General features: G+C 52.1%; 41 protein-coding genes and 4 pseudogenes. 32 read left to right on the top strand and 13 right to left on the bottom strand.

Going from position 1 to position 47644, the window contains the following annotated elements:
* Positions 1-72: 72 nt before the first annotated feature.
* The 16 genes from rpsF (at position 73) to rlmH (ending at position 15424) form a co-directional block, all read left to right on the top strand.
* The gene (rpsF, locus tag I656_RS11715) at positions 73-360 is read left to right on the top strand and encodes a 30S ribosomal protein S6 (protein WP_011232945.1); all 288 of its coding nucleotides are present in this window, start codon (positions 73-75) and stop codon (positions 358-360) included.
* Between the two features lie 30 nt (positions 361-390).
* Positions 391-885, top strand: coding sequence for a single-stranded DNA-binding protein (gene ssb / locus I656_RS11720; protein WP_015376126.1), 495 nt, complete (start codon positions 391-393; stop codon positions 883-885).
* A gap of 97 nt (positions 886-982) precedes the next feature.
* Complete coding sequence (rpsR, locus tag I656_RS11725) at positions 983-1219, top strand: 30S ribosomal protein S18 (RefSeq protein WP_008880812.1); 237 nt, start codon at positions 983-985, stop codon at positions 1217-1219.
* Positions 1220-1355: 136 nt separating this feature from the next.
* Positions 1356-2282: a YybS family protein gene (locus I656_RS11730; protein WP_011232943.1), complete on the top strand. Its 927-nt coding sequence runs from the start codon at positions 1356-1358 to the stop codon at positions 2280-2282.
* 46 nt (positions 2283-2328) lie between these two features.
* Complete coding sequence (locus I656_RS11735; protein WP_020754218.1) at positions 2329-4305, top strand: DHH family phosphoesterase; 1977 nt, start codon at positions 2329-2331, stop codon at positions 4303-4305.
* Positions 4302-4751 carry a 50S ribosomal protein L9 gene (rplI, locus tag I656_RS11740; protein WP_020754217.1) on the top strand — a complete coding sequence of 150 codons (450 nt, stop codon included), beginning with the start codon at positions 4302-4304 and terminating at the stop codon, positions 4749-4751. Before I656_RS11735 ends, rplI begins: the two co-directional genes overlap by 4 nt.
* Positions 4752-4829: 78 nt before the next feature.
* Positions 4830-6194: a replicative DNA helicase gene (dnaB, locus tag I656_RS11745; protein WP_011232940.1), complete on the top strand. Its 1365-nt coding sequence runs from the start codon at positions 4830-4832 to the stop codon at positions 6192-6194.
* A gap of 217 nt (positions 6195-6411) precedes the next feature.
* Positions 6412-7698, top strand: coding sequence for an adenylosuccinate synthase (locus tag I656_RS11750; protein WP_033004964.1), 1287 nt, complete (start codon positions 6412-6414; stop codon positions 7696-7698).
* A gap of 188 nt (positions 7699-7886) precedes the next feature.
* Positions 7887-8600 carry a response regulator YycF gene (gene yycF, locus I656_RS11755; protein ID WP_011232938.1) on the top strand — a complete coding sequence of 238 codons (714 nt, stop codon included), beginning with the start codon at positions 7887-7889 and terminating at the stop codon, positions 8598-8600.
* Positions 8601-8606: 6 nt separating this feature from the next.
* Positions 8607-10436: a cell wall metabolism sensor histidine kinase WalK gene (gene walK / locus I656_RS11760; protein WP_020754214.1), complete on the top strand. Its 1830-nt coding sequence runs from the start codon at positions 8607-8609 to the stop codon at positions 10434-10436.
* Positions 10429-11757, top strand: coding sequence for a YycH family regulatory protein (locus I656_RS11765; protein ID WP_015376121.1), 1329 nt, complete (start codon positions 10429-10431; stop codon positions 11755-11757). The genes walK and I656_RS11765 overlap by 8 nt, the downstream gene beginning before the upstream one ends.
* Positions 11744-12526, top strand: coding sequence for a two-component system regulatory protein YycI (locus I656_RS11770; protein WP_013146696.1), 783 nt, complete (start codon positions 11744-11746; stop codon positions 12524-12526). The genes I656_RS11765 and I656_RS11770 overlap by 14 nt, the downstream gene beginning before the upstream one ends.
* A gap of 6 nt (positions 12527-12532) precedes the next feature.
* On the top strand, positions 12533-13327 hold the full coding sequence (locus I656_RS11775) for an MBL fold metallo-hydrolase (protein WP_013146695.1): 795 nt from the start codon (positions 12533-12535) through the stop codon (positions 13325-13327).
* Positions 13328-13428: 101 nt separating this feature from the next.
* Positions 13429-14649 (top strand): S1C family serine protease, encoded by a 1221-nt coding sequence (locus I656_RS11780; RefSeq protein ID WP_033004958.1) that lies wholly within the window; start codon positions 13429-13431, stop codon positions 14647-14649.
* Positions 14650-14708: 59 nt separating this feature from the next.
* Positions 14709-14861, top strand: coding sequence for a CxxH/CxxC protein (locus I656_RS17690; protein WP_020754210.1), 153 nt, complete (start codon positions 14709-14711; stop codon positions 14859-14861).
* A gap of 83 nt (positions 14862-14944) precedes the next feature.
* Positions 14945-15424 (top strand): 23S rRNA (pseudouridine(1915)-N(3))-methyltransferase RlmH, encoded by a 480-nt coding sequence (gene rlmH, locus I656_RS11785; protein WP_020754209.1) that lies wholly within the window; start codon positions 14945-14947, stop codon positions 15422-15424.
* A gap of 80 nt (positions 15425-15504) precedes the next feature.
* Here the strand turns inward: rlmH and I656_RS11790 are convergent, their stop codons facing one another.
* Positions 15505-16743: a GGDEF domain-containing protein gene (locus I656_RS11790; RefSeq protein WP_013146692.1), complete on the bottom strand. Its 1239-nt coding sequence runs from the start codon at positions 16741-16743 to the stop codon at positions 15505-15507.
* A 301-nt stretch (positions 16744-17044) separates the two neighbouring features.
* On the opposite strand from I656_RS11790, the gene I656_RS11795 reads away from it, so the two are divergent.
* A complete protein-coding gene (locus I656_RS11795) occupies positions 17045-18199 on the top strand; it encodes a glycerate kinase (protein ID WP_033004956.1) in 1155 nt (384 codons plus the stop codon).
* A gap of 123 nt (positions 18200-18322) precedes the next feature.
* Here the strand turns inward: I656_RS11795 and manA are convergent, their stop codons facing one another.
* Positions 18323-19285 carry a mannose-6-phosphate isomerase, class I gene (gene manA, locus I656_RS11800; RefSeq protein ID WP_020754206.1) on the bottom strand — a complete coding sequence of 321 codons (963 nt, stop codon included), beginning with the start codon at positions 19283-19285 and terminating at the stop codon, positions 18323-18325.
* A 191-nt stretch (positions 19286-19476) separates the two neighbouring features.
* The gene (locus tag I656_RS11805) at positions 19477-21003 is read right to left on the bottom strand and encodes an FAD-dependent oxidoreductase (protein WP_033004954.1); all 1527 of its coding nucleotides are present in this window, start codon (positions 21001-21003) and stop codon (positions 19477-19479) included.
* A 183-nt stretch (positions 21004-21186) separates the two neighbouring features.
* Between I656_RS11805 and I656_RS11810 the strand changes: the two are divergent.
* A pseudogene (locus I656_RS11810) lies at positions 21187-22567 on the top strand (ATP-binding protein).
* Positions 22568-22707: 140 nt separating this feature from the next.
* Here the strand turns inward: I656_RS11810 and I656_RS11815 are convergent.
* Positions 22708-23169, bottom strand: a pseudogene (locus I656_RS11815) (amino acid permease); the annotation flags it as partial.
* Between the two features lie 218 nt (positions 23170-23387).
* Between I656_RS11815 and I656_RS11820 the strand changes: the two are divergent.
* The 5 genes from I656_RS11820 to qoxD all read left to right on the top strand — a co-directional run bounded on the left by I656_RS11820 (position 23388) and on the right by qoxD (position 28172).
* Positions 23388-24131: an RNA methyltransferase gene (locus I656_RS11820; RefSeq protein ID WP_013524869.1), complete on the top strand. Its 744-nt coding sequence runs from the start codon at positions 23388-23390 to the stop codon at positions 24129-24131.
* 251 nt (positions 24132-24382) lie between these two features.
* Positions 24383-25288, top strand: a complete 906-nt coding sequence (gene qoxA / locus I656_RS11825) for a cytochrome aa3 quinol oxidase subunit II (RefSeq protein WP_033004951.1) — start codon at positions 24383-24385, stop codon at positions 25286-25288.
* 17 nt (positions 25289-25305) lie between these two features.
* Entirely contained in the window at positions 25306-27252 is a 1947-nt protein-coding gene (gene qoxB / locus I656_RS11830) for a cytochrome aa3 quinol oxidase subunit I (protein ID WP_020754200.1), read from the top strand.
* Between the two features lie 3 nt (positions 27253-27255).
* Positions 27256-27870 carry a cytochrome aa3 quinol oxidase subunit III gene (gene qoxC, locus I656_RS11835; protein WP_020754199.1) on the top strand — a complete coding sequence of 205 codons (615 nt, stop codon included), beginning with the start codon at positions 27256-27258 and terminating at the stop codon, positions 27868-27870.
* Positions 27871-27872: 2 nt separating this feature from the next.
* On the top strand, positions 27873-28172 hold the full coding sequence (qoxD, locus tag I656_RS11840) for a cytochrome aa3 quinol oxidase subunit IV (protein ID WP_013146682.1): 300 nt from the start codon (positions 27873-27875) through the stop codon (positions 28170-28172).
* 189 nt (positions 28173-28361) lie between these two features.
* Here qoxD and I656_RS11845 read toward each other — a convergent pair whose 3' ends face one another.
* From I656_RS11845 to I656_RS11855, 3 genes are all read right to left on the bottom strand, one after another.
* Complete coding sequence (locus I656_RS11845; protein ID WP_015376110.1) at positions 28362-29084, bottom strand: amino acid ABC transporter ATP-binding protein; 723 nt, start codon at positions 29082-29084, stop codon at positions 28362-28364.
* The gene (locus I656_RS11850; RefSeq protein ID WP_011232918.1) at positions 29081-29737 is read right to left on the bottom strand and encodes an amino acid ABC transporter permease; all 657 of its coding nucleotides are present in this window, start codon (positions 29735-29737) and stop codon (positions 29081-29083) included. Before I656_RS11850 ends, I656_RS11845 begins: the two co-directional genes overlap by 4 nt.
* 68 nt (positions 29738-29805) lie before the next feature.
* Positions 29806-30624, bottom strand: coding sequence for a basic amino acid ABC transporter substrate-binding protein (locus I656_RS11855; RefSeq protein ID WP_015376109.1), 819 nt, complete (start codon positions 30622-30624; stop codon positions 29806-29808).
* 407 nt (positions 30625-31031) lie between these two features.
* On the opposite strand from I656_RS11855, the gene putP reads away from it, so the two are divergent.
* Complete coding sequence (gene putP, locus I656_RS11860; protein WP_015376108.1) at positions 31032-32489, top strand: sodium/proline symporter PutP; 1458 nt, start codon at positions 31032-31034, stop codon at positions 32487-32489.
* Positions 32490-32543: 54 nt separating this feature from the next.
* On the opposite strand, the gene I656_RS11865 is transcribed toward putP, so the two are convergent.
* From I656_RS11865 to I656_RS11885, 5 genes are all read right to left on the bottom strand, one after another.
* Positions 32544-33404: a carbon-nitrogen hydrolase family protein gene (locus tag I656_RS11865; RefSeq protein WP_033004950.1), complete on the bottom strand. Its 861-nt coding sequence runs from the start codon at positions 33402-33404 to the stop codon at positions 32544-32546.
* 152 nt (positions 33405-33556) lie between these two features.
* Positions 33557-34372, bottom strand: coding sequence for a pyridoxine/pyridoxal/pyridoxamine kinase (pdxK, locus tag I656_RS11870; RefSeq protein ID WP_033004948.1), 816 nt, complete (start codon positions 34370-34372; stop codon positions 33557-33559).
* A 45-nt stretch (positions 34373-34417) separates the two neighbouring features.
* Positions 34418-35017, bottom strand: coding sequence for a Uma2 family endonuclease (locus I656_RS11875; protein ID WP_050572293.1), 600 nt, complete (start codon positions 35015-35017; stop codon positions 34418-34420).
* Between the two features lie 207 nt (positions 35018-35224).
* Positions 35225-36358, bottom strand: a complete 1134-nt coding sequence (gene ald / locus I656_RS11880) for an alanine dehydrogenase (RefSeq protein ID WP_015376104.1) — start codon at positions 36356-36358, stop codon at positions 35225-35227.
* A 117-nt stretch (positions 36359-36475) separates the two neighbouring features.
* Positions 36476-37711: a CdaR family transcriptional regulator gene (locus I656_RS11885; protein WP_033004946.1), complete on the bottom strand. Its 1236-nt coding sequence runs from the start codon at positions 37709-37711 to the stop codon at positions 36476-36478.
* 146 nt (positions 37712-37857) lie between these two features.
* Here I656_RS11885 and I656_RS11890 point away from each other — a divergent pair, with 146 nt between their 5' ends.
* The 8 genes and pseudogenes from I656_RS11890 (at position 37858) to I656_RS11915 (ending at position 47477) form a co-directional block, all read left to right on the top strand.
* Positions 37858-38919, top strand: coding sequence for a tartrate dehydrogenase (locus tag I656_RS11890; RefSeq protein WP_015376102.1), 1062 nt, complete (start codon positions 37858-37860; stop codon positions 38917-38919).
* Between the two features lie 90 nt (positions 38920-39009).
* Complete coding sequence (locus tag I656_RS11895; RefSeq protein ID WP_015376101.1) at positions 39010-39504, top strand: PTS glucose transporter subunit IIA; 495 nt, start codon at positions 39010-39012, stop codon at positions 39502-39504.
* 18 nt (positions 39505-39522) lie between these two features.
* Entirely contained in the window at positions 39523-40353 is an 831-nt protein-coding gene (locus I656_RS11900) for a PRD domain-containing protein (RefSeq protein ID WP_015376100.1), read from the top strand.
* Positions 40354-40546: 193 nt separating this feature from the next.
* Entirely contained in the window at positions 40547-41923 is a 1377-nt protein-coding gene (locus tag I656_RS11905; RefSeq protein WP_020754192.1) for a sucrose-specific PTS transporter subunit IIBC, read from the top strand.
* 12 nt (positions 41924-41935) lie between these two features.
* Positions 41936-43380: pseudogene (locus I656_RS0114910) on the top strand (glycoside hydrolase family 32 protein).
* Positions 43381-43554: 174 nt separating this feature from the next.
* Positions 43555-44750, top strand: a pseudogene (locus I656_RS0114905) (MFS transporter).
* 223 nt (positions 44751-44973) lie between these two features.
* Positions 44974-45831, top strand: coding sequence for a glycosyltransferase family 2 protein (locus tag I656_RS11910; RefSeq protein ID WP_033004943.1), 858 nt, complete (start codon positions 44974-44976; stop codon positions 45829-45831).
* A gap of 263 nt (positions 45832-46094) precedes the next feature.
* A complete protein-coding gene (locus I656_RS11915; protein ID WP_033004942.1) occupies positions 46095-47477 on the top strand; it encodes a glycine--tRNA ligase in 1383 nt (460 codons plus the stop codon).
* Here I656_RS11915 and I656_RS18965 read toward each other — a convergent pair.
* Positions 47454-47644 (bottom strand): hypothetical protein (locus I656_RS18965; protein ID WP_033004941.1); only part of this gene is annotated, 191 nt, incomplete at its 5' end. The two genes, I656_RS11915 and I656_RS18965, sit on opposite strands and share 24 nt — an antisense overlap.

Here is a 47644-nt window from a genome sequence, read left to right as displayed (position 1 = left end):
AATGTGAGTAATGGTGATTGCTCCTTGCTCTTCGAATGGAAGGGCCGCTTAGACCAAAAGGAGGTGACGAGCGTGAGAAAGTACGAAATCATGTACATCATCCGCCCGAACATGGACGATGAAGCGAGACAAGCTCTCGTGGAACGGTTCAACAACGTGTTGAAAGAAAACGGCGCGGAGATTACGAACGTGACGGATTGGGGCAAGCGCCGCTTAGCCTATGAAATTCAAAAATACCGCGACGGCTATTACATGATCGTCAATGTCGTATCGGAGCCGAAAGCGGTGCAAGAATTCGACCGCTTAGCGCGCATCAGCGAAGACATCATCCGTCATATCGTCGTCAAAGAAGAAGAATAATCTTTTCGACATGATGAAGAGGTGGTTCTGATGATTAACCGCGTCATTTTGGTCGGCAGGTTAACGAGAGATCCGGAGTTGCGTTACACTCCAAGCGGAGTGGCTGTTGCCACGTTTACGCTCGCGGTCAACCGTCCGTTTACAAATCAGCAGGGCGAGCGGGAAACGGATTTTATTCAGTGTGTCGTTTGGCGCCGCCAGGCGGAAAACGTCGCCAACTTTTTGAAAAAGGGGAGCTTGGCTGGTGTCGATGGCCGACTGCAAACCCGCAGCTATGAAAATCAAGAAGGTCGGCGCGTGTACGTGACGGAAGTGGTGGCTGATAGCGTCCAATTTCTTGAGCCGAAAGGAACGAGCGAGCAGCGAGGGGCAACAGCAGGCGGCTACTACGGGGATCCATTCCCATTCGGACAAGATCAGAACCACCGACATCCCGATGAAAAAGGGTTTGGCCGCATCGATGACGATCCTTTCGCCAATGACGGCCAGCCGATCGATATTTCTGATGATGATTTGCCGTTTTAATAAACAAGTCGCTTGAAGCCCCTGTCTTGAAGCAAAGCGCAGGCAGCGGGCCATTCCACCGATGAGGAAACGATGGCAACGGAAAGGAGGAAACAGCATGGCAGGACGGAAAGGCGGCCGCGGCAAACGCCGCAAAGTATGTTACTTCACGGCGAACAACATTACGCATATCGACTACAAAGATGTCGATTTGCTGAAAAAGTTCATTTCTGAACGCGGCAAAATTTTGCCGCGCCGTGTAACGGGAACGAGCGCGAAATATCAGCGCAAATTGACGGTCGCGATCAAACGCGCGCGCCAAATGGCGCTTCTGCCGTACGTTGCGGATGAGTGAGCCGAAAGCAAGCAGTAAGGGGGGATCCTTACTGCTTTTTTTATCTCCTCTGACTGAGCGGACTCCCACTCCCAAGCAGAGTGAAAGTGGGGAAGGAGGTCAAATCACTAAAAAAACAAAGAAAGGGGAACGTCCATTGCGAAAAACGCACGCCCTCACCGAAGCGGCGATTGAGCTCGCGCTGTTTGCTGTTTTGTTTTTGCTTGCGCTGTACGCGCCGGTCATTGGGATTGTCGCCGCTTTGTTTTTAGCGCTTCCGTTTATGGTGTTTACGATGCGCCATGGGTGGATTCCAGCTATGTTGCTGCTGGCGGCGGCCCTTGTCATCTCCGGTTTGATCGGCTCGCTTTTGTCGCTGCCGATGGCGCTTATGTTTGGCACCGTCGGCATGGCCGTCGGCGCGATGCTTTCGAAACAGAAAAACCGTTATCTTGTTCTTCTTGTCGGCGCGCTTGTATTTTTGGCGAATATCGTGCTTGATTACATCATCTCGATTCAATTTTTGCACGTCGATATGATCCAAGATACGCTTGCGCTCGTGCGAGAATCGTTTGACACGGCAATGAATCTAATGAAGGGAATGGGACAAGCGCCGCCTTTGGAGATGCAAAGGCAGTTCGAACAAGGGCTGAAGCTGATCGGCTATATGGTTCCGACGCTGTTTGTCATCGCTTCGTTTGCGCTGGCGTACGCGACGATCATCGTCTCGCTGCCGGTGATGAAGAGGCTGAAGCTGCCGGTCGGTTCATGGCCGCCGTTTCGCGAGCTTATGTGGCCGAAAACTGTATTGTGGTTGTATGTCTTCGTGCTCCTTCTCTCCTTGTTCCCGTTCAAAGAAGGATCGTTTGCCTATATCGCCGTGTTGAACTTATCGTATGTGTTGCAGCTGGCGATGATCGTGCAAGGATTTTCGTTTCTTTACTACGCCGCTTACAAAAAAGGGGTTGGCAAAGGTGTGGTGGCGGCAGGGACGGTTGTTTGCTTATTCCTGCCTTTTCTACTTTATCTTGTGGCGATATTCGGTATAATTGATTTAGGATTTGATTTGCGCCGCCGCATATGATAATTGGATCAGGCGAGTCATTTCTTCAGTGTAGGAGCTGACTTGAATGTCCCATTTTTATGAAAGGAAAGCGTATCGCTATCCGTTATATGCGTTAGCCGCCTTGGCGGTGCTTATGGCGATCGGCTTGTTTTACTTCCAATGGCTGCTTGGCCTCGTCGCCCTTCTTGGCGTCGGGTTTGTGCTTTATTATGTCATTGGGGCGCAACGCTCCTTGCATAAAGAGTTGGAGCACTATATTTCCAATTTGTCGCACCGGGTGAAAAAAGTAGGCGAGGAAGCGTTGATGCAAATGCCGATCGGCATTATGCTCATCGATGAAGGGGGAGAAATCGAGTGGTCGAACCGTTTTTTGGCCGCCTGCTTTAAGGAACAGACGCTTGTCGGCCGCTCTCTCGCCGAGCTTTCCGAATCGTTGGCCGCTTTTGTGAAAAGGGGAAAAACGGACGAAGAGATCGTCGAATTGAACGGAAAGCAACTGAAAGTGGTCATTCGCCGCTCGGAACGGCTTCTTTACTTTTTTGATGTTACTGAGCATTTGGAATTGAAGCGGCAGTATGAAGCGGAACGGCTGGTGCTCGCCATTATTTTTCTTGACAATTATGATGAAATTACGCAAGGGATGGACGATCAGGCAAAAAGCCAACTAAACAGCCTCGTCACGTCCGTGTTGAACCGGTGGGCGAACGACTATGGCATTTTTTTAAAGCGGACGTCATCCGACCGATTTATTGCCGTATTGAACGAACATATTCTTGGGCGGCTCGAGAAAAGCAAATTTTCCATTCTCGACGAAGTGCGAGAGCAGACGGCAAAACATCATGCCCAGCTGACGCTGAGCATCGGCATCGGCGCCGGCGTGTCCCAGCTCCCGGAGCTCGGGGCGCTCGCCCAATCAAGCTTGGACTTAGCGTTGGGGCGCGGGGGCGATCAAGTCGCGATTAAGCAAGGAAATGGAAAAGTGAAGTTTTACGGCGGCAAAACGAACCCGATGGAAAAGCGGACGCGCGTCCGCGCCCGCGTTATTTCCCATGCGCTTCGCGAACTGATTGCAGGAAGCGACAAAGTGCTCATCATGGGCCATAAATATCCCGATATGGACGCCATGGGAGCGGCGATCGGCGTTTTAAAAGTCGTCCAATCGAACCAAAAGGAAGGGTTTATCGTCGTCGATCCGGCCAAAACGGATGCCGGGGCGCAACGGTTGCTTGAGGAAATGAAAAAACATGCTGAATTATGGTCAAGATGCCTAAAACCGGAGCAGGCGCTTGAGCTCGTCACCGAGGATACGCTTTTGATCGTCGTCGATACGCATCGTCCGTCGCTCGTCATTGAAGAGCGGCTATTGTATCGCACCGACCATATCGTCGTCATTGATCACCATCGCCGCGGCGAAGAGTTCATTGAGGCGCCGATTCTCGTCTATATGGAGCCTTATGCTTCTTCGACATCGGAACTCGTCACCGAGCTGTTAGAGTACCAACCGAAACGGATGAAGCTGACGATGCTCGAAGCGACCGCCCTGCTTGCCGGCATCGTCGTCGACACGAAAAGCTTTACGCTCCGCACCGGCTCGCGGACGTTCGACGCCGCGTCATACTTGCGCGCCCAAGGAGCGGATACGGTGCTTGTGCAAAAATTGCTGCGGGAAAGCATCGCCAACTACGTCAAACGGGCGAAATTGATCGAACGGGCGGTGATCGATGAGCATGGCATCGCCATCGCCAAAGGCGGCGAAAACGAGGTGCACGACCAAGTGTTGATTGCGCAAACGGCCGATACGCTTCTCACTTTAAGCGGCGTCGTTGCCTCGTTCGTCATTTCCAAGCGGTCCGACGGGACGGTCGGCATCAGCGCCCGCTCGCTCGGCGATGTCAACGTGCAAGTCATTATGGAACGGCTTGGTGGAGGCGGACATTTGACAAACGCCGCCGCCCAATTGTCCGAAGTGACGGTGGAAGAGGCGGAGCGGCAGCTGCGTGAAGCCATTCATGACTATTTCGAGGGGGGGAAGCCATCATGAAAGTCATTTTTTTAAAAGATGTGAAAGGAAAAGGGAAAAAAGGGGAAATCAAAGACGTCGCCGACGGTTACGCAAACAACTTTTTGTTCAAACAAGGGCTCGCCATTGAAGCGACGCCGGCGAACATCAAAGCGCTCGAGGCGCAAAAACAAAAAGAGCAGCGCCAAGCGGCGGAAGAATTGGCCAATGCGAGAAAACTGAAAGAAGAGCTCGAGAAGCTGACGGTGGAAATCCCGGCGAAAGCGGGCGAGGGAGGCCGTTTGTTTGGCTCGATCACGAGCAAGCAAATCGCTGAGGCGCTTCAGACCCAGCATGGCTTAAAGCTTGACAAACGGAAAATCGAGCTTGCTGATGCCATTCGCTCCCTCGGATATACGAATGTGCCGGTGAAGCTCCATCCGGAAGTGACAGCGACCTTAAAAGTGCACGTCAAGGAACAAAAATAACGGTAGCGACGATGCCCCCGCCCGCTATGGCGGGGGCATTATCGACGGAAATGAAACGGGGGAAAAGGCGGTGAGACGATGAGCGAACTTTTTTCAGAACGAATTCCTCCGCAAAGCATTGAAGCCGAGCAGGCCGTGCTTGGCGCTGTGTTTTTGGATCCCACTGCGCTGACGCTCGCCTCGGAACGATTAATTCCCGAAGACTTCTACCGCGCGGCCCATCAAAAAATTTTCCACGCCATGCTTCGCGTCGCTGATAAAGGCGAGCCGGTCGATTTAGTGACGGTGACGGCGGAACTGGCCGCTTTGGAGCAGCTGGAGGAAGTGGGCGGTGTCTCCTACTTAAGCGAGCTTGCTGATTCTGTGCCGACAGCGGCCAACGTCGAATACTACGCCCGCATTGTTGAAGAAAAATCATTGCTTCGCCGCCTCATTCGCACGGCGACATCGATTGCCCAAGATGGCTATACAAGGGAAGATGAAATTGACGTTTTGCTCGATGAAGCGGAACGGAAAATTATGGAGGTTTCCCAACGGAAACATTCAGGCGCCTTTAAAAATATTAAAGATGTTCTCGTACAGACGTATGACAACATTGAAATGCTCCATAACCGGAACGGGGACATCACCGGCATCCCGACCGGATTCACGGAACTCGACCGGATGACGTCCGGATTTCAGCGCAGCGACTTGATTATCGTCGCCGCCCGGCCATCGGTCGGGAAGACGGCATTCGCATTAAACATCGCCCAAAATGTGGCGACGAAGACGAACGAAAATGTCGCGATTTTCAGCTTGGAAATGAGCGCCCAGCAGCTTGTGATGCGGATGCTTTGCGCCGAAGGCAACATCAACGCCCAAAACTTGCGCACTGGCAAGCTGACGCCGGAAGATTGGGGCAAGCTGACGATGGCGATGGGCAGTTTGTCAAACGCCGGCATTTATATTGACGATACGCCGAGCATCCGCGTCAGCGACATTCGCGCCAAATGCCGCCGCTTGAAACAGGAAAGCGGCCTCGGCATGGTGGTGATCGATTATTTGCAGCTCATTCAAGGAAGTGGGCGCAACCGGGAAAACCGCCAGCAGGAAGTGTCGGAAATCTCCCGTTCGTTAAAGGCGCTCGCCCGCGAGCTCGAAGTGCCGGTCATTGCTTTGTCACAGCTGTCGCGCAGCGTTGAGCAGCGCCAGGACAAGCGGCCGATGATGTCCGATCTTCGCGAATCGGGGAGCATTGAGCAAGACGCTGATATCGTCGCCTTTTTGTATCGCGACGACTACTACAACAAAGATTCCGAGAACAAAAACATCATCGAAATCATTATCGCCAAACAGCGGAACGGCCCGGTCGGGACGGTGCAGCTCGCCTTTATTAAAGAGTACAATAAATTCGTCAACTTAGAGCGCCGTTTCGATGAGGCGCAAATTCCACCGGGGGCGTAAGACGGACCGCGCTGCCGGCGTCGAGCGCCTTTTTGTTCTTTTGGTCTTTGACTATTTCCCCGTTTACACCCGCGGCGTTGAAGAGGGAGCCTTCCTGATCATTAATAAACGAATAAAAAAGACGATATTTTCTTTTAATGTTCGTGTTTCATTGACTTTATGGCTGAAAACTGGTACACTGACAATGTTTAGACCGAGGAAACTGGAGGTGCTCGCCATGTCGTCAGTCGTTGTTGTCGGCACGCAATGGGGCGATGAAGGGAAAGGGAAAATTACGGACTTTTTATCGGAAAATGCGGAAGTGATTGCCCGGTATCAAGGGGGAAACAACGCCGGACACACGATCGTGTTCAACGGGGAAAAGTATAAGCTGCACTTGATCCCGTCGGGCATTTTTTATAAAGATAAAATTTGCGTCATCGGCAACGGCATGGTCATTGATCCGAAAGCGCTTGTCGCCGAGCTTTCCTATTTGCATGAGCGCGGCGTTTCGACCGATAATTTGCGCATCAGCAACCGCGCCCATGTCATTTTGCCGTATCATTTGAAATTGGACGGACTCGAGGAAGAGCGGAAAGGCGCCAATAAAATCGGCACGACGAAAAAAGGAATCGGGCCGGCGTACATGGACAAGGCGGCGCGCATCGGCATCCGCATTGTTGATTTGCTTGACCGCGATGTGTTCGCGGAAAAGCTGGCCCGCAACTTGGAAGAGAAAAACATGTTGTTCGAAAAAGTGTACGGTACCGAAGGGTTCCGCTTCGAGGACATTTTTGAGGAGTATTACGAGTACGGCCAGCAAATCGCCCAATACGTCTGCGACACATCGGTCGTATTGAACAATGCGCTCGATGAAGGGCGCCGCGTCTTGTTCGAAGGAGCGCAAGGCGTCATGCTTGACATTGACCAAGGAACGTATCCGTTTGTCACGTCGTCGAATCCAGTCGCTGGCGGGGTCACGATCGGCGCCGGTGTCGGGCCGACGAAAATCAAGCATGTCGTCGGGGTGGCGAAAGCCTATACGACGCGCGTCGGCGACGGGCCGTTCCCGACAGAGCTGCACGATGAAATCGGCGACCGCATTCGCGAAGTCGGCCGCGAGTATGGGACGACGACCGGCCGTCCGCGCCGCGTCGGTTGGTTTGACAGTGTTGTTGTCCGTCATGCCCGCCGGGTGAGCGGCATTACGGACTTGTCGCTTAACTCGATCGACGTGTTGACCGGCATTGAAACGTTGAAAATTTGCGTCGCCTATCGCTACCGCGGCCAAGTGCTCGAAGAATTTCCAGCCAGCTTAAAAGTGTTGGCCGAATGCGAGCCGATCTATGAAGAACTTCCTGGCTGGACGGAAGATATCACCGGGGTGAAAAGTCTAGACGAGCTACCGGCGAACGCCCGCCATTACGTCGAGCGCATTTCCCAGCTCACCGGCATCCCTCTTTCGATTTTCTCCGTCGGACCGGACCGTTCGCAAACGAACGTCGTCCGCAGCGTCTACGCGTAAGCGGCAACAGTGGACGGTGGCAGGCAGCGTATAAACAATGCAAACGACAGGCATAGATGCGCGCGCGTCTATGCTTTTTTCTTTGATCGGCTCCTCAAAATGGCAATCGGCAAAGGATGATTTCATGTTCATAACATGGTAAATTAGTAATGATAGGATTCCATCGCAAAAGGAAGGATGTGAGCGAGATGGAAAAACGCATTTTAGTCGTTGATGATGAAAAACCGATTGCCGATATTTTGCAATTTAATTTGCAAAAAGAAGGATATGAAGTCATTTGCGCCTACGACGGCGAAGAAGCGCTGCAAAAAGTTGAAGAAACGATGCCGGACTTGATTTTATTGGATATTATGTTGCCGTTAAAAGATGGCATGGAAGTATGCCGTGAAGTGCGGAAAAAGTATGATATGCCGATCATTATGCTGACAGCGAAAGATTCCGAGATTGATAAAGTGCTTGGGTTGGAGCTTGGTGCGGACGATTATGTGACAAAGCCGTTCAGCACGCGCGAGCTCCTGGCGCGGGTGAAGGCAAACTTGCGCCGCCATGCGCAAACGGCCAACCAAGAAGAAGGAGAAAACGAAACAAATGAAATCGTCATTGGCCCGCTCGTCATCCGTCCGGACGCGTATGTCGTGCAAAAGCGGGGGGAAACCATTGAACTGACCCACCGCGAATTTGAACTGCTTCATTACTTAGCGAAACATATCGGCCAAGTGATGACGCGCGAGCATTTGCTGCAAACCGTCTGGGGCTACGATTACTATGGCGATGTGCGCACCGTGGACGTGACGGTAAGACGTCTGCGTGAAAAAATTGAGGACAACCCTTCCCACCCGAATTGGATCGTCACAAGACGGGGAGTCGGCTATTACTTGCGCAATCCGGAACAGGAGTCATGAGCCAGCATGAAAAAAGTAGGTCCATTCCGTTCGATTCATTTTAAGTTTGTCATCATTTATGTATTACTGATTCTCGTTGCCATGCAAATCATCGGCGTGTACTTCGTTCGCAAGCTGGAAACGGAGCTTGTGCAGAACTTTAAAAACTCATTAAACGAACGGGTGACCTTGCTCGCCTATAACGTCGAGCAGGCGATGAATCGGGAGCGCGATGAAAAAAGCCCGACATTGGAAGAAGACATCCGTTCGCTTCTTCATGATTTCGTTTCCCAAGACATTTCCGAAGTGCGCGTCATCGATGAGAAAGGGAAAGTGCTTGCGACATCCAATCCGTATATGCAAAACATCGTCGGAAAGCGGACGACCGAGATTTATGTAAAACGTTCCCTCGTCACCGGCGAAATCGTCGACCGGATGCTGCTCGATTCGAAAACAGGTCATCGCATGTACATTTCGTCGACTCCGATCAAAACGAGCGGCGAAATCAAAGGTGTCATTTACGTCATCGCCTCGATGGAAAACGTCTTTTCGCAAATGCGGCAAATCAATATGATTTTGGCGACCGGGACGGGGATCGCTCTCGCCATTACCGCCGTGCTCGGCATTTTTTTGTCGCGCACGATCACCCGGCCGATTTCCGATATGCGCCGGCAAGCGCTGGCGATGACGAGGGGAGATTTCTCACGCAAGGTCAAAGTGTACGGCTATGATGAAATCGGCCAATTGGCGATGACGTTCAATAACCTGACCAAAAAACTGCAGGAAGCGCAGGCGACGACGGAAGGGGAACGGCGCAAGCTCGAGTCCGTCTTGACGCATATGACGGATGGCGTCATTGCGACCGACCGTCGCGGGCGCGTCATTCTCATTAACGATGCAGCGTTAAACATTTTGAATGTTTCACGTGAAACAGTGCTGTCGAGTTCGATCGTCGACGTGCTTGGCATTGCCGACCAGTATACGTTTGAAACGCTGCTTGAGGAGCGCGATTCGCTCATTTTAGATTTCAGCACGGATGAGGAACTATATATTTTGCGCGCGTCGTTGTCGGTGATTCAAAAAGAGGGCGGATTTGTCAACGGGTTGATCGTCGTTTTGCACGACATTACCGAACAGGAAAAAATCGACCGCGAGCGGCGGCAGTTTGTCGCCAATGTGTCGCATGAATTGCGCACGCCGCTCACCACGATGAAAAGCTACCTAGAAGCGCTCGCTGACGGCGCTTGGCAAGATAAAGACATCGCGCCGAGGTTCATTCAAGTCGTGCAAAATGAAACGGAACGGATGATTCGGCTCGTCAACGACTTGCTCCATCTGTCCAAGCTCGACAGCAAAGACTACAAGCTGAAGAAAACGTGGATCAATTTTTCAGCCTATTTCCATAAAGTCATTGACCGATTTGAGTTGACGAAAAGCGACAACATCCGGTTCGTTCGCAAAATTCCGCGCGAGGCGATTTTTATTGAAGTTGATGAAGATAAAATTACGCAAGTGTTAGATAACATTATTTCGAACGCTTTGAAATACTCTCCGCAAGGCGGGACGATTACATTTCGCGTCCGCAAACTTTCTGATGAAATGATTGTCAGCGTCAGCGACGAAGGGGTCGGCATCCCGAAGGCCGATTTGGCGAAAATTTTTGAGCGGTTTTACCGGGTCGACAAGGCCAGGTCGCGCAAATTGGGCGGTACGGGGCTTGGGCTGGCCATTGCCAAAGAAGTCGTGCTCGCCCATGGCGGAACGATTTGGGCGGAAAGCAAAGAACATAAAGGGACGACGATTTATTTTACGCTGCCGCTAGAACGCGAGCAAAAGGATGACTGGTGCGATGTATGAAACGATCAAAACCATCGTGTTGACGTTGCTTGTGCTCATCAGCATTACCTTAACGTTTGCCTTATGGACATATCATCCGAAATACGACGTGTTGCAAAACGACGAATACATTCAACACGTCTCCGTGAGCAATACGCAAGTGGATACAGCGATGGTCGTGCAGCCAAAGCAGATTCTCATTCATAAAAACGGCGTCCCCTATGCTGTGACGAAAGACGAAGAGAAAAATGAAGTGCTGAAAGAAATGAGAAGATGGACGCTTGACGATTTCGAAGATGTTTCGTCTTCTGTTCCGCAAGGGAAGTTTTTATCGTTTTTAAATGGCAAAGAGCGGCTTGAGATCATTTACCCCGATGAGGTGCCGATCGACATATACCGATTGATTTTCACGATCGATGACAGGGGGCTCGACGGCTTGGCGTTTGACCGCCTGCTCGTCCCGCTCGGCGGGAAGGACGAGTTCCCCATCTACTTCATCGCGACCGACAAGCGCAAAATTTACAAAGCGATTGCCAGCGATGCCTCCTTATCGGCGATCGGCCGGCTGGCGAAAGAAACGAGCCATTTTCCGCGTTATTTCGCTTATCCGGTCAGCGAAACGAAGCAGTTGTATTTGCCGGAAAAAGAAGTGGTGCTCAGCAGTCTGCAATATTATACCGACGAGCTGGACGCAGACAAGTTTAAAGAAGCGCTCTTTAGCGATCCAAGCTTTGTCAAAAAAGATTTGATTCCGTTTGGCGAAGAATATACAGACGGTTCGCGGCTGATGGACGTCGATTTTCTTCAACGGATGCTGCTGTATGTGAATCCAGCGGCGCGCGTCTCGAATATGGGACAAACAGAGCAAGAAACCCATATCATCCAAAAAAGCATTGATTTCGTCAATGAGCATGGCGGTTGGACGGATCTGTATCATTTCGCCCGCTGGAGCGAGGAGGATCGAAAAGTCACGTTCCGGCTTGTCGTCAACGGCTATCCAGTCTTTAATGAATACGGCATGTCAGAAATCGTGGAGACGTGGGGAGCGTCCGATTTGATGAAATACCAACGTCCGCTCTTCCGCCTTGAAATCGCGGATCGCAACCGCACACCAAAAACGCTGCCGTCCGGCCATGAGGTCGTCAACTGGTTCGAACAGACGAAAGGCGTTCGCAAATCGCTCATCAAAGATATCGCCATCGGCTATGAGCTCATCAAAGATCCCGAGCGGGAAAAAGTCATCCGCCTTGAACCGGCATGGTTCTACTTGTACGGACAAACGTGGAAAAAGGTGGACACGAGCGATGAGGCGGGAGGAGGGGGAACAAATGGACTGGAGTAAAACGAAGACGATTTTTATTATCGTGTTCCTCATCCTCGACTGCTTTTTAGGCTATCAGTTTATGGAAAAACGAAACAGCAGCCAGCTCGATGTCATTTTGGAAACGACGATTGAAGAGCAGCTTGAGGCGAACGGCATTACGTATGTGGATCTGCCGAAAGAAGTGACGAAAGCGGCGTATGTCAGCGGCAAAAGCCGCTCATTCACCATGGCGGATGTAAAAAAGCTGCCCGGGCAAAAAGTGAAAATCGAAGGAGAAACGAAAGTCAAAGGGACGTTCATCGATCCGGTTGCGCTGCCGATTGACGATCCATACCAGCTGCGTGAGTTTTTGCAGCGCTACATCATCGGCGGCGGGCAATATGCCTTTTGGTCGTTTGATGAAAAACAAGGAATCTTGACCTGCTACCAAGTGTATGACGGTAAGATGATTTACGGCAATGAAAACAGCAAGCTCGTCATCCATGTCAACGGGAGACGGGAAGCGCTGTCGTATGAACAGACGATGCTCAGCGACTTGGAAAAGTACGAGCGAAAGCAAGATATCGTCCCGGCGATTAAAGCCATTGAGACGTTGTACCGAAAAGGGCATTTGCAGCCGGGCGACCGCGTCACGAAAGTGGAGCTTGGCTATTACGGGCTTGTTCAATTTACTGCATCCCAAGTGTTGACTCCAACTTGGCATATTGTTGTCAATCGGAAGGAAGACTATTTCGTCAATGCGTTTGAAGGGCAAGTGATCAATGATCAAGGAAATGTGCTGGAGTGAAAGAACATGACGATGCGATTTAGTGTGCTGGCCAGCGGCAGCACCGGCAACGCCTTTTACATTGAGACAGACCGCCAGCGCCTGCTTGTTGACGCCGGTTTGAGCGGCAAGCAGCTTGAGGAGTTGTTTGCTGAGATCGGCCGCCATCCAAAGCAGCTTGATGCGCTGCTTGTCACCCATGAACATAGCGACCATATTAAAGGGCTCGGGGTGCTTGCCCGCAAGTATCGGCTGCCGGTGTATGCCAATGAAAAAACGTGGCGGGCGATGGAACAAGCGGTCGGCGACATTCCGCCCGAGCAAAAATTTGTCTTTCCGCTCGGCGCGGTAAGGACGTTCGGCGATGTTGACGTCGAATCGTTCGGCGTCTCTCACGACGCCGCCGAGCCGATGTTTTACGTTTTCCACTATGAAGGGAAAAAGCTTGCGTTGCTCACCGATACCGGCTATGTGAGCGAGCGGATCAAAAAGACGATTGAAAACGCGGATGTGTTCGTGTTTGAAAGCAATCATGACGTCGGCATGCTGCGGATGGGGAGATATCCATGGAGCGTCAAGCGCCGCATTTTAAGCGATGTCGGCCATATTTCGAATGAGGAAGCGGGTTTGGCGCTTGCTGACGTGATCGGCGACCGGACAAAGCAAATTTATTTGGCCCATTTGAGCCAAGATAACAATATGAAAGAGCTGGCGCGCATGACCGTGACGCAAGTGTTGGAACAGAAAGGCTTAGCGGTCGGCGCCCGCTTTCGTTTGTATGATACCGATCCGCGTCGGGCGACGGCACTAGCGTATGTATAAAGCCCGTTTTGCCGAAACTGAGGGAGACACATTTGTTGGATTTTTTCTCCTGTTCATGATTATAATGAGGGATGGAGACGAATGTGGAAAGGAGGGTGAGCATGGGATACTACGACGACCATTATGAGCCGTACGAACAAACGAGGAGGAAGCGGCGCAGCGGATCGTTTGTTTCCGCGCTTGTCGGCGCCGTGTTAGGAGGGCTGCTCGTCCTCATGTCCATTCCGGCGCTTTCCCGTTGGGATATCCTCCCGTATGATGTTGTGCCGAATCAAAGAGCAGAGGAAGAGCCAAAAACAGAGGAAAATGGAACTCCACCGATTCGGCAGAGTGTTTCCGTAGATGTGACGACGGCGGTGACAAAGGCGATCGACCAAGTGTCGGATGCGGTTGTCGGCGTTGTCAACATTCAAGAAGCCAGCTTCTGGTCGCAAGGAGGCGAGGCTGGCGTCGGATCGGGCGTCATTTACAAGAAAGCGGGAGGCCGGGCGTTTATCGTCACGAACCATCATGTTGTTGAAAACGCCAGTCAGCTCGAAGTGAGCCTCAAAGATGGGACGAGAGTGCCGGCGAAGTTGCTGGGCAGCGATGTGCTTATGGATTTAGCCGTCTTGGAAATTGACGCGAAGCATGTGAAAAAAGTCGCCCAGTTCGGCAACTCCGATACAGTGAAGCCAGGCGAGCCGGTCATTGCCATCGGCAACCCGCTCGGCTTGCAGTTTGCCGGCTCGGTGACACAAGGCATTATTTCCGGAACGAACCGGACGGTTGAAGTCGATTTGGACCAAGACGGCGCTCCAGACTGGAATGCAGAAGTATTGCAGACAGATGCGGCGATCAACCCGGGCAACAGCGGCGGCGCTCTCGTCAATATCAAAGGGCAAGTCATCGGCATCAACTCGATGAAAATCGCCCAAGAGGCGGTTGAAGGCATCGGGTTCGCGATCCCGATCAACACGGCCATTCCGATCATTTCGGACTTGGAAAAATACGGACAAGTGCGCCGTCCGTATATGGGCGTTGAACTTCGCTCGCTGAGCGACATCCCATCGTACCATTTGCAGGCGACGCTCCATTTGCCGCCGAACGTAACGGAAGGAGCGGCGGTCATTCAAGTCGTGCCGATGTCGCCAGCCGCCCAGGCAGGCTTAAAACAGTTTGATGTCATCGTGGCGCTTGATGGCGAAAAAATCCGCAATGTGCTCGACTTGCGCAAATATTTGTATACGAAAAAATCGATCGGCGACCGGATGGAAGTCACGTTTTATCGTGATGGGGAAAAACGCACGGTCACGATGAAGTTGGCGCGTGAGTCGTATTAAACGAAAACGATGGAGGAGCGGAAACGCTCCTTCTTTTTTCCACAAGGAAAGGAGCGAGAATGATGATATTCACATGTGAGGAGCACATCGATATGGCCATTGACGAATATGTGGATGAGACGGAGCAGGCCCCTGATGTCATGTTTGTGGATAACAGCGAAAAACTGTGCCGTTTTTGCGAGAAAAAGGCTGTCTATGCCGTAGGATGCTGATGTTTTTGCACAATATGTGGATATGTGTTGTGTATATGTGGATAAATATTGTTGATAAGTTGTTTGTAAGGTGGGGATGATGTGTGCATATTTCCATTGCCGCTGTGGGCAAATTGAAGGAAAAATATTTAATTCAAGGGATCAATGAGTACACAAAGCGTCTGTCCGCATATGCAAAAATTGAGATAATTGAGGTCGCCGATGAAAAAACCTCCGAACGGGCAAGCGAACTTGAGGAAGAGCAAATCAGACAGCGGGAAGGCGAGCGGCTGTTGGCGAAAATTCCGCATGACGCCCACGTCATCGCGCTTGCGATTGAAGGAAAGATGAAATCGTCCGAGCAATTTGCCGCCCGTCTCGATGAGCTCGCCACCTATGGCAAAAGCAAGGTAGTGTTCGTCATCGGCGGCTCGCTTGGCTTAAGCAAACAAGTGATGGCGCGCGCTGACGAGGCGTTGTCGTTTTCGAAAATGACGTTTCCTCACCAGCTCATGCGTCTCATTTTGCTCGAGCAGATTTATCGTGCGTTTCGCATTAACCGCGGGGAACCGTATCATAAGTAAGGGAAATTTCCGTTTATTTACTAATTGAACTGCTTCACCTTAGGTTGCGCTAAGGAAAAGTCAAGGGAGAGCCGCCTAATTTATGCAACTCCCCCGCATTGGGCTGATACTTTATTTTTGCCGCTTTCTTTCGAACGGAGCAATAAATGGTCGGCATAAATGTACGCTTTTTCAATTGACATCGTTCCTTCTGCTTGACAAAAGTAAAGACCGAACGACGACGTATAGGCAATGGGACGTTTCGCCGCCATATAATCGACCAACACGGTGCTGCGGCGCACTGCTTCTCGAATCTCCTCGACAAGCCGGACGCTCTCTTCAAATGTGCGATTACGCAAAAACATCGTAAATTCTTCACCGCCGCTGCGGAACAAAAAATCGCCCTCTTTGAGAAACTGTTTCAAGGTTGAGGCGAAATGGCGGATCACCTCGTCGCCGACGGCATGGTTATACGTGTCGTTGATCGTTTTAAAATTGTCGATATCGGCGACGACGACGCCAATCCATTCACCGGATCCGTTTAGCTTGGCGATCGTTTGATCCATGTAGGCGCGGTTATGGATGCCGGTCAAAAAGTCGGTGTAGGCCATTTTTTCGAAGTGGTCGCGTTCTAGTTTATGCTGGATGCTTTGCGATTTGGAAAAAAACGAGCGGCTGACGAAGTAATTCAGCAAAAATAAGCTCAAAAGCATATCCCACCGCTGTTCTTGCAAAAAGAGAAATAACAGACCGTTTGTCAGCGCCGTTTTTCCCATGTCCATCCAGCTTCTCGTCTTAATAAAATCCAACGCCTCGCGCTGTGTCTGAATGTCGCCGGTTATATAAAAAATGATGATCAGGCAACAGTCAGTCAAAAAGGAAACGACGATGACGAGCAGGAATAAAAGCAGCCAGAAGCCAATGAACGGAATAGACTGAAACAGCGGACCAAGGAGATCGTATAAGGCAAACGCGAGCGAATTGAACGTCACAAACGAACCAATGTTGTACAATGTGTGCAGCCATTCATCGGGTTCCGCTGTTTTCAAATATTTTTTGGCTATATGTTCAGTCAAGCGAAACAACGCTTCAAAGATAAACAGCCCGAACGGGCCGGCAAATAAGCAGAAGGATAAACTGTAGTTAATGCCGTAATCAACGGGAATATTGTTTTTCGTTTTGTCTATGACGCGCAAGTGTGAATACAAGCTGGAAAACAGCCAATAAAACAGCAAAGCGATGACATAGGTGCGATCGAAGAAAGGCGGCTTTGACACAAACACAACAGCAATGGACGCGGAAAAAACAGCAAAAATAATCGGTCGTGCTCGGAGTAACATCTCGGCTCTCTCTCCTATAAATCTGACCTCTGACAACTTCGTCGTTGATGAAGTGATTCCAAAAAGAGGAAGACCGCTCACATGCCAGTGGCTTTCAGCAAAAATACGGATTATAGCAGACGATGGCGAACGGTGAATTTGGAAACCGTCTTTTTTATAGAATCAACATGTTCCCAATTGGAACAAACGAACATATGGTTATATCTATTATAGTACTATATACATAATTGTGAAAATAGACAAAATGGCATTGTTTTTCGCTTTTTTTCCACAAAATTTGACACATGAGGAGGGAAAAAGAATGAAAATCGTTATTGCTCCTGATTCATTTAAAGAAAGCCTTTCTGCGCTCGAAGTCGCCGAGGCGGTCGAGCGTGGGTTTCGCACGGTGTTTCCGGAGGCGGAATACGTTAAGGTGCCGATGGCCGATGGCGGGGAAGGGACGGTGCGGTCGCTCGTTGATGCGACCGGCGGCCGCATCGTGGAAGTGAACGTGACCGGGCCGCTCGGCGAGCCGGTGCGGGCGTTTTTTGGTTTGCTTGGCGATGGGAAGACGGCGGTGATTGAGATGGCCGCCGCCTCAGGGCTGCACCTTGTCCCGCGCGACCGGCGCAATCCATTGGTGACGACGACGCGAGGGACAGGGGAGTTGATCCTTGCAGCGCTGGATGCCGGTGCCACCCACCTCATCATCGGCATTGGCGGCAGCGCGACGAACGACGGTGGGGCCGGCATGGTGCAGGCGCTCGGGGGAAGGCTTTTGGACGAAGACGGCTGCGACATCGGTCCGGGCGGCGGCGCGCTGGCCGATTTGCATGCGATTGACCTTTCCGGTCTCGACCCGCGTCTTGGGGGAGTCCGCATTGACGTGGCGTGCGACGTCGACAACCCGCTTACCGGTCCGAACGGAGCGTCGGCCATTTTCGGTCCGCAAAAGGGGGCGACACCGGACATGGTCGCGGTTCTTGACCGGAACTTGGCGCACTATGCCGACGTCATCCGACGTGATCTCGGCAAACAAGTCGGCGACATCCCGGGAGCGGGTGCGGCCGGCGGGTTGGGGGCGGGACTGCTCGCGTTTCTCCCGGCCGAGCTAAAGCGCGGCGTGGAGATTGTGATCGAGACGGTTCAGCTCGCAGAGCGCGTCAAAGACGCTGACTTGGTCATCACCGGCGAAGGGCGGATTGACGGACAGACGGTGTTCGGCAAAACGCCGATCGGCGTTGCCAAGACAGCGAAACAGTTCGGCGTCCCCGTCATCGGCATCGCCGGGTCGTTGGGCGACGACAGCGCGGTCGTCTTAGACCATGGCATTGACGCCCTCTTTACAATTGTTCCCGGCGTCATTCCGCTCGAGAAAGCGTTGGAGCAGGCGGAACAGTATGTGACGCAAACGGCGCGGCATATTGCGTACGTATACCGTCTTGGCCAACTAGGAAAACAATCCCCCCGTTAATATTTTCGACAAAAAGAAGGGGCTGACCCAAAAAGGCGACGCCCCTTAAATCGAACACAATTTGGTCATTTTGCTGCTTATGGCAATGAGAACGAGTGTCCCGAACCTTTGGGACACCCGCGTTTATTTGCCTTTCCGTGGCCACGACGCGATCGCCTGGAGGGAGCCGCGAATGGTGAAACGGCCGAATTGATGCGGCAAAATGAAATGGTCGCCCCGGCGAAGCAAGTATGTCTGTCCTTTGCGGACAAGCTCGCCTTCGCCTTCGAGGATGCTGACGATGAGAAACGGTTTTGCCTGCTCTGATTCGAACGCGCCGCGGACGTCCCATTTTTGGACGCCGAAGTAGTCGCCTTCCACGAATGTCGTCACAGTCGCGCCCGGGAATTCGGCGACATGGGGGCGGATGTCGATGTCGCGGTGCGGGACAGTCGTGACATCTATTGCTTTGTCAAGATGAAGCTCCCGCCTGCGCCCTTGGCTGTCGACACGGTCGTAGTCGTAGACGCGGTAGGTTGTATCTGAGCTTTGCTGCGTCTCAAGGACGAGCGTCCCTTCGCAAAGGGCGTGGATCGTGCCGCTCGGGACATAGAAGAAGTCGCCGGGGCGGATCGGCACTTTCCGAAGTAAACGATCCCATTCCCCCGCTTCCATCATCGCGCGCAGCTCTCCTTTCGTTTCTGCATAATGGCCGTAAATGAGCTTAGCGCCCGGCTTGCAGTCGATGATGTACCAACACTCCGTTTTGCCGAGTTCTCCGCCTTCATGCGTTTTGGCGTATTCATCGTCCGGGTGGACTTGGACTGACAAGTCGGCATTGGCGTCTAAAATTTTGGTCAACAGCGGGAAGCGGTCAGACGGGAAGTGGCCGAACAAATCGCGGCGTTCCTCCCATAATTGTCCGAGCGTCATCCCGGCAAACGGTCCGCGGGCGACGACCGTCTGCCCGTGCGGATGGGCGGACACCGCCCAGCATTCCCCGGTTTGCGAAGACGGAATGTCGTAGCCGAATCGTTCGGCGAGCTTCGTGCCGCCCCAAATCCGTTCTTGGAAGACAGGGGTGAGAAAAATCGGTTCAAGGTCCATGCGTCATCCCTCCCGAAAACATCATACAACATGCAGTCCACTCTAATTTTCATCTTATCACGAAATGCGCCATCGGCAAATGAAAACGATAAGGGGGTTAGGAACATACGCTCCCAACCCCCATTGGAACTCAAGGTCGACATGCCGATTGCGACGATGTTCTGCACGCGCCGCCGTCCTGCGTCAGCGCCTCACTTCGCGTCATCAAGTTCAATGCGCGCGAGCGGCTGTTTCGCCGGTCCTTCGATCACATCGCCATCGATCGAGAAGCGCGAGCCATGACATGGGCAGTCCCATGTCCGGTCGCCGCTGTTCCACTCCAGCTCGCAACCCATATGAGTGCACGTCGTGTCAACGACATGGAGTCCCCCGGCTTCGTCCTTATAGGCGCCAGCCCGCTTTCCGTTGACCGAGACAACCGCCCCTTCGCCATGCGCCAAATCTTGCGGCCGGCGGACAACCGGTTCGATCTTTCCCACCAGCAAATGTTTGGCGACGTCAAGGTTTGTCGTGAAAAACTGCTTCATGCTTGGATCAGCGTAAAAGCGCGACGGGGAGTACAAGTCGCGGTATCGGTTGTCGCGGTCGAGGATGAGGTCAGACAAAAGCATCCCGGCGACCGTCCCGTTCGTCATCCCCCACTTCCGGTACCCTGTCGCGACATAAATGTTTGGCGTCCCTGCCGTCATCGGGCCGATGTACGGCACGTTGTCCAGCGTCGTCAAATCTTGGGCGGACCAACGGTAACGGATGTCGTTCACCGTAAACAGCTGCGAAGCGAACGAGGACAGCGCCTCGTAATGACGCATCGTCGGCACGCCTTGGCCGGTTTTATGGTTTTCGCCGCCAATCAGGATAAGCGTCTCGCTGCCTGCCGTTGCGGAGCGGATCGAGCGTTTCGGTTCATCGGCGCTTAAATACATGCCGCCCGGGTACGGTTCCGTGATCGTCACTCCCAATACGTACGACCGTTCAGCGTACATGCGCGAAAAGTAAAACCCGCCGTCGTAAAACGGAAAGTGAGAACAGACGGCGACATGGTCGCACTCAACCCGTTTTTTGTCTCGCGTAATGACTGTCATCCTTTTTCCTTGTTCAATATCCGCCGCTGGTGTGTGTTCGTAAATGGCGCTACCAGCCTGTGTGATCGAATCGACGAGCTTGGCCAAATATTTGAGCGGATGAAATTGCGCCTGCCTCTTCATCACGACCGCTGCCGCCACCGGCAGCGGGAGCGGGATCGACTCAACGAAGGCGCCGTCAATGCCGAGCCGTTCGTACGCTTCCCATTCTTTCACTAGTTTTTGGAAAGAAGAGGAAGACGTCGTATAAATATAGGCATCTTGCTCGCAAAAGTCGCAGTCTATTTGTTGTTCTTCGATCGTGCGGCGGATAAACTGGAGTGCGTCCATGCAGGCGTCATAATAGAGCCGCGCCTTTTCTGCACCGAAATGGTTAAGAAATTCATCATAGACGAGATCGTGCTGGGCGGTGATTTTCGCTGTCGTATGGCCGGTCGTGCCGTTCAGGAGCCGGTCGGCTTCCAGAAGGGCGACGCGCGCCCCTTGCGCCGACAGCAAATACGCTGTTGTAATCCCGGAAATGCCGCCGCCGATGACTGCGACGTCGACGGAAATGTCCGCATCGAGTTTCGGAAACGACGGAAGCGAAACGGAGTCGCGCCAGTAAGGCTCTACGGTGGAAGGAAGGGACGACATGATGACCTCCTCCTTGCATGTCAATGTTGTCTTCTGTAGTTTTCCTTTTATCGGGCGAACTATTCCACATATCCACAACCGTTTTCTTTTTTTGGCAACTATCCGCAAGGAGAAGGAAAGATGGTACAATAGAAAAAGGGAATCAAACTGTTTTGCAAAAATAACGTCAAAGGAAGATCGGGAGTGAATAAATATACAAATTCGTTTCATGAACGCCCCCATGCGCTGGCAGACAGCCTGATTTTAGAGCATTACAGCTTAAGTGAGCTCAATTTCGAGACCGTCAGCCATTACCGCGAGAGGTTTGCTCGGGTGAAACCGGGCCATCCATGGAACGGGCTCGAGACAAAAGAATTTTTATACAAAATCGGCGCGTGGGGCAAGCTGCGCGACAGCAGCAAAGAAGGGCTGACGCTCGCGGGATTGTTGATGTTCAGTGAGGAGCGGATCATCACCGAGGTGCTGCCGCAATACTTTTTGGAATATCGAGAGCACGCTGACGGTGAAGCGGCAGGATGGACGAAGCGGTTCACATCACAAGACGGCACATGGTCGGGCAACATTTACGATTTTTATTTTCGCGTGTTGACTGAGCTGGAGCGTCACGTTTGGGCGGATGAAGGGCGCGCTCTGCTTGGCGAGGCGCTTGCGAATGCCATCGTTCATGCCGATTATGGGGAGGAAGGCGGCATCACCGTCGAAAAAGAGGATCGTTCATTTCGCTTTGCCAACCCGGGACGGTTTCGCATCCCGATTGAAGCGGCAATGGCGGGGCATACAAGCAATTTGCGCAACCCGAATATTTTTAAAATGTTTTTGCTGATCGACGTATGCAAACGCGCGGGATCGGGCCTTAAGCGAATGTGTGATATGCAGGAACAGGCGCTTGTCTGTCCGGTCGATATCTCGCAGCAAACGAATCCAGACCGTACAATCGTTGTGTTGTGTCCGCTGCAATTTCCAGCTGAAATTAGCGCAACAATGGAAACAGAACCGGCTGGACAGCTGGAACAGCCGGAACCCGAATGGCTGGATCCGGACAGCGGACAGGAAACCGAGAGCTTCATAACTAACGAACTAAGTTTAGTAAGTATAGACACCAACTCCGTTAACAACGAAGAAAACTCCGTAAATATAAACAAAAACTCCGTAAACAGCAGGTCGAACTCCATAAAAAACGAGCCTGACTCCGTAAATAGAACGTTGAACTCTATAAATAATGGGCTGGAGTTCGTAAATAGCTTGCTTAGCTCCGTAAACAACGACATCAGTATGCATGACAGCAACGAAAAAGGGGAAACGATCGACGAACGGCTATGGAAGATGGCAGAATTGGCACGGCGAAAAAAAACGGTTGGCTCCAGCGGTCATGGAACAATTGATCATTCGGTTATGCCGCGAGCGGCCGCTACGCCTGAAAGAGCTGGCTGAGCTGCTCGAACGAACGCCGGATGGATTGCGCAACAATTATTTAGGAAAGCTGCTGGAGGAAGGGAAAATCCGCTTAAAATACCCGGATCAGCCCAATCATCCGCGCCAAGCCTACATAGCGGTTGATGAATGAAAGGATGAAAGCGAGTCATGATCCAAACGGAAATACACCGATCGGAAGGATGGCGTCTGCGATTGCACATTTCCTGCTTTTTGTTTTATAAAGAGGGTGTCCCGCAAGGATGGGGACACCCTCTCTTTTGATCGGACTTGTCATCCAGCTTGCTTTTCTTCGGCTTGGCCATGCTGGCGACGATGCATTCCTTTGGCGAAGTATACGGCTGTCAAAAGCAGCAGCCAGGCTGGGCCGATGATCAAAGCGATGCGCGTATCCGGGAAATACGCCATTAGGGCGGCAACGCCGATCAAAAAGGCAAGCGACACGTATGAGCTGTACGGATAAAGCGGAAGTTTGAACGTGAGACGTTGTGCTTGTTCCGCGCTCAACTGTTTGCGGAATTTCAGCTGGGACAGCAAAATGACCGCCCACGTCCAAATGGCGCCGAATGTGGCGATGCTTGTCACCCATTGGAACACTTTTTCCGATACGTAGTTCAAATATACGCCGACAAGCATGACAAGCGCAGTGGCGATCAAGGCCGCGCCCGGAATGCCGCGCTTTGTCAGCCGGCCGAATGCGCTCGGCGCTTCTTGCTGTTCGGCGAGGTTAAACAGCTTGATAATAAATAATATTTTTTGAAAAAGTATTTTTGAAGCGCTTACATTATAATACTAACCGATAGATAAAGAGGTTGTAAATGAGCAATGTTTTCAAGTTATTATATATTTAATAATCTGAATAGTATTTAAAAATACATGAATTGCCTTGGCATCCTGTCATTTTGTACAATGGGAAACACAGAATACGCTAGGCTTGGAAAGGGGGATGCGTTGTGGAAGAACGGGAAGCGACATCATTTTTGGAACAGCTGCGGCAAGAAGGGCTGATCACCGAATCGACGCGTCCGGTTTGGGAAATGATTTTGCCAAGGCGGCTTCGGCGGATGTATGAGGTTTTGAATGAGCGCACCCGCTATATTACCGTCTTGATCGAAGCGGTCGATGACCCGCATAACCAAGCGGCGGTGCTGCGGACGGCGGAAGCGTTTGGCGTTCAAGACGTTCATATCGTGACGGGAAAGGCGCCGTTTTCGCCGAACCGGCTTGTGACGCGCTATGCCGATCAGTGGCTGACGCTCCACCATAAGCCAGATATCAAAACGGCCATTGCCGATTTGAAAAGTCAAGGGTATCAAGTGTATGCAAGCTATCTTGGTGAGGGGACGATTCCGGTTTCCGACATCGATCTGTCCCAACCGACAGCGCTGTTGTTTGGCAACGAGCATAGCGGCGTGTCGGAAGAGGCGCTCCGCTTGGCGGACGGAACGTTTGTCATTCCGATGTACGGCTTTGTGCAAAGCTTTAACATTTCCGTCGCCGCTGCGTTAGCGCTCTATGATGTCACCGAGCGGGCGCGCCGCCAGGCCGGCCGACACTACTATTTATTGCCTGGAGAGAAAAAGGCGTTGTATGAACAATGGATGTGGCAAACGTTAAACCCACGCATTCGTAAACAGTTGCAGCAACAAGGATATGCCATTCAAACGAACGAAGGACAGCTGGGTTCTTTTTCATAAAGAATTCAGCTGTCTTGTTTTATGGCGGGCTTTTCCGCAACTCTCCTTTCTCATCAATATTTCCCTGAACGAGGAAAACAATTGGCGATTTCTTGAACAATGATTGAACAGTTTGTGACAAATGTTTTGCTGATTTATGAACTTTTTCGCTCATTCGTTTCAAACATTTTCAATTTTGATATGGTAGAGACAAAAGAAAATGCATGGAAGGCCCCGAAATGGTTGGGGCGGAAGAGGGAGGACCGATAGCGATGAAATGGGCGAGATGGCGCGCGGTGCTGGTTTTGCCGTTTTTGTTTTTGCTTGGGGGCTGCGTGGAGCGCACGGCCGTGCTCAATCCGCAAGGGCCGGTGGCGCGCATGCAGTATGATTTGATCATGTGGTCTGTCGGCTTTATGTTGTTCATTATTGTTGTTGTATTTACGTTATTTGCCGTTTTTCTCATTCGTTATCGCGAGAAGCCGGAAAATGCCGGCTATGAGCCGCCGGATGAGGAAGGGAACACGTTGCTTGAAGTCGTCTGGACGGCCATTCCGATTTTGATTGTTGCTGCGCTCGCTGTTCCAACAGTGAAGGCGACGTTTGCGTTGGAAAAGCCGCCGACCGAGAAAGTGAAACCGATCACGATTCATGTGACGGCGGCGAACTGGAAATGGATTTTCAGCTATCCGGAAGAAAACATTGAAACGGTCAACTACGTCCATATTCCGGCCGGTGTGCCGGTCAAGTTTAAGCTGACTTCGGTCGGACCGATGAACTCGTTTTGGGTGCCGGAATTAGGTGGGCAAAAATATGCGATGGACGGCATGGAGACAGAGCTGATCTTGCAAGCCGATAAGCCCGGTTCCTACATGGGGCGGAGCGCCAACTTTTCCGGGGAAAAGTTCGCCCATATGGAGTTTGAGGTCGTCGCACAAACGGGAACGGACTTCCGCAAATGGGTAAATGAAGTGAAACAAACCGCCCCGAAGCTCGATGAGAAAAAATATACACAAATTTTAAAACCGGGGCTTGTTGGGCGAATGACGTTTTCGAACACCCACTTACAATGGATTGACCATGCGAAACAAAACAGCCATCATGCAGATGGAAAGCCAATGAAAAACGACGATCAAAGCGATGAAGCGATGACAAACAGTCATCATCATGGGGAGTAGGAAAGGAGGAGCGAAAGATGAAATGGAGCGAGTTTTTTGTCACGGGTGAGCCGCTCATTTATGCCGCCGATGTCGCCATCGTCTTGACGATGGTCGGCATTGTGTTTGTGTTGACCTATTTTAAAAAATGGAAATGGCTGTGGAACGAATGGCTCACGACGGTGGATCATAAAAAGATTGGCGTCATGTACATTATTTGCGCAGTTTTGATGCTCTTCCGCGGCGGCGTCGATGCGCTTTTGATGCGGGCGCAGCTGACCGCGCCGAACATGAAGTTTCTTGACGCGCAGCATTACAATGAAATATTTACGACGCACGGGACGATTATGATCTTGTTTATGGCGATGCCGTTCATCATCGGTTTGATGAACATTGTCGTTCCGCTGCAAATCGGGGCGCGCGACGTCGCGTTTCCATATTTGAATGCGTTAAGCTTTTGGCTCTTTTTCTTCGGTGCGTTGCTGTTTAACATTTCATTCGTCATCGGCGGATCGCCGGATGCCGGTTGGACGGCGTACTTCCCGCTTGCCGGCAACGAATTCAGCCATGGCGTCGGCAACAACTATTACGCTGTCGCTTTACAAATTTCCGGGATCGGAACATTGATGACCGGGATCAACTTCCTTGTCACGATTTTAAAAATGCGCGCGCCGGGCATGACATTGATGCGCATGCCGATGTTTACGTGGACGATTCTCATTACGTGCGTGCTTATTATTTTCGCCTTCCCGGTATTGACCGTCGCCTTGGCATTAATGACGTTCGACCGCGTATTTGGCACGCAATTTTTCACGATGGCCAATGGCGGCATGTCAATGCTCTGGGCGAACTTGTTCTGGATTTGGGGTCACCCGGAAGTGTATATCGTCATTTTGCCTTCGTTCGGCATTTTCTCGGAGGTCGTCAGCACGTTTGCCCAAAAACGCTTGTTTGGTTATAAGGCCATGGTCGGTTCGATCGTCGGCATTGCGTTCCTGAGCTTTATCGTTTGGGTGCACCACTTCTTTACGATGGGCGCAGGGCCGGCAGTGAACTCTGCCTTCTCGATCACGACGATGGCGATCGCGATCCCGACCGGGGTGAAAATTTTCAACTGGCTGTTTACGATCCGAAAAGGGAAAATTCGTTTTACAACGGCGATGCTTTGGTCGCTGGCGTTCATTCCGAACTTTGTCATCGGCGGCGTGACGGGGGTTATGTTGGCGATGGCGGCGGCCGATTATCAATACCATAACAGCTATTTTCTGATTGCCCATTTCCATTACGTGTTGATCGCGGGTACGGTGTTCGCCTGCTTTGCCGGTTTGCATTATTGGTATCCGAAAATGTTCGGCCATATCTTGAATGAACGGCTTGGCAAGTGGACGTTTTGGCTGTTTATGATCGGCTTTAACATCTGCTTCTTCCCGATGTATTTCCTCGGATTGATGGGGATGACGCGCCGCATGTACACGTACTCGGCTGGTCTCGGCTGGACGCCGCTCAACGTCGTCGCGACGGTCGGGGCGGTGTTGATGGGCATCGGGTTTATCGTGCTTTGTTACAACATTTATTACAGCGCCCGCTACGGCGAGCGCGACATGACCGGCGACCCGTGGAACGGGCGGACGCTCGAGTGGGCGACCGCGTCGCCGCCGGTGCATTACAATTTCCCGGTGACGCCGGTTGTCGAAGATGTGGATGCCTATTGGGTGATGAAGAAAAAATATGGCGGCTTCCACGTGAAAGAAGAAGACTTGAAGCCGATCCATATGCCAAGCAACTCAGGACGCCCGTTTTGGATGTCGGTGGCGTTTTTCGTCGCCGGGTTCGGCCTTGTGTTCAAGTGGTTTGCGTTGGCTATCGTTGGTGCGTTGTTCATTGTGCTTGGATTGATTCTCCGCTCATTTGAAGACGATGATGGCTACCATATTCCGGTTGACGAAATCAAACGGATGGAACGAGCGGCGCGGAAGGGGGCGTAACGAATGGGAGAAGCTGCACATCGCTATGATGAAACGCTGCCGTTGGAGTATCGGACGCAAGAGAGTCGGTTGAACATATTGGGCTTTTGGATTTTCCTCGGGGCGGAAGTCGCGTTGTTTGCGACGCTGTTTGCGACGTATCTCGTCTTGTTCCAACGGACCGGCTCGGGGCCGACGGCAGGGGAGCTGTTTGAGGTACAAGACGTTCTGATTGAAACGCTGTTGCTTTTAACGAGCAGTTTTACGTGCGGGTTGGCCATTTTTGAAATGCGCCGCGGCCGCATAAGCGGGCTCATCGCTTGGCTGCTGGTGACGCTTTTGCTCGGCGCCGGGTTTATTACGTTTGAAATTCGCGAGTTCATCCATTACGTCCATGAAGGAGCGACGATGCAGACGAGCGCATTTTTATCAAGCTTTTTCGTGCTCGTCGGCACGCACGGCGCCCACGTCAGTTTAGGAATTGGCTGGATGATTTTGATCATCATCCAGCTCCTCCAGCGCGGCTTTACGCCGAAAACAGCGCGGAAAGTGTTTATTGTCAGCTTGTACTGGCACTTTTTGGACGTCGTTTGGATTTTCATCTTCACGCTCGTCTATTTGTTAGGGATGGTGATCTAACCATGGGCACGAACGGCCATCACGAATCATTTCCGTGGAAACATATCATTGGGTTTTTGTTGTCGCTCGTCTTGACGTTTGCCGCTCTTTGGGTGGCGCTCTCATCCGGACTGCCGCTCAAAGCGGTCATTGTCATCATTGTTGTGTTTGCGGTGATTCAAGCAAGCTTGCAGCTGTTTATGTTCATGCATGTCAACGAAAGCGACAGCGGCCGCATTCAAACATTCAACATGGCGTACAGCTTCTTTATCGCCATTGTCGTTGTCGCCGGTTCGATTTGGGTGATGCAGTTTGTGTTGTAAAGCGAGGCTGGCCGGGGATTCGGCCGGCTTTTTATGTTCAGAAGGACTTTTGTGGTTGTCATAGATGCCTGAAATGGGGGAGCCGTTGACGGAACATTGAAGAGATGGGGAGGCAACATGGTTGCATTATAGGGGGCATGATATGTGCCTAAAAAAAGTCGTCTTGCCTCGAACAGGCAAGACGACTTTTTACAGCACTTTTGATAAAAACGCTTTCGTCCGCTCATGCTGCGGGTGGTCGAACAAGTCTTCCGGCTTCCCTTCCTCGACAATGTAGCCGCCGTCCATAAACAGGACGCGGTCGCCGACTTCACGGGCAAAGCCCATCTCGTGGGTGACGACGACCATCGTCATCCCTTCATTGGCCAGCTGCTTCATGACCGAGAGCACTTCCCCGACCATTTCCGGGTCGAGCGCTGATGTCGGCTCGTCAAACAGCATGATTTTCGGTTCCATGGCGAGCGCCCGGGCGATGGCGACGCGCTGCGCCTGCCCACCGGAGAGGGAGTCCGGGTAGACATGCGCTTTGTCTTGCAGCCCGACTTTGGCGAGCAGCTCCATCGCCTTCGCTTCCGCTTTTTCACGCGGCCATTTCCGCACTTTCATCAGTGCCAGCGTGATATTGTTCAGCACCGTCATATGCGGAAACAAGTTAAAGCGCTGGAACACCATTCCGACTTCTTCCCGCACTTTATTTAAGTTCGTGTCTTTCGCCTTTAAATTAATGCCGTCAATAATAATTTCACCTTCATCGAAATCCTCAAGCAAGTTTAAACAGCGTAAAAACGTCGATTTTCCCGACCCCGATGGGCCGATGACGACCACGACTTCTCCTTCGCGAATATGGACATCGATTCCTTTTAAAACTTGGAGCGAACCGAACGATTTTTTCAGCTGGCGTACGTCAATCATTGGGTCGAATACTTCCTTTCAAGATAGTGTGACAGTTTGCTTAACGAAAGCGTTAAGAGCAAATAGATGAACGCCACTGTTAAATACGGCTCCCAAACGCGGTAATACTCACCCGCGGCCGCTTTCCCCCAATACATGATTTCCGGGGCGGCGATGACCATCCCAAGCGACGAATCTTTAATTAAGACGATAAACTCGTTCGCAAACGGCGGAATCATTCGCTTTAACGCCTGCGGCAAAATAATGTAGCGCATCGCCTGCGCATGCGTCATCCCAAGCGAGCGGGCCGCTTCCATTTGCCCTTTGTCGATCGACTGGATGCCGGCGCGGAAAATCTCGGCCACATACGCGGCCGAGTTGAGCGACAGCGAGACGGCCAGGGAAGCGACGGCATTTGGCTGGGCGAAAAAGAGCGGCATGGCGCCGAAATGGACGAGCAAAATTTGCACGACAAGCGGCGTACCGCGGAAAAAGTTAATGTACCACGAAAACGGCAAACGAATAATCGGGTTGGACGACATTTTGCCAAGGCCGATGAACAGGCCGAGAATGAGGCCGAACACGATGCCGGCTAATGATACGCCGATCGTTACGAGCAGCCCTTGCCAAAAGTAAGGGGCGTATTCAACAATAATATCAAAACGAAAATCCATCGCTCTCACCTTTCTCTACGAAAAATGCGTAACTTGCGGGTAGTTACGCATTTTCTTTGTTCGCACGCTTATTGTTGTTTTAATCGATCAAGCTTCGGTTCTTTTCCAAACCATTTTTTATAGATTTCAGTGTATTTGCCGCTGTTGATGACGTTTTTTAATGCTTCGTCCACTTTTGCTTTCAATTCGCTGTTTTTTGGGAAGATCATACCATAATATTCTGAAGCGAAGTTTTTTGGATCCTCAATGACTTGCAGTTTTTTATTGGGATTGTTTTTCACGTATTCGTTCGCCACTGCATTGTCCGTGATAACAGCATCAACGCCGCCGTTTAGAAGCTCCATAATGGCAACGACTGTTGTTTCGAATTTTTTAATATGAGGGCCTTTCCCAAAAAGCTTTTCTGCTGCTTCTTGACCAGTTGTCGCGTTTTGAACGCCGATCGTTTTCCCTTTTAAGTCAAGGGCGTTTTTCACCGGGCTGCCTTGTTTGACTAAGATGACTTGTGTTGCTTCAAAGTACGGAGCTGAGAAATCATAAGATTGTTTCCGCTCGTCCGTAATCGTAATGCCGGAAATGCCCATGTCGATTTCTTTGCTTTGCAGCGAAGCGAACAGCGGATCCCAGCCGATGTTTTTTAATTCATAATCCAAGCCGGCTTCTTTCATCACCGCATCCAAAAGGTCGGCGTCAAACCCAACAATTTTTCCTTTTTGCATATATTCAAATGGCGCAAACGCCGCGTCCGTCCCGACGGTGATTTTTTGCTTCCCTTCTTTTTCAGCGCCTGACGGAGAGCTTGTTTCTGTCGACTTGCCACAAGCGGCGAGCGCCATAAACAACGCAGCAACGACCGCTACGATCAAACCTTTCTTCATTTTTAACATCCTATAAAATCCCCCTTTGGAATCATTGTCGATGAACGATTATCATACTATCAATATTTTTGTTATTATGCAATAGGTTTTATAAAAATAATTGTTTGAACATTTTGGTACTGCCGTATAAATGGGGAAAAGGCGCATTTTTCAATGTTTTTCGCCACATTAACTGAAGGGCATATGGCTAATATCATTTCGTGTGCATTTTTATAAAATAATTTTTTATGTATAAAAAGACATAAACGATTGATTTTTAATTTACAGAATATTATACCAGAAAGAGGGTAGAGTTGGCAAAGGTTTTGTCAATTTGTTTATTATAGCGGTATGGAAAAATAAATACTATTGTGTAAATACTATCAATTTCGTTATGATGAAAGTGGTGACAAGACAGTAGAGGAAGGAGAGTCCATATGGTTTTATTTTCCGTCATTGTGTATTTAGTCGGCATGCTTTGGATTGGCTATTGGGCGTATAAACGGACGTCGAATTTGTCCGATTATATGCTTGGCGGCCGGACGCTCGGGCCGGCGGTGACGGCGCTCAGCGCCGGGGCTTCCGACATGAGCGGCTGGCTGCTCATGGGGCTGCCGGGGGCGATGTATGTCGATGGGGTGAGCGCCGCCTGGATCGTCATCGGCTTGACGCTTGGCGCTTATGCAAACTGGTTGTTTGTCGCGCCGCGCTTGCGCGTCTATACGGAAGTAGCGAACGACTCGATTACGATTCCGGAGTTTTTGGAAAACCGTTTCGGCGATGCGTCGAAATTGTTGCGGATGGCATCTGGGATTGTCATTATGGTCTTTTTTACGTTTTATGTCTCGTCCGGCCTCGTTTCGGGGGGCGTTCTGTTTGAAAACTCGTTTGGTGTCAGCTACCATACGGGCTTGTGGATCGTCGGCGGCGTTGTCGTCGCTTACACGCTGTTTGGCGGCTTTTTGGCCGTCAGCTGGACGGACTTTGTCCAAGGGACGATTATGTTCATCGCGTTGATTTTAGTGCCGGTCGTGACGCTGTTCCATACAGGCGGGCCGGTGGATACGATGGAGACGATTCGCGACATCGATCCCAACTTGTTGAATATATGGAAAGGAACAAGTTTTCTTGGCATCATTTCATTATTCGCCTGGGGGCTTGGGTATTTCGGCCAGCCGCACATTATCGTCCGCTTTATGGCCATTAAGTCGGTGAAAGAAATGAAAAGCGCCCGCCGCATCGGCATGGGTTGGATGATTTTCTCGGTTGTCGGAGCGATGTTGACCGGTCTTTTTGGAATCGCTTACTTTTCGCAGCGCGGCATGAAACTTGATGATCCGGAAACGGTGTTTATTCAACTCGGACACATTTTGTTCCATCCGATTATTACTGGGTTTTTGCTGGCGGCGATTTTAGCCGCGATTATGAGCACCATTTCATCCCAGCTGCTCGTCACCTCGAGCTCGCTGACCGAAGACTTGTATAAAGTCGTGTTCCGCCGCGCGGCTTCGGATAAGGAGCTTGTCTTCGTCGGGCGTTTGTCGGTGCTCCTTGTCGCCATTGTCGCAACGGCGCTGGCGTACACGAAAAACGACACGATTTTAAACTTGGTCGGCTATGCGTGGGCTGGATTTGGCGCATCGTTTGGCCCCGTCATTTTGCTTAGCTTATGCTGGCGGCGGATGACGAAATGGGGGGCGCTCGCCGGCATGGTCGCTGGGGCATTGACGGTCATTCTTTGGACGCAATCCGCCTACTTAAAAGGGCTGTTGTATGAAATGATCCCCGGTTTTGCCGCCAGCTTGGCAGCGATTGTGATCGTCAGCTTGCTGACGAAGGAGCCAGAAGGGAAAGTAGCTGAACAATTTGATCGATTCAAGCAGTTGCTGTCCTAAAAATAGGCAAAAGGGTGTCCCCTTGCGCAGGGGCACCCTTTTTGTCGTTTAGGACTATTTCACTTGATTCCAATCCGGGTACAAGTCGATGCGCCGGTCGCGCCATGTCGCGACCGATCCTTTTTCCCGCACTTTGCGAAGGAGCGACAAGTCAAGGTCAGCGGTAATGACCATGTCGCTGTTGATCTCGCCCGCCGCAAGCACGCCGCCTTGCGGGAACGGGATGTCGTTTGGCGTGATGACGGCCGCTTGGCCGAAATTGGCGCGCATAAAGTCGACCGTCGGAAGCGACCCGACCGTGCCGGTCGTGACGACATACACTTCGTTTTCGACCGCCCGCGCGTGGCAACAATACCGTACGCGGTAAAACCCGTGCCGGTCATCGGTGCACGACGGACAGAAGATGACATCTGCCCCTTTGGCGCGCGCCATGCGAACGATTTCCGGAAACTCGATGTCATAGCACGTCAAAATGGCGATCGTCGCTTTGTCCGTTTCAAACACATGCACGCCGTCGCCTGGAGCGATATTCCACTCGTTGACCTCAGTCGGGGTGATATGCAGCTTCGCTTGGCGATGGACCGTCCCGTCCGGCGCAAACAAATGGGCGACATTGTACAGCTTGCCGTTTTCGCGGATGACATGCGTGCCGCCGATCAAATACATGCCGGTGTCTTTAGCGAGCGACACAAACAGCTCGGTGTATTTTTCGGTATAATTCGGCAAGTCATCAATCGTCGCTTGCCGTCCGTCGTCAAGCGGAATCGAGAGCAGCTGGGTGGTGAAAAATTCCGGGAACAACACAAACTCAGCGTCAAACTCTTGCGCTGTTTTGACGTAATGCGTCACTTGCGCGGCAAATTCATCAAACGAACGGATGGTATGAAGATGATATTGGACAGCCGAGACGCGCAATGGCGGCACCTTCCTTTCTATTTCTATATGGCATCTATTTTAGCGCCATGCAAATCGTTTGGAGGCATTTGCTTTTTCGGTATGCGCAGGCCTCGCTCCCTTCCTAATTCCAAGGAGGGGAGTTGCGGAAAAAGACAAGGACGAGGCCTTGTCTATTGTTCGCCGTAGCGGCGGTACGCGCCGTGATGCGTCGGCCCGACGTATTCGTTTAACGGGAACGAGTGGCGGATGGCGGCGGTGATGAACGCTTTGGCCGTCGCAATGGCGTCTTTCACCGGCCGGCCTTTCGCCAGTTCGGCGGCAATGGCGGCCGAGAACGTGCAGCCGGCGCCGTGCGTATACGTCGTGTCGATCCGTTCCGATTCAAGCAGTTCGAACGTTTGGCCGTCATAAAGGACGTCAACCGCATAGTCGTGCGGAATTTTCCGTCCGCCTTTGACGATCACATATTGAGCTCCGAGCTCATGAATGCGTCCAGCCGCCTCTTTCATGTCTTCAACCGTTTCAATGCGCGGCAGGCCGGCTAGCTGCGCCGCCTCAAACAAGTTCGGCGTCACGACCGTTGCTTTTGGCACGAGCGTTTCCCGGTAGCACACCGTATTTTCCGGGTGGAGCGGCTCATCCGCCCCTTTGCACACCATAACCGGGTCGATGACGGCGTTTTTCAAGCCATGTTTTTCAATGGCGCGCGCTGCCAATTCAATGATATCCGTCGTCGGCAGCATCCCCGTTTTGAAGGCGTCGACGCCAACGCCGACGATGATCGTCTCAAGCTGAGCTTCGATCGTCGCCAAGTCCACCGGAAACACTTGATGCGCCCAACGGTTGTGCGGATCCATGGCGACGATCGTCGTGATCGCCGTCATTCCGTATACGCCAAGCTCTTGGAACGTTTTCAAGTCCGCCTGCAGCCCGGCGCCGCCGCTGCTGTCTGACCCGGCGATCGTTAACGCTTTTGGCATCGTCATCGTCATCACTCCTTTGTTCTACAAGATTATATCATGAAGCCGCCCTCAAGGACGAAATAGTTGTTCTACATCAACAGAAAAACCGTCAAGCGCGCGCGAATAGGCCATGCCGGTTTCTTTCCAGACGCCGGCTTGTTCATATTGTCCGTCGTCATTGAGCGAGTAGATTTGCACAACAGAGTGCATAGGGTTCACGATCCAATATTCACCGACTCCGTATTGCATATACAAGTTCAATTTGAACACGAGATCATACGCCTGGTTGGAAGGACTTAAAATTTCAATGATCAACGTTGGGACGCCGACAAATTTGCTGTCCGTTAATCCGCTTCGATCGCAGATCACGGTTAAATCAGGGACGACAATTTTCTTGCCTTCGATTCGTTCGTTCTTTAGTTCGATATCAAAAGGGGCATGAAACACTTCACACGGCTTTCCTTCTAAAAAATGGAACAGTTGGACGTACAGCCGTCCCGATAGGCGTTGGTGCTGGGTCGAAGGGGAGGGAGACATCAACACAGCGCCATCAATATATTCTAAAATACGATCGGTTGTTTCCCGCATGCGATAAAATTCTTCAAGCGATACCGCCTGTTTTCCCGGAACGTTCACGAAATCACCTTCTTTCCAGCTTTCTATTTTCATTATACACGGCCTGCTTTGCTGAACGAAAATGATTTGGCATAACGCAACAGGGGGCATACTCCCACCGCCTGCGCTCACTTGCCGAAATGGCGGCCTTGTCGGGTTAGGACGATAAAAAAAGCCGCCCGCTATGAGTGGGCGGTCATGGGAATGGACAATGATGAACAGGCGGCCGGCAGCGCGCGTTGTCGGCCGCGTCCATCACGGTTAGTTGGCGGCCAACGTTTTCCCGAGCGCTTCGCGGGCCGGGACGTAGCGATAGCCGAGGTCGCGGGCGACGGCTTCGTACGTGATTTCGCCGTTGGCGACGTTGACGCCAAGCTCGAGCGCCGGGTTGTCCGTAATGGCTTGGATGACGCCTTTGTTGGCGATTTGCAAGGCGTATGGCATCGTGACGTTCGTCAAGGCGATCGTCGAGGTGCGCGGAACGGCTCCAGGCATGTTGGCGACCGCATAATGGACGACGCCGTGTTTGACGTACGTCGGGTCGTCATGTGTCGTGACGTGGTCGCTCGTCTCGACGATGCCCCCTTGGTCGATGGCGACATCGACGATGACCGAACCCGGTTTCATCGCTTTCACCATGTCCTCGGTGACGAGCTTCGGCGCCCGCGCTCCCGGGATGAGGACGGCGCCGATGACAAGGTCGGCCTCTGCGACCGCTTCGGCGATGTTCATCGGGTTGGACATGAGCGTCGTAATTTGGTTGCCGAAAATGTCGTCAAGCTCGCGCAGGCGATCCGCGTTCAAGTCGATGATCGTGACATCTGCCCCGAGGCCGACCGCGACTTTCGCTGCGTTCGTGCCGACGACCCCACCGCCGATGATGACTACTTTGCCGCGGGCGACGCCTGGGACGCCGCCAAGCAAGATGCCTTTGCCGCCGTACGGTTTTTCTAAAAATTGCGCCCCGATTTGCGCCGCCATCCGCCCGGCGACTTCGCTCATCGGCGTCAACAGCGGCAGCGTGCGGCCGACTTGCACCGTCTCATAGGCAATGGCGATGACGCCGCTTTCTTTTAAGGCGCGCGTCAACTCCGGGTCGGCGGCCAAATGCAAATAGGTGAACAAAATGAGACCTGGGCGGAAATAGCCGTATTCGCTTGGCAGCGGCTCTTTCACTTTCATCACCATATCGGCTTGCGCCCACACATCTTCCGCTCGCTCGATGATTTGTGCTCCGGCACGGGCGTAATCGCTGTCGCTGAAACCGCTTCCAACCCCTGCCTCTTTCTCAATCAGAACCGTATGTCCAGCCTGAACGAATGACAAAACGCCAGCCGGCGTAATGGCGACACGGTTTTCGTTATTTTTGATTTCCTTTGGCACTCCAATAATCATGGATATCGTTCCTCCTCGTCAGAAGTGGCCTTACTTATAGTATAAAAGAGACGGAACGGGCCGGGCATTGTTCAAAAAAGAGAAAGAAGCGCCCGGTTTTTGTGGATTTCCACAAATTCAACCGCGCGCTTCGTATTTCGCTAATTTAATATCAATGTATAATTTGATTTTTTGATTCATGTCATTGAGATCAAGCTCGGCGATGTCGGCAATCCGCTTGAGCCGATAAGCAAGCGTGTTCGGGTGAACGTTGAGGACGTCGGCGGTTTCTTGCGCGTTTTCGTTATGGTCAAAAAACGTTTCAAACGTTTTGACCAAGTCGCTGTGGTGTTTCTGGTCGTACGATTGCAGCTTCGTTAACGCTGGGTTGGTCCATTCTCCTTGCCGCTTTTGTTCAAGCAAAAAATCAAAAAATTGGTAAATGCCAAGCTGGGCATAGCCGTAAACCGACTTGATTTCATCGCCGAGCTTTTCTTTCAGCGCCAGGACGGCGAGCGCTTCGCGGTAGCTTTTTTCAATGAGGCGATAGGCGCCGTACACGCCGCCAAACCCGCACTGCACATCGTGGATGTGAAATCGTTCTTTCATTTTGGCGGCGAACGACTCGATGAATGCATTCAGCTCTTTGAGCGGCTGGTCGGTTTTGGGCGCCGCCAGCAAAATCACATCGCGGCCGTCAGTCGTATAAAGAAGGAGCGGGAGTTGCTGGGTTGTTTGCAATAAGTAGGAAATTTGCCGCTCCATTTCGGCGATCAAATCGGCGGCAAAGCGGAAGACGACAACGGCAAACTGCGGTGCGGTCGGGATTTGCATCGCGGCGAGATGAGCGCGGATGTCGTCTTCACGAGCGATGTGGCCGGTGAGCAGCTTCCAAAACAGCTCTTGCACCCGCTCTTCTTTTTTGTTTTTGCGCATATACAGCTGCAACACTTTGTTTTTCGCTGCCTTGGCGGCGAGCTTGAGCCATTCCATCTCCTCAGGCGACAGCGTCCGGTTCGTTTCCAGCACCCAGATGAAACCGATCACCTCATCGTTTTTCCAGATCGACACAGCGACGCGGCTGCCGAGGCCGACGTCATGAATCGGCGGCACGCGCACCGGCTCGCGGCTTTTGAGCAGCGCCGGGATGGCGCCTTGTTTCCATAAGCTGTTGATCACTTTTTCCGGGACGCGCCGGCTGATGATCGTCGCCGTCCGCGCCGGATCGGTGTAATCGTCATGGGCGCTGTAGGCGATGAGCCGATGGTTCGCATCTTCGATCGTCACCGGGCATTTCAGCACGTCGCTGACGCGGTCGGCAAACTCTTCAAGGCTGTCAAATTCGCCGCGGAACGGGTCGGTATAGTGAGACATATTTGTTTCCCCCGCATCGTCCATAGGATTGTAGTTTGATTTTACCACAAATAAGGGTTGCCATTGTGTATTCTATAACGGAGAGGGTTCGGTGCGCTTTCTGTCGAATTAGGGAAAGGAAATGATTCATCAAGGAGGAGACTGTTGTGAAAAAATGGGAAATCGCCGTCATTCCTGGCGACGGCATCGGCAAGGAAGTTGTGCCCGCGGCGTTGGATGTGTTAAAAACGGTTGCGGATGTCCATGGAGGGATTTCCTTTTCTTTCACTGAATTTCCATGGAGTTGCGACTATTATATGGAGCATGGAAAAATGATGCCGGATGATGGGCTGGAGACGCTGCGGAACTTTGACGCCATTTTCCTTGGAGCGGTCGGCAATCCGAAGTTTGTCCCTGATCATATTTCATTATGGGGATTGCTTCTGAAAATCCGCCGCGAATTTGAACAAGTGATTAACATTCGCCCGGCGAAATATTTCCGCGGCTTATCCTCGCCTCTGACCGAGCCGCGCGACTTTGATTTCATCGTCGTCCGCGAAAACAGCGAGGGGGAATATAGCGAAGTCGGCGGGCGCATTCATCGCGGTGAGGATGAAATCGCCATTCAAAACGCTGTCTTTACCCGCAAAGGGACGGAGCGGGCGATGCGTTATGCGTTCGAGCTGGCGCGGAAGCGGAAACGGCATGTGACGAGCGCGACGAAATCGAACGGCATTTTCCATACGATGCCGTTTTGGGATGAAGTGTTCGCCGACGTCAAGCGCGACTACCCGGATGTCGCGACCGCGTCGTACCATATTGATGCATTGGCCGCCTTTTTCGTGACAAGGCCGCATACGTTTGACGTCGTTGTCGCGAGCAACTTGTTTGGCGACATTTTGACGGACCTTGGCGGCGCTATTATGGGCAGCATCGGCATCGCCCCGGCGGCGAACATCAACGTCAACGGCAAGTACCCGTCCATGTTTGAGCCGGTGCACGGCTCGGCGCCGGACATTTACGGCAAAGGCATCGCCAACCCGATCGGGCAAATTTGGACGGCGAAACTGATGCTTGACCATTTCGGCGAAGAAGAGCTCGGCGCCCTTTTGTTGCAAACGATCGAGGATGTCACCGCTGACGGCATCAAAACGCCGGATCTCGGCGGCACGGCGACGACAAAGGAAGTGACGGAAGAAATTTGCCGGCGGCTGCGCAAACGCGGCTGATGAAGACCGATTGGGTCGGCGCGGTTGGCACTGTCCTTCCGTTTCGGTATACTGAATGTCAGACAAACCGAATAGAAAGGATGACGCCCGTTGTTCAAAAAATGGTTTGGCAAGCAGCAGCTGAAAGAGGAGACGATCACCGCGCCGCTTGACGGAACGATTGTGCCGCTTGAAGACGTGCCGGATCCGGTGTTTGCGCAAAACATGATGGGCGATGGCATCGCCATCGATCCGGCGGATGGGGATGTCGTCGCTCCGGTGGACGGGGAAATCGTCCAACTCTTTCCGACGAAGCATGCTATCGGCTTGCGTTCGGAAGCGGGTGTGGAGCTGCTCATCCATGTCGGCATCGACACCGTGTCGATGAACGGGGAAGGGTTTACCGCCTATGTCAAAGCCGGCGACCGAGTGAAACGGGGCGATCGGCTTCTTTCTGTCGACTTGCCGCTTGTGCGCGAGAAAGCGAAAAGCGCGGTGACGCCGATCATCATCACGAATGGTGATGCGCTTGAAAGTTTGGAGAAAAAAGCAGGGACATCGGCAGCAAAAGGCGAGACGGTCTTATTTCATGTCAAAATGAAATAAGGGCGGCAGGGAGGACATATGGCGTTTCGCATCCATAAGATTTTAAACAACAACGCCGTTGTCGTGCTCGACGAAGGCAAAGAGAAAATTGTCATGGGCCCGGGGATTGCGTTTCAAAAGCGGAAAAACGATCTCATCCCCCCGGGCCGCATTGAGAAAATTTTCGTCATGGAAGAAGAAAATGAGAAGTTCCAGCAATTGCTTCGCACGTTGCCAGAAGAACATATCGATATTGCCGAAGAAATTATCAGCTATGCGGAAGGCAAACTGCAAGCGCCGCTCAGCGACCATATTCATATTGCGCTGACTGACCATTTGTCGTTTGCCATCGAGCGGTTGAAGCAAGGTTACCGCATTCAAAACAAATTGCTCAATGAAATTAAAGTGCTATATAAGGCGGAGTATGAAATCGGGCTATGGGCGAAACAGTTGATCAAAGAGCGGCTTGGCATCGAGATTCCCGATGACGAGGCGGCCCATATCGCCCTTCATATTCATACGGCGAAACTCGATGCCGCCAGCATGAACAAAACGATGCGCGAGACGACGCTCATTCATGAACTCGTTGACCTTATCCAAACGGAGCTCGGCATATCGATCGATAAGGAAAGCATTTCATACCAGCGGCTGCTCACTCATTTGCGCTTTGCCTTAAGCCGCATCGAAAACGGGGAGCCGATTCATTCGATGGATGAGGAGATGCTTGCGCTCATTCAGACAAAATATGCAAGGGAATGGGCGTGTACACAAAAAGCGGCAACCTATGCAGAAAAGGAATATGGCATCCGTTTTCCGGAGGAGGAACTCGCCTATATCGTCCTCCATATCCAACGGTTGCGAAAGCGTTGACAAAAACAGCAAGTTGCCGTATAATGCAAAACAGACAACGAAATATTGCGGGATTGTAACTGCTTCGAGCAGGCAAGACCTAAAACGTATGAAGGGAACGGCAAGTGAGTCATGCCGCTAGATCGCCCTTTGTATGTTTTAGGTCTTTTTTGTTTTTCATTTCACCATCATTCAGAAGGAGAGGAGTTCACCGATGAATTATGAACACATTGCTAAACAACTCATCCCGCTCCTTGGCGGGAAAGAAAACATCATTAGCGTAACTCATTGCGCGACACGGCTTCGCCTCGTCTTAAAAGATGACAAAAAGGCCGAGGCGAAAGACATTGAAAACATTGAAGGGGTTAAAGGGGCGTTTTCCAGCTCCGGACAGTTTCAAATTATTTTTGGCACCGGCGTGGTGAATAAAGTGTATGAAGCGTTTGCCCGGGAAGCAGGGGTACAGCAAGGTGATGCTGATGCCCATCAAGAAGCCATCAAGCAAAAAATGAATCCGCTCGCCCGCTTTGCGAAGACGTTGTCAAACATTTTTGTCCCAATCATCCCAGCCATTGTCGCGAGCGGTTTGTTAATGGGTTTGCTTGGGATGATGAAGGCGTTCAAATGGGTGGCGGCAGACAGCCCGCTGTATATTTTGCTTGATATGTTTTCGAGTGCGGCGTTTATTATTTTGCCGATTTTAATCGGCTTTAGCGCGGCGAAAGAATTTGGCGGCACGCCGTTTTTAGGGGCGGTCATCGGCGGTATTATGACTCACCCGGCGCTATTAAACCCGTGGGGATTGGCCGAGGCCAAGCCAAACTATATGCATTTTCTTGGCTTTGATATCGCTATGGTCGGGTATCAAGGGACGGTCGTGCCGATTTTGCTGGCGACGTATGTGATGAGCAAAGTGGAGCGTGGATTGCGAAAAGTTGTTCCTCATGCGGTCAGTTTGCTTGTTGTTCCATTTGTGACCGTCATTTTGACGGGATTTATTACGATTTTGGCCATTGGTCCGCTCGGCAATTTGCTTGGCGATGGGATTACGACGGTGTTGAACTTTGTTTACCATTATGGCGGTGCGTTAGCTGGCCTTATCTTTGGTGGATTGTACTCGATGATCGTCATTACTGGTGTGCATCATAGCTTTCATGCCATTGAAGCGAACTTGTTGGCGAAACTTGGGGTCAACTATTTACTGCCAATTTGGTCGATGGCCAACGTCGCCCAAGGCGGCGCCGGTTTGGCTGTATTTGTCAAATCGAAGCGGACAAAAACAAAAGAGATTGCGTTACCGGCGGCCTTGTCAGCTTTTTTAGGCATTACCGAGCCAGTCATTTTCGGGGTGAACTTAAAATACCGGAAGCCGTTTATCGCTGCGGCCATTGGCGGCGCGCTCGGCGGAGCGTACGTCGTATTTACGAATGTAGTAGCTAATGCCTACGGGTTGACCGGCATCCCGATGATCGCCATCGTTGCGCCGGAAGGGCTCACGAACTTAATGCACTACTTAATCGGTTTTGCCATTGCCGTCGTTTCAGCGTTTGTGGCGACATTCCTTCTAAAGTTCCGTGAAGAAGAAGAGTGAGGGGACAAGCGGATGAAATCCGAACGGGAACAGAAACTTATTGAACAAGCATACGCTGAAGTCGAAAAATATGAGACTCTTGTCAATCGTGACCGGTATCGGCTTCGCTACCATCTCATGCCTCCTGTCGGGTTGATGAACGATCCAAACGGGCTGATCGACTGGAACGGAACGTATCACGTCTTCTACCAATGGATGCCGTTTCGCACCGGCCATGGCGCCAAGTTCTGGGGGCATTATACATCCCCAGACTTGGTTCATTGGCAAGCAGCGCCGATTGCGTTAGCGCCAAGCGAATGGTATGACAAAGATGGCTGCTATTCCGGCAGTGCGATTAGTTGCGATGGAAAGCTCGTGCTGTTTTACACTGGCAATGTGAAAGATGAACAAGGAAACCGCCAAACGTACCAATGCATGGCCGTATCGGAAGATGGCATTCATTTTACAAAAAAAGGCGTCGTCATTACACTTCCGGACGGATATACGGCCCATTTCCGCGACCCGAAAGTATGGCGGTATCAGGGCCATTGGTATATGATCTTGGGGGCGCAAAGCGAAAGCGGCGATGGAAAAGCGGTGCTGTTTCGTTCCGCTGATCTTTGTCATTGGGAGCATCTTGGCCCAATTGCTGGCGGCAACATGAACGGGCTTGGTCCGTTTGGCTATATGTGGGAATGCCCAGACTTGTTTCCATTAGATGGGCAAGACGTGCTCATTGTCTGCCCACAAGGATTAAAACCGGACGGCATGCGCTACCAAAACGTCTACCAGTCAGGTTATTTTGTCGGCCGCTTCGACTACGAACGGGCCGAATTCCTTCACGGGGCGTTTGAGGAGCTTGATCGCGGCTTTGAATTTTACGCCCCGCAAACGATGCTTGACCGGAACGGGCGGCGCATCCTCATCGGCTGGATGGGTGTGCCGGATCAGAATGAAGACCGCCAGCCGACAGTGAGCCACCGCTGGGTGCACGCGCTCACCTTGCCGCGCGAACTTCGCCTCACTGGCGGCAAGCTGAGACAGACGCCAGTGGAAGAGCTGAAACAGTTGCGCAAACAAAAAGTAGCATATCCAAGCGCCACTGTGTGAATGAGCTGAGGTCATGGCCGGGACTCGAGGGAGATGCGATCGAACTTCGCCTCGACAATATCGAACTGTTCGGAAGCATGATGGAAATTTACTTTCGCCATGCGGCTCGCCTTGTTTACAATAGTGACGAAGGGGTATTGACGCTTGAACGGAAAAGCTTTGTGAACGGGCTGACGGAGAAGCGGCAATGTCGATTGCCACGTCTTCGTTCGCTTCATGTTTTCCTTGATACGTCATCGATCGAACTGTTCGTCAATGATGGCGAAGAGACGTTCACTGCGCGGTTTTTTCCGCATCTGGACGACCGAACGATTTTATTTGGAACTCATGGACATCTTCATATGGACATCGAGAAATGGGAATTATAAGACGGGTTGGCACGAGCAAAGCTGCCGAGAGCAATCGCTTTTCGGCGGCTTTTTTATTACTGTTGCGGTTCATTTTGTGAGAAAATGAGCAATACGGGATTGAATTTACTTCCGTCCCCCTCTATAATGAACAGTAGACGATGTCTTTACATCGATAATGACAGGAGGATACACATGAACCAAACCGCGATTTCCCAGCGCAAGCTGTTAGGCATTGCCGGTCTCGGTTGGCTGTTTGACGCGATGGATGTCGGCATGTTGTCGTTTTTGATGGCGGCCTTGCAAAAAGACTGGAATTTGACGGCCAGCCAAGTCGGCTGGATCGGCAGCGTCAACTCGATCGGCATGGCGGTCGGAGCGCTCGTGTTCGGGCTGCTCGCCGACCGGATCGGCCGGAAAAATGTTTTCATTGTCACATTGTTATTATTCTCGATCGGCAGCGGGCTGTCGGCGCTGACGACGACGTTGGCGGCGTTTTTGGCGCTCCGCTTTTTGATCGGCATGGGGCTTGGCGGCGAGCTGCCGGTCGCGTCAACGCTCGTTTCGGAGGCGGTGCCGGCTGCGACCGCGGCCGGGTTGTCGTGCTGCTTGAGAGCTTTTGGGCGGGCGGCTGGTTGCTGGCAGCGCTCATCTCGTATTTCGTCATACCAGTTTACGGATGGCGGACGGCGTTATGGCTGGCGGCGATTCCAGCGCTGTATGCGATCTATTTGCGCCTCCGCCTGCCCGATTCGCCGCGGTTTGCGGCCGCGCAAAAAGAGGAGACGGTGTGGAGCAATATCGTCAAAGTATGGTCCGCTCCCCATCGGAAAGAGACGGTCATGCTTTGGCTGCTTTGGTTTTGCGTCGTCTTTTCGTATTACGGCATGTTTTTATGGCTGCCGAGTGTCATGGTCATGAAAGGGTTCAGCTTGATTAAAAGTTTTGAGTACGTGCTTATCATGACGCTAGCGCAGCTTCCGGGTTATTTCAGCGCCGCATGGCTGATCGAGCGGGCCGGGCGGAAATTTGTCTTGGTTGCGTACTTGCTTGGCACCGCATTGAGCGCCTACTTTTTCGGCACGGCCGAGTCGCTCGTTGGGCTGATGGCATCCGGCATTTTCTTGTCGTTTTTCAACCTCGGCGCTTGGGGAGCGCTGTATGCGTATACGCCGGAGCAGTATCCGACGTCGATTCGTGCGACCGGCGCCGGCATGGCGGCGGCGTTTGGCCGCATTGGCGGCATTTTTGGCCCACTGTTGGTCGGCTCGCTTGTCGCCCAAGGGGTGTCGGTGACGGCCATTTTCACGCTGTTTTGTCTATCGGTCCTTGTCGCCGTTTTGGCGGTCGCGGTGTTGGGCAGCGAGACGAAGCAACAGGAGCTTGCATGAGTAAAATCGTTGTAAGGGACATTCTAAGGCAGATCTCTAATGAGGGGTTGCGGGCTTTGGTTCGTGGCGCTCGTTAGGGGAGGCAAGACGAAATTGACAAACAAACGGCAGGGGCGGTACCTTAAGGGTAAGCCCCTTTTTTGATTGGCCAAGCTTTTGGTGGGTGTGCGCATCGACGCCCGCGGACGCCAAGGGGAAAACCAGTGCGAGAGGCGGTGAATTGATGTTATGTCCGTCCGTGTCCGTCGTCATCCCGACGTACAATCGCCCGTATCCGCTTGCCGAGCTGCTCGAGGCGTTGAGCCGGCAGACATACCGCCATTTTGAGGTGATCATTGTCAATGACGGCGGCATCCCCGTTCATGATGTCGCCGCCTTGTATCCAGAGCTTGACATCCGTCTCATCGACCGCCGCGACAACGAAGGACATGTCGCGGCCCGCAACATCGGCGTCAAGGAGGCGCGCAACGACCTCATCATGCTTTGCGACGACGACGACTTAGTGTTGCCATGCCATCTCGAGCGGATGGTCACAGCGCTTCGTGACGCTGATTTTGCCTATGCCGATGCGGAAATTGTCCAGTATCGGGTGGAAAACGATCAGCGCGTCCCATCGGCCCGTTTTTTATTTGCCTATGAGTACGATTTGGAGGCGATGCGGACGTTTTCGACGTACGTCCCGTCCGGGAGCGTGTATCGAAAATCGCTCCATGACGAGATCGGCTGCTTTGACCCGACTGTCCACCATTATTGGGATTGGGACTTCTTTTTGCGCGCCGCCTCTGTTTGTCGCGTCACGCGTGTCGCGGCGGCGACGGTCTTGTATGCGTTCAGCCCGGACGGCGACAACGTGTCGCGACATATGAGCGACAAGCGGCGGCATTACTTGCGGCGGCTTTGCGAGAAGCATGGGCTTGGGGACTTGCCGGTGAAAAACTTTTGGCTCTTGCTTGACGAGCCGGAAGTCGCGAAGCGCCGGGCGAAAAGCGAAGTCATCTGGGACGGGAAGCCGATCGTGTCGCGGTTTTGGATGCAAAAAAAGCAGGATGGCGTTGACAAAAGGTTTTGGGGTTTGCTATGATAGTGGACAAAATCATATATGGATCGCGATGACGGATCAATAGTAGTTAACCCTCTCTTCCCAAGCGAGCCGGGGACGGTGGAAGCCCGGCGAAGATGGTTAATGAAACGGCAGTCCGGAGCGGAAATGGCAAAAAGGGGATGCGTGATTTGCGCATCAACTAGGGTGGAACCGCGGGAGCTACGCTCTCGTCCCTAGGCGTCAGGCCTAGGGGCGAGGGCGTTTTTGATTGTTGGACATCACATTGAAGGAGGATGAACACGATGGCTGTCACAATGGAAGAAATCGTCGCACATGCCAAGCATCGCGGCTTCGTGTTTCCGGGCTCGGAAATTTACGGCGGGCTGGCGAACACGTGGGATTACGGCCCGCTTGGCGTCGAGCTGAAAAACAACATCAAACGGGCGTGGTGGAAAAAGTTCGTCCAAGAGTCACCGTACAACGTCGGGCTTGACGCCGCCATTTTAATGAACCCGAGAACGTGGGAAGCGTCCGGTCACTTAGGCAACTTCAACGATCCGATGGTCGACTGCAAACAGTGCAAAGCGCGCCACCGCGCCGACAAGCTGATTGAGAAGGCGCTCGAGGAAAAAGGGATCGAGATGATCGTTGACGGGTTGCCGCTGGCCAAAATGGATGAACTCATCAAGGAGTACGACATCGCCTGCCCGGAATGCGGCAGCCGCGATTTCACGAACGTGCGCCAGTTCAACTTAATGTTTAAAACGTACCAAGGCGTCACCGAGTCGAGCGCCAACGAAATTTATTTGCGTCCAGAGACAGCGCAAGGCATTTTCGTCAACTTCAAAAACGTCCAGCGCACGATGCGCAAAAAATTGCCGTTTGGCATCGCGCAAATCGGCAAAAGCTTCCGCAACGAGATTACGCCGGGCAACTTCACGTTCCGCACGCGCGAATTCGAACAGATGGAGCTCGAGTTTTTCTGCAAGCCCGGTGAGGAGCTGCAATGGTTTGACTATTGGAAACAGTTTTGCAAGGACTGGCTGCTGTCGCTCGGCATGAAGGAGGATAACATCCGCCTGCGCGACCATGCGAAAGAAGAGTTGTCCCACTACAGCAACGCCACGACGGACATCGAGTACCATTTCCCGTTCGGCTGGGGCGAGCTGTGGGGCATCGCGTCGCGCACGGATTACGATTTGAAGCGGCATATGGAATACTCGGGCGAGGACTTCCATTATCTCGACCAAGAAACGAACGAGCGCTACATCCCGTACTGCATTGAGCCGTCGCTTGGCGCTGACCGCGTCACGCTGGCGTTTATGATCGACGCCTATGACGAAGAAGAGCTGGAAGACGGCACGACGAGAACGGTGATGCACTTGCATCCGGCGCTTGCGCCGTACAAAGCGGCTGTCTTGCCGCTGTCGAAAAAGCTCGCGGACGGGGCGCACCGCATTTATGAAGAGCTGGCGAAACATTTCATGGTCGACTATGACGAAACCGGCTCGATCGGCAAGCGGTACCGCCGCCAAGATGAAATCGGCACGCCGTTTTGCATCACGTACGACTTTGAGTCTGAACAAGACGGCCAAGTGACCGTGCGCGACCGCGACACGATGGAGCAAGTGCGGCTGCCGATTGGGGAGCTCAAAGCCTTTTTAGAGGAAAAAATCGCCTTTTGATGCCATGAACGCCGGGGCAGCGACGAAACCCCGGCGTTTTTTTAAGAACATGTATGGAAACGGAATCGCTTTTTTAGGGAAATTTTCAAAAAATAGCTGAATGTTCGCTGTATATAATGGTAAAATAGGAGTGTAGACTAGTTCCTGCATCCTGCATGGGTCAAGGG

Origin of the sequence: Geobacillus sp. WSUCF1 (assembly GCF_000422025.1) — a bacterium.
In the GTDB taxonomy this organism is placed as follows: domain Bacteria; phylum Bacillota; class Bacilli; order Bacillales; family Anoxybacillaceae; genus Geobacillus; species Geobacillus zalihae.
This window is presented reverse-complemented; position numbering and strand designations above follow the sequence as displayed.

Bases quoted from the DNA above. Each gene is read 5' to 3' on its own strand.
- ssb (WP_015376126.1), top strand. From the start codon at position 391: ATGATTAACCGCGTCATTTTGGTCGGCAGGTTAACGAGAGATCCGGAG.
- rpsR (WP_008880812.1), top strand. From the start codon at position 983: ATGGCAGGACGGAAAGGCGGCCGCGGCAAACGCCGCAAAGTATGTTAC.
- I656_RS11735 (WP_020754218.1), top strand. From the start codon at position 2,329: ATGTCCCATTTTTATGAAAGGAAAGCGTATCGCTATCCGTTATATGCG.
- rplI (WP_020754217.1), top strand. From the start codon at position 4,302: ATGAAAGTCATTTTTTTAAAAGATGTGAAAGGAAAAGGGAAAAAAGGG.
- dnaB (WP_011232940.1), top strand. From the start codon at position 4,830: ATGAGCGAACTTTTTTCAGAACGAATTCCTCCGCAAAGCATTGAAGCC.
- I656_RS11750 (WP_033004964.1), top strand. From the start codon at position 6,412: ATGTCGTCAGTCGTTGTTGTCGGCACGCAATGGGGCGATGAAGGGAAA.
- yycF (WP_011232938.1), top strand. From the start codon at position 7,887: ATGGAAAAACGCATTTTAGTCGTTGATGATGAAAAACCGATTGCCGAT.
- walK (WP_020754214.1), top strand. From the start codon at position 8,607: ATGAAAAAAGTAGGTCCATTCCGTTCGATTCATTTTAAGTTTGTCATC.
- I656_RS11765 (WP_015376121.1), top strand. From the start codon at position 10,429: ATGTATGAAACGATCAAAACCATCGTGTTGACGTTGCTTGTGCTCATC.
- I656_RS11770 (WP_013146696.1), top strand. From the start codon at position 11,744: ATGGACTGGAGTAAAACGAAGACGATTTTTATTATCGTGTTCCTCATC.
- I656_RS11775 (WP_013146695.1), top strand. From the start codon at position 12,533: ATGACGATGCGATTTAGTGTGCTGGCCAGCGGCAGCACCGGCAACGCC.
- I656_RS11780 (WP_033004958.1), top strand. From the start codon at position 13,429: ATGGGATACTACGACGACCATTATGAGCCGTACGAACAAACGAGGAGG.
- I656_RS17690 (WP_020754210.1), top strand. From the start codon at position 14,709: ATGATGATATTCACATGTGAGGAGCACATCGATATGGCCATTGACGAA.
- I656_RS11790 (WP_013146692.1), bottom strand. From the start codon at position 16,743: ATGTTACTCCGAGCACGACCGATTATTTTTGCTGTTTTTTCCGCGTCC.
- I656_RS11795 (WP_033004956.1), top strand. From the start codon at position 17,045: ATGAAAATCGTTATTGCTCCTGATTCATTTAAAGAAAGCCTTTCTGCG.
- manA (WP_020754206.1), bottom strand. From the start codon at position 19,285: ATGGACCTTGAACCGATTTTTCTCACCCCTGTCTTCCAAGAACGGATT.
- I656_RS11805 (WP_033004954.1), bottom strand. From the start codon at position 21,003: ATGTCGTCCCTTCCTTCCACCGTAGAGCCTTACTGGCGCGACTCCGTT.
- qoxA (WP_033004951.1), top strand. From the start codon at position 24,383: ATGAAATGGGCGAGATGGCGCGCGGTGCTGGTTTTGCCGTTTTTGTTT.
- qoxB (WP_020754200.1), top strand. From the start codon at position 25,306: ATGAAATGGAGCGAGTTTTTTGTCACGGGTGAGCCGCTCATTTATGCC.
- qoxC (WP_020754199.1), top strand. From the start codon at position 27,256: ATGGGAGAAGCTGCACATCGCTATGATGAAACGCTGCCGTTGGAGTAT.
- qoxD (WP_013146682.1), top strand. From the start codon at position 27,873: ATGGGCACGAACGGCCATCACGAATCATTTCCGTGGAAACATATCATT.
- I656_RS11845 (WP_015376110.1), bottom strand. From the start codon at position 29,084: ATGATTGACGTACGCCAGCTGAAAAAATCGTTCGGTTCGCTCCAAGTT.
- I656_RS11850 (WP_011232918.1), bottom strand. From the start codon at position 29,737: ATGGATTTTCGTTTTGATATTATTGTTGAATACGCCCCTTACTTTTGG.
- I656_RS11855 (WP_015376109.1), bottom strand. From the start codon at position 30,624: ATGTTAAAAATGAAGAAAGGTTTGATCGTAGCGGTCGTTGCTGCGTTG.
- putP (WP_015376108.1), top strand. From the start codon at position 31,032: ATGGTTTTATTTTCCGTCATTGTGTATTTAGTCGGCATGCTTTGGATT.
- pdxK (WP_033004948.1), bottom strand. From the start codon at position 34,372: ATGACGATGCCAAAAGCGTTAACGATCGCCGGGTCAGACAGCAGCGGC.
- I656_RS11875 (WP_050572293.1), bottom strand. From the start codon at position 35,017: ATGAAAATAGAAAGCTGGAAAGAAGGTGATTTCGTGAACGTTCCGGGA.
- ald (WP_015376104.1), bottom strand. From the start codon at position 36,358: ATGATTATTGGAGTGCCAAAGGAAATCAAAAATAACGAAAACCGTGTC.
- I656_RS11885 (WP_033004946.1), bottom strand. From the start codon at position 37,711: ATGTCTCACTATACCGACCCGTTCCGCGGCGAATTTGACAGCCTTGAA.
- I656_RS11900 (WP_015376100.1), top strand. From the start codon at position 39,523: ATGGCGTTTCGCATCCATAAGATTTTAAACAACAACGCCGTTGTCGTG.
- I656_RS11905 (WP_020754192.1), top strand. From the start codon at position 40,547: ATGAATTATGAACACATTGCTAAACAACTCATCCCGCTCCTTGGCGGG.
- I656_RS11910 (WP_033004943.1), top strand. From the start codon at position 44,974: ATGTTATGTCCGTCCGTGTCCGTCGTCATCCCGACGTACAATCGCCCG.
- I656_RS11915 (WP_033004942.1), top strand. From the start codon at position 46,095: ATGGCTGTCACAATGGAAGAAATCGTCGCACATGCCAAGCATCGCGGC.